General features: G+C 74.1%; 49 protein-coding genes (1 of these 49 running past the window's edge). 27 read left to right on the forward strand and 22 right to left on the reverse strand.

Going from position 1 to position 56573, the window contains the following annotated elements; translation table 11 throughout:
* The 5 genes from AQJ30_RS23215 to AQJ30_RS23230 all read left to right on the forward strand — a co-directional run.
* The coding region (locus tag AQJ30_RS23215) for a vitamin B12 dependent-methionine synthase activation domain-containing protein (RefSeq protein WP_281200956.1) at positions 1–1102 on the forward strand (1102 nt) is incomplete at its 5' end.
* Positions 1099–2022 carry a methylenetetrahydrofolate reductase [NAD(P)H] gene (metF, locus tag AQJ30_RS23220; protein WP_079084217.1) on the forward strand — a complete coding sequence of 308 codons (924 nt, stop codon included), beginning with the start codon at positions 1099–1101 and terminating at the stop codon, positions 2020–2022. The genes AQJ30_RS23215 and metF, both read left to right, overlap by 4 nt.
* Positions 2000–3436, forward strand: coding sequence for an adenosylhomocysteinase (gene ahcY, locus AQJ30_RS23225; protein ID WP_067237375.1), 1437 nt, complete (start codon positions 2000–2002; stop codon positions 3434–3436). The genes metF and ahcY overlap by 23 nt, the downstream gene beginning before the upstream one ends.
* A 14-nt stretch (positions 3437–3450) precedes the next feature.
* Positions 3451–3603 (forward strand): hypothetical protein, encoded by a 153-nt coding sequence (locus AQJ30_RS38465; RefSeq protein WP_159052355.1) that lies wholly within the window; start codon positions 3451–3453, stop codon positions 3601–3603.
* Positions 3604–3661: 58 nt separating this feature from the next.
* A complete protein-coding gene (locus AQJ30_RS23230) occupies positions 3662–4042 on the forward strand; it encodes a DUF6059 family protein (RefSeq protein WP_067237377.1) in 381 nt (126 codons plus the stop codon).
* A 119-nt stretch (positions 4043–4161) separates the two neighbouring features.
* Here AQJ30_RS23230 and AQJ30_RS23235 read toward each other — a convergent pair whose 3' ends face one another.
* The 10 genes from AQJ30_RS23235 to AQJ30_RS23280 form a co-directional block, all read right to left on the reverse strand.
* Positions 4162–4566, reverse strand: coding sequence for a GtrA domain-containing protein (locus AQJ30_RS23235; RefSeq protein ID WP_067237930.1), 405 nt, complete (start codon positions 4564–4566; stop codon positions 4162–4164).
* Positions 4567–4646: 80 nt separating this feature from the next.
* On the reverse strand, positions 4647–5660 hold the full coding sequence (locus AQJ30_RS23240; RefSeq protein ID WP_067237379.1) for a 3-oxoacyl-ACP synthase III family protein: 1014 nt from the start codon (positions 5658–5660) through the stop codon (positions 4647–4649).
* Positions 5661–5799: 139 nt separating this feature from the next.
* Entirely contained in the window at positions 5800–6969 is a 1170-nt protein-coding gene (locus tag AQJ30_RS23245) for a hydroxymethylglutaryl-CoA synthase (RefSeq protein WP_067237381.1), read from the reverse strand.
* Between the two features lie 3 nt (positions 6970–6972).
* A complete protein-coding gene (locus AQJ30_RS23250; RefSeq protein WP_159052356.1) occupies positions 6973–8034 on the reverse strand; it encodes a hydroxymethylglutaryl-CoA reductase in 1062 nt (353 codons plus the stop codon).
* Entirely contained in the window at positions 8031–9125 is a 1095-nt protein-coding gene (fni, locus tag AQJ30_RS23255; protein WP_067237384.1) for a type 2 isopentenyl-diphosphate Delta-isomerase, read from the reverse strand. Before fni ends, AQJ30_RS23250 begins: the two co-directional genes overlap by 4 nt.
* Positions 9122–10213 (reverse strand): phosphomevalonate kinase, encoded by a 1092-nt coding sequence (locus AQJ30_RS23260; RefSeq protein WP_067237387.1) that lies wholly within the window; start codon positions 10211–10213, stop codon positions 9122–9124. Before AQJ30_RS23260 ends, fni begins: the two co-directional genes overlap by 4 nt.
* Entirely contained in the window at positions 10210–11262 is a 1053-nt protein-coding gene (gene mvaD, locus AQJ30_RS23265; protein WP_067237939.1) for a diphosphomevalonate decarboxylase, read from the reverse strand. Before mvaD ends, AQJ30_RS23260 begins: the two co-directional genes overlap by 4 nt.
* A complete protein-coding gene (mvk, locus tag AQJ30_RS23270; RefSeq protein ID WP_245727024.1) occupies positions 11252–12205 on the reverse strand; it encodes a mevalonate kinase in 954 nt (317 codons plus the stop codon). The genes mvaD and mvk overlap by 11 nt, the downstream gene beginning before the upstream one ends.
* 239 nt (positions 12206–12444) lie before the next feature.
* A complete protein-coding gene (locus tag AQJ30_RS23275; protein WP_067237388.1) occupies positions 12445–12639 on the reverse strand; it encodes a MerR family transcriptional regulator in 195 nt (64 codons plus the stop codon).
* The gene (locus AQJ30_RS23280) at positions 12636–13166 is read right to left on the reverse strand and encodes a hypothetical protein (RefSeq protein WP_245727026.1); all 531 of its coding nucleotides are present in this window, start codon (positions 13164–13166) and stop codon (positions 12636–12638) included. The genes AQJ30_RS23275 and AQJ30_RS23280 overlap by 4 nt, the downstream gene beginning before the upstream one ends.
* A 483-nt stretch (positions 13167–13649) precedes the next feature.
* On the opposite strand from AQJ30_RS23280, the gene AQJ30_RS23285 reads away from it, so the two are divergent.
* The 5 genes from AQJ30_RS23285 to AQJ30_RS23305 all read left to right on the forward strand — a co-directional run bounded on the left by AQJ30_RS23285 (position 13650) and on the right by AQJ30_RS23305 (position 21745).
* Positions 13650–15743 (forward strand): FAD/NAD(P)-binding protein, encoded by a 2094-nt coding sequence (locus AQJ30_RS23285; protein WP_245727072.1) that lies wholly within the window; start codon positions 13650–13652, stop codon positions 15741–15743.
* Positions 15740–17179: a nitrosuccinate lyase gene (locus tag AQJ30_RS23290; protein WP_067237394.1), complete on the forward strand. Its 1440-nt coding sequence runs from the start codon at positions 15740–15742 to the stop codon at positions 17177–17179. The genes AQJ30_RS23285 and AQJ30_RS23290 overlap by 4 nt, the downstream gene beginning before the upstream one ends.
* Before the next feature lie 374 nt (positions 17180–17553).
* Positions 17554–19083, forward strand: coding sequence for an FAD-dependent monooxygenase (locus tag AQJ30_RS23295; RefSeq protein WP_159052357.1), 1530 nt, complete (start codon positions 17554–17556; stop codon positions 19081–19083).
* A 412-nt stretch (positions 19084–19495) separates the two neighbouring features.
* Positions 19496–21265: a cytochrome bc1 complex cytochrome b subunit gene (gene qcrB, locus AQJ30_RS23300; RefSeq protein ID WP_067237399.1), complete on the forward strand. Its 1770-nt coding sequence runs from the start codon at positions 19496–19498 to the stop codon at positions 21263–21265.
* Between the two features lie 123 nt (positions 21266–21388).
* Positions 21389–21745, forward strand: coding sequence for a DUF3099 domain-containing protein (locus AQJ30_RS23305; protein WP_067237402.1), 357 nt, complete (start codon positions 21389–21391; stop codon positions 21743–21745).
* 312 nt (positions 21746–22057) lie between these two features.
* On the opposite strand, the gene AQJ30_RS23310 is transcribed toward AQJ30_RS23305, so the two are convergent.
* Positions 22058–23380, reverse strand: coding sequence for a multidrug effflux MFS transporter (locus AQJ30_RS23310; protein WP_079084220.1), 1323 nt, complete (start codon positions 23378–23380; stop codon positions 22058–22060).
* A 462-nt stretch (positions 23381–23842) separates the two neighbouring features.
* On the opposite strand from AQJ30_RS23310, the gene AQJ30_RS23315 reads away from it, so the two are divergent.
* The 6 genes from AQJ30_RS23315 (at position 23843) to AQJ30_RS23340 (ending at position 31280) form a co-directional block, all read left to right on the forward strand.
* Positions 23843–24910 (forward strand): type III polyketide synthase, encoded by a 1068-nt coding sequence (locus AQJ30_RS23315; protein WP_067237403.1) that lies wholly within the window; start codon positions 23843–23845, stop codon positions 24908–24910.
* A gap of 70 nt (positions 24911–24980) precedes the next feature.
* Complete coding sequence (locus AQJ30_RS23320; RefSeq protein WP_067237406.1) at positions 24981–25544, forward strand: cupin domain-containing protein; 564 nt, start codon at positions 24981–24983, stop codon at positions 25542–25544.
* Positions 25541–26707: a DegT/DnrJ/EryC1/StrS family aminotransferase gene (locus AQJ30_RS23325; protein ID WP_067237409.1), complete on the forward strand. Its 1167-nt coding sequence runs from the start codon at positions 25541–25543 to the stop codon at positions 26705–26707. Before AQJ30_RS23320 ends, AQJ30_RS23325 begins: the two co-directional genes overlap by 4 nt.
* Positions 26704–27699 (forward strand): methyltransferase, encoded by a 996-nt coding sequence (locus AQJ30_RS23330; protein ID WP_067237412.1) that lies wholly within the window; start codon positions 26704–26706, stop codon positions 27697–27699. The genes AQJ30_RS23325 and AQJ30_RS23330 overlap by 4 nt, the downstream gene beginning before the upstream one ends.
* 721 nt (positions 27700–28420) lie before the next feature.
* Positions 28421–30007: a class I adenylate-forming enzyme family protein gene (locus tag AQJ30_RS23335; RefSeq protein WP_067237415.1), complete on the forward strand. Its 1587-nt coding sequence runs from the start codon at positions 28421–28423 to the stop codon at positions 30005–30007.
* A 205-nt stretch (positions 30008–30212) separates the two neighbouring features.
* Positions 30213–31280, forward strand: coding sequence for an AfsR/SARP family transcriptional regulator (locus tag AQJ30_RS23340; RefSeq protein WP_067237418.1), 1068 nt, complete (start codon positions 30213–30215; stop codon positions 31278–31280).
* A 116-nt stretch (positions 31281–31396) separates the two neighbouring features.
* On the opposite strand, the gene AQJ30_RS23345 is transcribed toward AQJ30_RS23340, so the two are convergent.
* The 3 genes from AQJ30_RS23345 to AQJ30_RS23355 form a co-directional block, all read right to left on the reverse strand.
* Complete coding sequence (locus AQJ30_RS23345; protein ID WP_079084221.1) at positions 31397–32956, reverse strand: DHA2 family efflux MFS transporter permease subunit; 1560 nt, start codon at positions 32954–32956, stop codon at positions 31397–31399.
* Positions 32957–33048: 92 nt separating this feature from the next.
* Positions 33049–33516: a TetR/AcrR family transcriptional regulator gene (locus AQJ30_RS23350; protein ID WP_067237419.1), complete on the reverse strand. Its 468-nt coding sequence runs from the start codon at positions 33514–33516 to the stop codon at positions 33049–33051.
* Positions 33517–33662: 146 nt separating this feature from the next.
* On the reverse strand, positions 33663–34574 hold the full coding sequence (locus tag AQJ30_RS23355) for an aromatic prenyltransferase (RefSeq protein ID WP_159052358.1): 912 nt from the start codon (positions 34572–34574) through the stop codon (positions 33663–33665).
* 269 nt (positions 34575–34843) lie between these two features.
* Between AQJ30_RS23355 and AQJ30_RS23360 the strand changes: the two genes are divergently transcribed.
* The 8 genes from AQJ30_RS23360 to AQJ30_RS38965 all read left to right on the forward strand — a co-directional run bounded on the left by AQJ30_RS23360 (position 34844) and on the right by AQJ30_RS38965 (position 42453).
* Positions 34844–35911 (forward strand): polyprenyl synthetase family protein, encoded by a 1068-nt coding sequence (locus AQJ30_RS23360; protein ID WP_079084223.1) that lies wholly within the window; start codon positions 34844–34846, stop codon positions 35909–35911.
* A gap of 29 nt (positions 35912–35940) precedes the next feature.
* Entirely contained in the window at positions 35941–36852 is a 912-nt protein-coding gene (locus tag AQJ30_RS23365; RefSeq protein WP_067237424.1) for an aromatic prenyltransferase, read from the forward strand.
* Positions 36833–38131 carry a cytochrome P450 gene (locus AQJ30_RS23370; protein ID WP_067237427.1) on the forward strand — a complete coding sequence of 433 codons (1299 nt, stop codon included), beginning with the start codon at positions 36833–36835 and terminating at the stop codon, positions 38129–38131. The genes AQJ30_RS23365 and AQJ30_RS23370 overlap by 20 nt, the downstream gene beginning before the upstream one ends.
* A gap of 22 nt (positions 38132–38153) precedes the next feature.
* A complete protein-coding gene (locus AQJ30_RS23375) occupies positions 38154–38624 on the forward strand; it encodes a hypothetical protein (RefSeq protein WP_067237429.1) in 471 nt (156 codons plus the stop codon).
* 157 nt (positions 38625–38781) lie between these two features.
* The gene (locus AQJ30_RS23380) at positions 38782–39486 is read left to right on the forward strand and encodes a sigma factor-like helix-turn-helix DNA-binding protein (RefSeq protein WP_067237432.1); all 705 of its coding nucleotides are present in this window, start codon (positions 38782–38784) and stop codon (positions 39484–39486) included.
* A 48-nt stretch (positions 39487–39534) separates the two neighbouring features.
* Positions 39535–40464 carry a sigma factor-like helix-turn-helix DNA-binding protein gene (locus AQJ30_RS23385; RefSeq protein WP_067237434.1) on the forward strand — a complete coding sequence of 310 codons (930 nt, stop codon included), beginning with the start codon at positions 39535–39537 and terminating at the stop codon, positions 40462–40464.
* Positions 40465–40655: 191 nt separating this feature from the next.
* On the forward strand, positions 40656–41705 hold the full coding sequence (locus AQJ30_RS38050) for a ScyD/ScyE family protein (RefSeq protein ID WP_067237437.1): 1050 nt from the start codon (positions 40656–40658) through the stop codon (positions 41703–41705).
* A gap of 127 nt (positions 41706–41832) precedes the next feature.
* Positions 41833–42453, forward strand: coding sequence for a hypothetical protein (locus tag AQJ30_RS38965; protein WP_067237439.1), 621 nt, complete (start codon positions 41833–41835; stop codon positions 42451–42453).
* Between the two features lie 38 nt (positions 42454–42491).
* On the opposite strand, the gene AQJ30_RS23400 is transcribed toward AQJ30_RS38965, so the two are convergent.
* The 3 genes from AQJ30_RS23400 to AQJ30_RS23410 form a co-directional block, all read right to left on the reverse strand.
* The gene (locus AQJ30_RS23400; protein ID WP_067237442.1) at positions 42492–45443 is read right to left on the reverse strand and encodes a hypothetical protein; all 2952 of its coding nucleotides are present in this window, start codon (positions 45441–45443) and stop codon (positions 42492–42494) included.
* A gap of 2 nt (positions 45444–45445) precedes the next feature.
* Complete coding sequence (locus tag AQJ30_RS23405) at positions 45446–47302, reverse strand: HSP90 family protein (RefSeq protein WP_067237447.1); 1857 nt, start codon at positions 47300–47302, stop codon at positions 45446–45448.
* 148 nt (positions 47303–47450) lie between these two features.
* Positions 47451–48431 carry a hypothetical protein gene (locus AQJ30_RS23410; protein ID WP_067237449.1) on the reverse strand — a complete coding sequence of 327 codons (981 nt, stop codon included), beginning with the start codon at positions 48429–48431 and terminating at the stop codon, positions 47451–47453.
* A gap of 364 nt (positions 48432–48795) precedes the next feature.
* Here AQJ30_RS23410 and AQJ30_RS38470 point away from each other — a divergent pair, with 364 nt between their 5' ends.
* Complete coding sequence (locus AQJ30_RS38470) at positions 48796–48972, forward strand: hypothetical protein (protein ID WP_159052359.1); 177 nt, start codon at positions 48796–48798, stop codon at positions 48970–48972.
* Positions 48973–49236: 264 nt separating this feature from the next.
* Here AQJ30_RS38470 and AQJ30_RS23415 read toward each other — a convergent pair whose 3' ends face one another.
* Entirely contained in the window at positions 49237–50076 is an 840-nt protein-coding gene (locus tag AQJ30_RS23415; RefSeq protein ID WP_211279073.1) for an MBL fold metallo-hydrolase, read from the reverse strand.
* 147 nt (positions 50077–50223) lie between these two features.
* Positions 50224–51693 (reverse strand): MFS transporter, encoded by a 1470-nt coding sequence (locus AQJ30_RS23420; protein WP_067237452.1) that lies wholly within the window; start codon positions 51691–51693, stop codon positions 50224–50226.
* 144 nt (positions 51694–51837) lie between these two features.
* Between AQJ30_RS23420 and AQJ30_RS23425 the strand changes: the two genes are divergently transcribed.
* Positions 51838–52788, forward strand: a complete 951-nt coding sequence (locus tag AQJ30_RS23425; protein ID WP_079084225.1) for a LysR family transcriptional regulator — start codon at positions 51838–51840, stop codon at positions 52786–52788.
* Between the two features lie 73 nt (positions 52789–52861).
* Here the strand turns inward: AQJ30_RS23425 and AQJ30_RS23430 are convergent, their stop codons facing one another.
* The 3 genes from AQJ30_RS23430 to AQJ30_RS38060 form a co-directional block, all read right to left on the reverse strand.
* On the reverse strand, positions 52862–53668 hold the full coding sequence (locus AQJ30_RS23430; RefSeq protein WP_067237455.1) for an AfsR/SARP family transcriptional regulator: 807 nt from the start codon (positions 53666–53668) through the stop codon (positions 52862–52864).
* 192 nt (positions 53669–53860) lie between these two features.
* A complete protein-coding gene (locus AQJ30_RS23435; RefSeq protein WP_067237456.1) occupies positions 53861–55027 on the reverse strand; it encodes an IS701 family transposase in 1167 nt (388 codons plus the stop codon).
* A 240-nt stretch (positions 55028–55267) separates the two neighbouring features.
* Positions 55268–55891, reverse strand: coding sequence for a TetR family transcriptional regulator (locus AQJ30_RS38060; protein ID WP_067237459.1), 624 nt, complete (start codon positions 55889–55891; stop codon positions 55268–55270).
* Positions 55892–56063: 172 nt separating this feature from the next.
* On the opposite strand from AQJ30_RS38060, the gene AQJ30_RS23445 reads away from it, so the two are divergent.
* Positions 56064–56573, forward strand: the 5' portion of a protein-coding gene (locus AQJ30_RS23445; protein ID WP_079084227.1) for an SDR family NAD(P)-dependent oxidoreductase. 261 nt of this gene lie beyond the right edge of the window; 510 of the gene's 771 nt are visible here — the first part of the coding sequence; the start codon lies at positions 56064–56066; its stop codon lies beyond the right edge, outside the window.

Genomic DNA, 56573 nt, shown 5'->3' on the forward strand with positions numbered 1-56573 from the left:
CGAGGAGCTCAACGCCCGCGGGCTCGCCGCCACCTACCCCGTCATCCTCGGCGGCGCCGCCCTCACCCGCGCCTACGTCGAGCAGGACCTGCACGAGATCTACCAGGGCGAAGTCCGCTACGCCCGCGACGCCTTCGAGGGCCTGCGCCTGATGGACGCCCTCATGGCCGTCAAACGCGGCGTGCCCGGCGCGAAGCTGCCCGACCTCAAACAGCGCCGGGTCAAGACCACCACCCCCGCCCTCACCGTCGACGAGCCCGCCCCGCAGGGGCGTTCCGACGTCGCCACGGACAACCCCGTGCCCGCGGTGCCGTTCTTCGGCACCCGCGTCAGCAAGGGCATCGCCCTCAAGGAGTACGCCTCCTGGCTGGACGAGGACGCCCTGTTCAAGGGCCAGTGGGGCTTGAAGCAGGCCCGCACCGGCGAAGGACCCACCTATGAGGAACTCGTCGAGAGCGAGGGCCGGCCCCGCCTGCGCGGCTGGCTGGAGCGCCTGCAGACCGACAACCTCCTGCAGGCCGGCGTCGTGCACGGCTACTTCCGCTGCGTGTCCAAGGACGACGACCTGATCCTCCTGGACGAGCACGGCAGCGAGACCACCCGCTTCACCTTCCCCCGCCAGAGCCGCGGACGGAGGCTGTGCCTGGCCGACTTCTTCCGCCCCGAGGAGTCGGGGGAGACCGACGTCGTCGCCCTGCAGGTGGTCACCGTCGGCTCCCGCATCGGCGAGGAGACCGCCCGGCTGTTCGCCGCCGACGCCTACCGCGACTACCTCGAACTGCACGGCCTGTCCGTGCAATTGGCCGAGGCCCTCGCCGAGTACTGGCACGCCCGGGTGCGCGCCGAACTGGGCATCGCCGGCGCCGACCCCGCCCACCTGGGCGGCATGCTGCGCACCGAGTACCAGGGCTGCCGCTACTCGCTGGGCTACCCCGCCTGCCCCGACCTGGCCGACCGCGCCAAGATCGCCGCCCTGCTGCGGCCCGAACGCATCGGCGTCCACCTCTCCGAGGAGTTCCAGCTGCACCCCGAGCAGTCCACCGACGCCCTCGTCGTCCACCACCCCGAGGCCGGCTACTTCAACGCGAAAGGCCGCCCATGACGACCTTCTCCTTCGAGTTCTTCCCGCCCAAGAGCGCCAAGGGCGAGCGCACGCTGTGGGACGCGATCCGCCGGATCGAACCCCTCGCCCCCGACTTCGTGTCCGTCACCTACGGCGCCGGCGGCTCCTCGCGGGAGCGCACCGTCGACGTCACCAAACGCCTGGTGACCGAGACGACGCTGCGGCCCGTCGCCCACCTGACCGCCGTCGGGCACTCGGTGGCCGAACTGCGCCGCATCATCGGCCAGTACGCCGACGCCGGCGTGCGCGACGTGCTGGTGCTGCGCGGCGACCCGCCCGGCGACCCCGCCGGCCCCTGGATCCCCCACCCCGAGGGCTTCACCCACGCCCACGAACTGGTCCGCCTGGTCAAGGAGTCCGGACAGTTCACCGTCGGCGTCGCCGCCTTCCCCGAACGCCACCCGCGCTCACCCGACTGGGACAGCGACATCCGCCACTTCGTCGCCAAGTGCCGGGCCGGCGCCGACTACGCCATCACCCAGATGTTCTTCCACGTCGAGGACTACCTGCGCCTGCGCGACCGGGTGGCGGCCGCCGGCTGCGACACCCCGATCATCCCCGAGATCATGCCCGCCACCGACGTACGCCAGATCGCCCGCTTCGCCCAGCTCAGCGGCGCCGCCTTCCCCGAGGCACTCGCCCACCGCCTGGAAGCCGCCCGCGACCGGCCCGGCGAAGGCCACCGCATCGGCGTGGAGTACGCCACCGCCATGGCCCACCGGCTCCTGGCCGAAGGCGCCCCGGGCCTGCACTACATCACCCTCAACCGCTCGACGGCGACCCTGGAGATCCACCGCGCCGTCCTTGACTCCCTCACCCCCGCGCCGGCCACCCCGGCGCCGAACTCCCCCCTACCGGACCCAAGGAGAGCACCGCATGCCCTCGCAGCCCACCGCTGACGTCACCGACTTCCGCGTCGCGGACCTCTCCCTGGCCGCGTTCGGCCGCAAGGAGATCACCCTCGCCGAGCACGAGATGCCCGGCCTGATGGCGATCCGCACCGAGTACGCCGAGAGCCGCCCGCTGGCCGGCGCGAGGATCACCGGCTCCCTGCACATGACGGTGCAGACCGCCGTCCTCATCGAGACCCTGGTCGCCCTCGGCGCCGAGGTCCGCTGGGCGTCCTGCAACATCTTCTCCACCCAGGACCACGCGGCCGCCGCCATCGCCGTCGGCCCGAACGGCACACCCGAGAGCCCCCGCGGCGTCCCCGTCTTCGCCTGGAAGGGCGAGACCCTCGAAGAGTACTGGTGGTGCACCGAGCAGGCCCTGACCTGGCCCGGCCACAGCGGCCCCAACATGATCCTCGACGACGGCGGCGACGCCACCCTGCTCGTCCACCAGGGCGTCGAGTACCACAAGAGCGGCCGGCTGCCCGCCGCCGACAACGAGGAACTGGCCGTCATCCGCGCCCTGCTGGAGCGCAGCACCCTCGACTGGACCCAGGTCGCCTCCGAGATCCGCGGGGTGACAGAGGAGACCACGACGGGCGTGCACCGGCTGTACGAGATGCAGCGCGACGGGGTGCTGCTGTTCCCGGCGATCAACGTCAACGACGCGGTGACGAAGTCGAAGTTCGACAACAAGTACGGCTGCCGCCACTCGCTCATCGACGGCATCAACCGGGCCACGGACACGCTGATCGGCGGCAAGACGGCCGTGGTGTGCGGCTACGGCGACGTCGGCAAGGGCTGCGCGGAGTCGCTGCGCGGCCAGGGCGCCCGGGTGATCATCACCGAGATCGACCCGATCTGCGCGCTGCAGGCGGCGATGGACGGCTACCAGGTCACCACGCTGGAGGACGTGGTGGAGACGGCCGACATCTTCATCACCACCACCGGCAACAAGGACATCATCCTCGCCTCGGACATGGCGCGGATGAAGCACCAGGCGATCGTGGGCAACATCGGCCACTTCGACAACGAGATCGACATGGCCGGCCTGGCCAGGACCCCGGGCATCGTCAAGGACGAGGTCAAGCCGCAGGTGCACACCTGGACCTTCCCCGACGGCAAGAAGATCATCGTGCTGTCCGAGGGCCGCCTGCTGAACCTGGGCAACGCCACCGGCCACCCCTCGTTCGTGATGTCGAACTCCTTCGCCGACCAGACGCTGGCGCAGATCGAGCTGTTCACCAAGCCCGACGCCTACCCGGTGGGCGTGTACACGCTGCCCAAGCACCTGGACGAGAAGGTCGCCCGCCTGCACCTGGACGCCCTCGGCGTCAAGCTCACCACGCTGCGCCCGGAGCAGGCCGCCTACATCGGCGTCGACGTCGAAGGCCCCTACAAACCGGACCACTACCGCTACTGACCCAGGAGGACACCGTGTACGACATCCCGGAAGACGGCGCCCGGCGCGAGGCACTGCTCTACCAGGACCTCCCGGCCCCCGCCGTGCCGCGCATCCCGCCGCTCAGGCTCGCCGGTGTCGACGAGGACGACACCTGGGAGCCGCATGTCGTACGCGGCATCGACTGACCCGCCCGGCCCGGGCGCCGTCCCGGGCCGGGCCGCTTCACAAGGGGAGGGCCCACCGATGGAACAGGACGAACAGCGCGAGCGGCCGCGCGAGGCCGGCGCGCAACCCCCGCCCCGCGCCGTGCCGGCGTACCGGGGGCGCACCAGGGCCGAGCGCTGGCTGCGCGAGCTGTGGCGCTCACTGGTGACCTACGGCGCCACCTGCGTGGGGCCGACGGCCTGCCTGGAGGCACTGCTGTACGCCGCGCCGGCCGCCTCGGTGCACGACCCGCTGGTGCTGCTGGCCCGCGCGGACCGGGCGCCGGGCGCGGGCGGGCCGCCGCCCGCCCATCCCGAGCGGCTGCGTCAGGACGTGCCGCTCACCCCCGCCGAGCGGCTGTGGGCGAGCGAGCTGTGGCCGGCCTACTACGGCCCCCGCCCCACCGCGGGCGACGACTGAGGCGGCGCGCGGGCAGGCAGGACAAAAGGGGGAACGGCCGGCGGGCGGGGGCGCCCGCCGGCCGTTGGCGTCACACGGTGGTGCTGAGCGCCGTCCAGGAACTCACGAGGTCCCAGGCCCTACTCGTCGGTGACGGTGGGGGCGGTGCGGGCGGCGGCGAACACCACCAGGCGCAGCACCAGGAACCGGCCCAGGCCCGCCAGCGCGGCCGCCGACAGGTACACGCCCTGGGCGAGGAGCACCCCGGGGGCGCTGACGCAGGCGTGCAGGGCGGCCATCGCGGCGCTGGTGACGGCGTAGGCGGCCACGGCGGAGCCGGCGCTCTGCAGCTGCTGGCGCCAGGTGCTGCGGGTGCCGGCGAAGGTGAACCGGGCGTGCAGTTCGGTGGCCAGGACGGTCGAGGCAACGGTGACCGCGGCGTTGGCCAGCGCCCAGGGCACGAGCGTGGCGAGCGCGGTGACGGCGGCGCTCGCCGCCAGGCCGACCGTGCCGCCCAGCACCACGAACCGGACGAAGGAGGTCAGCGCGCCGGGCCGGCCGGCGCCGGCCCGTGCGAGGCGGGCCGGGCGGCCGGCGGCCGGTAACGGGGCGGGGTGGGGGGCGTTCACCACTGCAGGAGCGCGAAGCTCGCCGCCATGCCACCGCCGAACCCGGCCAGCAGGATGAGCTCGCCCGGTGCGAAGGCGCCCCGGCGGGCGGCCTCGTCCAGGGTGATGGGGATGGAGGCGGCGCCGGTGTTGCCGTAGCGGGCGAGGGTCTGGTGCATGCGGGCGTGGTCCATGCCCAGGTGGGGGAAGACCTCCTGGAGCATCACGCCGTTGGCCTGGTGGGGCACGAAATGGTCGACGTCGGCGGCCTCCACGCCGGCTTCGTGCAGGAAGTCCTTGACCAGCTGCGGCAGTTGTTCCACGACGAAGCGGCGCACCTCGCGGCCCTGCATGGCGAAGTACTGCAGTCCGGCGTCCAGCGTGACGGGGTCGGCGGGCAGGCGGCTGCCGCCGGCGGGCACCTGGATCAGGCCGGACAGTTCACCGAAGGTGTGCAGGGCGACGTGCCGCACCAGCGGGCCGCGGCTGGTGGGGCCCAGCACCATCGCGCCGGCCCCGTCGCCGAAGAGCACCACGGTGCGCCGGTCGGTGGGGTCGAGGATGCGCGAGTAGACGTCCGCGCCGATGACCAGGGCGTGCCCGCCGCGGCGCAGCAGGGTGCTGCCCACCGCGGACAGCGCGAACACGGTGCCCGAGCAGACGGCGTTGACGTCGAAGGCGGCCGTGCCGGAGGCGCCCAGGTGGTGCTGGACGTAGGCGGCGGTGGGCGGCTGCGGCCGGTCCGGGGTGGAGGTGGCCACCGCGATCACGGACAGCTGCTCGGCGGTGATGCCCGCCGAGCGCAGCGCGGCCCGGGCCGCGGCGGTGGCCAGGTCGGAGGTGGCCTGCCCGGGCGCGGCCCAGCGCCGCTCGCGGATGGCGGTCTTGCGGGTGATCCAGGCGTCGTCGACGCCGGCCGGCGCGCCGACCTCGTCGTTGGAGACGATCCGCTCGGGCACGTAGGCGCCCGTGCCGAGGATCCTGATGTCCTGCATGGGGCTGCCGGGGGCGCGGATCGCGGTGCGGGCCATGCGGCTGCCCTCCCCTCACATTGGTCGGTGGGTGGCTGGGGGCCGGACCCGCCGCCGCCGGCACGCACCCCCCGCTCGCCAGGGAGCGGGGGCGGCGTGCCGGCGGCTGTCGCGGGGCCCGGCACGGACGGGTGGGGGCTCAGCGGGCCTGGTAGAGGCGCTTGTGGCCGCTGATGCCGGCCAGCCGGAACGGGCCGGTGGTCTGCTCGGGGGTGGCGTGGTCGCCGCCGTCGGTGGGGAAGCGCCACTCGTGCAGGTCGCGGTAGCGGGCGTAGTCGACCTCGGTGCGCCGGTCGATGGCCCGCCGGTTGGCGTCGGTGCGCAGGTGCTCGCGGTAGCCGGCCACCACCGTCCCGGCGAAGAACTCCGCCACCGACCCCGAGCCGTAGCTGAGGAACGCCAGCGGCCGGCCCGTCAGGTCCTCGGCACGGTCCAGCAGCGCGGCCAGCCCCAGGTACACCGACGCGGTGTAGCTGTTGCCGATCACCCGGTTGTAGGCGGTGGTGTGGCCCAGCGCGCGGGCGATGACCGCCTCGTCGGTGTCGTACCCGCAGTAGTTGAGCAGGTGGCGGTGGGCCTTGTAGGCCATCTTCGTGAACGGCTGGTGGTAGCAGAACGCGGCGAACTCCTCCAGGGTGCGCCCGCCCTGCTCGGTGTAGTCCTTCCAGGTGCCCTCCACCGCCTGCAGGTAGGCGCCGATCGACTCGTGTCCGTCGACCAGGGCCGCCTCACGGTAGTTGGGCCGCCAGAAGTCCATGACGTCGGCGGTGAACAGCCCCGAGGGGTCCTCGATGCGCACCAGCGCCGGGTCGACGCCCACCAGCATGGCCACCGCGGCCGCGCCCTGGGTGGCCTCGCCGGGGCTGTCCAGCTCGTACTTGGAGACGTCACTGGCCACCACCAGGACCTGCTGGGCGGGGTCGCGCTGGACCAGGCCGATGGCGAACTGCAGGGCGGCGGTCGCCCCGTAGCAGGCCTGCTTCAGCTCCACCACCCGCGTCGCGGAGGGCAGGCCCAGCAGCGAATGCACGTACACGCCCGCCGACTTGGCCTGGTCGATGGAGGACTCGGTGGCGAAGACGACCGTGCGGATCCGCTCGGCGCCGTGCCGGGCGATGATCGGCGCCGCGGCCGTCGCCCCCAGGGTGACGATGTCCTCGTCGGCGGCCGGCACACTCATCGACTCCTGGCCGATGCCCAGGTGGTACTTGCCGATCTCGGTGCCGTTGTGCGCGGCGAGCGCCGTGTGCGGCAGGACGAACTCACCGGTCGCGAACGACAGGTCGTGGATTCCTATGGACAGGGACATGGCTCATACACCAACCTTCGCGGTCTTGTTCTCGCGTTCGAGCTGCACGTGCGCGCGCATGAGTTCGCCGGGATTGGTCTGTGCGGCCAGCAGCGACAGCTCCCCGCACAGCACGGTGGCCGCCGCCAGCACCGCCAGGCGGCGGGCGTTGTCGCCGGGGGCCGCGTCCGCGCGGCAGCCCAGCCGGGTCAGGTTCGTCTCGACGAAGCCCAGCCCCTTGCCGTTGCCGACCGTGCCGACGATCAGGTTGGGCAGCGTGCAGGAGAAGTACAGGTCGCCGTCGCGGTCCTCGGCCATGACCACGCCCTGGGAGCCTTCGACGATGTTCGCCGCGTCCTGCCCGGTGGCCAGGTAGAACGCCAGCAGCATGTTGGCGTAGTGGGCGTTGGCCGAGCGGATCCCGCCGGCCAGCAGGGTGCCGAGCAGGTTCTTGCGGATGTTCAGCTGCACCACCTTGGCGGCGGTGGTGCGCAGGGTGTCGGTGACCACCTGGCGCGGCACGAGGAGTTCGGCGACCACGTTCTTGCCCCGGCCCAGGATGCCGTTGATGGCGGTGGCCTTCTTGTCGGTGCAGTAGTTGCCGGAGATCGACCCGTAGGAGATGCCCGGAATGGTCTGCAGCAGGTGCGCCAGCAGCCGGTCGGAGGCGAGGGTGGCCATGTTGTGGCCGGAGGCGTCCCCGGTGGAGAACTCGAACCGCACGAACAGCAGGTTGGCGTTGATCTCGTGGCGCACCCCGATCAGCTGCGCGAAGCGGCTGCAGCCGCGCACCACCTCGCGCAGCTCCTCGATGCGCTCCTGGATCGTGCGGGCGGCCGCCAGCGCGGTGGCCGCGTCGGTCGCCTCGATGAGCACCGAGCGGGTCATCCGCTCGTCGACCAGGGTGGCCACGATGCCCTTGTCGGTCAGGCGGGAGACCTTCGCGCCGCGGCCCACCGACGGCCACAGCGGGCTTTCGTAGGTGGCCAGCGGCACCTGCGTCTCGGTCTGGGCGACGTTGCCGGAGATGCGCAGCGGGCCCACCCACCGCATGGGGACCCCGGCGATCGCGTGTGCTTCGGTCATCGTGTGCTTCCCGTCAACTCGTTAAGGGCTTCGATGGAGGTGGAACGCTGCGCCAGGTGCCGCGTGTCGATGCCCCGGTCGGCGCAGAAGGCGCGCAGCTCGCCGCTCACGAGCACGTCGCAGCGCATCAGGTCGGCCGGGGTGCGCGCGCCGAGCATCGTCTGCAGGGCGGCCAGCTGGTCGAGCCAGGAGCCGATCTTCGCGATCAGCGCCTCGACCCCGTCGTCCAGCAGGGTGCGCAGGAAACCGCCGGAGGAGCCCACGGCGCGGGCGCCCAGGGCCAGCGCGCGGGCCACGTCCAGCGGGTGGCGCACCCCGCCCGAGGCCAGCACGGGCAGTGCGACGTCCTGCGCGTCCAGCAGGCAGGCGGCCGTGGACTGGCCCCAGTCGTGCAGGTAGGCGTAGTCGGCGTGCTCGCGCCGGCCGTTCTCGATGCGGGCGAAGTCGGTGCCGCCGCGGCCGCTGACGTCGCCCGCCGCGACCCCCAGGGCGGGCAGGGCCAGCAGCGTCTGCCGGCTCAGCCCGTTGCCGACCTCCTTGACGATGACGGGCACACCGACGCCCGCCGCGATCCGCTCGATCTGCGCCGGCCACGAGGCGAAGGAGCGGTCGCCCTCGGGCATCGGCGTCTCCTGCGCCGTGTTCAGGTGGATCTGCAGGGCATCGGCCTGGAGCAGGTCCACCGCGCGGCGGGCGTTGTCGACGGAGGCGGTGGCGTTGACGTTCGCCATCACGAACCCGTGCGGGTTCTCCTCGCGCAGCACCCGGAAGGTGTCCGCGCACGAGGGGTCCTTGAAGTAGGCGTGCATCGAGCCGGAGGCGATGGCCACCCCGCTCTCGCGGGCGGCGACGGCCAGGTCGCGGTTGATGCGGCCGGTCATCGCGCTGCCGCCGGTCATCGCGTTGATGTACAGCGGCACCGGCCAGCTGATGCCGGCGAACTCGGTGGCCAGGGACACCTGCGGGCGGTCGATGCCGGCCAGGGCGTGGTGGACGAAGGACACCTCGTCGAACTGGTTGCGTCCGCTGTGCGCGTGCTGCTGCTCCATCGCCAGGCGGACGTGGTCGTCCTTGCGCTGGGCACTGCTCATGGTCGGTTCCCTTCGGACGCGGCCGCCACGGGCAGGGGCAGCACCCCGGCCGCGGCCCACCGCTGGTGTACGTGGGCGAGGTGGTGTGCGGCGCCGGCGTCCAGCAGGGCGATGCCGCAGTCGCCGCCGCCGGCGCCCGAGGGCTTGGCCGCGCCGCCGACGCTCTCGGCGGCGTCGCACAGCGCGGTCAGCGCGGGCGTGAAGATGCCCAGGCCCACCTCGTCGTCCAGGCGGGCCAGCTCCTGGCGGGAGCGCCGGATCTGCTGCAGCAGGCCCGCGTCGTCGCCGGCCTCGAGCGCGTCGATCGCGGCGGTGACGAAGTCGGCGCTGGCGGCGAGGAACGTCTCGTGCGAGGGCGTGCCGCGCCAGGCCCTGCGGCCCAGGGCGGCCACCAGCTCGGTCGTCGAGGCGGGGCTGCCGCTCCAGCCGACGTGCAGCGACAGCGCACGCGGCGACGGCAGCCGCCGCACCTGAAGGTGGGGCCAGTCGGCGTCCAGGGCGCCCTGCACGCCGCGGCGGCGGGCCAGGTCCTTGACGAACGCCCGGTCCGGCGCCCGGTAGGCGATCCAGCCGCCGTAGGTGCTGGCGGCCAGGTCACCGCCGGAGCCGCCGGCGTCGATGCGGGCGCTCGCCAGCAGCGCCAGCCGCAGCCGCTGCGCCGCCGGGAGCTCCAGCCCGCAAGCGGCGGCGACGGCCGCGACGGCCGCCACGGTCACCGCGCCGCTGGAGCCCAGCCCGTACTTGGTGCCCGCCTCGTGCAGCGTGCTGCTGACCGACACCTCCAACCCGGGTACGGGCAGGCCGCGTTCGGCCAGCAGCGCGGCCACCGTCTCGACGGCGGCGACCACGTGCGGGACACCTCCCGCGCCCCCGCCCAGCCGGCCCCCCTCGAACGTGTAGCGCTCGGGGCGCGCCAGCAGGTCGGAGGTGATGACGACGCCCGGGCGCTCCACGGCGCCGGCCCGCACGGTGACCTGGCGGTCGACCGCCACCAGCACGGCCTGGTGGCCGGGCTCCACCACCGCGTACTCGCCCGCCACGTACAGCTTGCCCGGGGCGTGCCGCACCACCGTGCGCGCCTGGCTCATCGCCCGTCCCCGTCCCCGTCGAGGAGGCGGGCGCCGGGGCCCGGGGCGGCGATGTGCACCGCACTGTCCGGGGCGGCCTCGGCGACCGCCCGCGCCACCCGCTGCGCCTGCGCGCGCGGACACAGCACCTTCACGTTGGGGCCGGCGTCCATCGTCACGTAGGCCGCCACCCCCTCCTGGCGCAGCTGCAGCACCGCGTCCAGCACGGTCAGCGAGGCGGGCGCCATGTACCTGACGGCGGGGCGCGCCGCGAGCATCGTGGCGTGCATGCCCAGGGCGTTGCGCTCGGCGATCTCCCCGACCGCCGCGAGGTCGCCGCGCCCCAGCGCCGCGCGCATCTCGATCAGGTCGGCCCGGCTGGAGAGGGCCCACGGCTCGTACAGCGGGGAGGTGGCCACCGTGCGGCGCATCGCCTCGCGGCTGGAGACCGCCTTGGGCCCGGCGTTGACGACCGCGATGACCAGCGCCGGGTCCAGCCCGGGCGCGGCCACCGGCTCGGCGTAGGAGCTCAGGTCCGCCTGCTCCTCGCCGGCCGACGCCTGCCCGGCGTGCCAGAGCACGAAGCCGCCGAAGACCGACCGCGACGCCGAACCCGAGCCGCGCCGCGCCAGCCGCGACAGCGCCCTGGCATCGCCTTCCAGTCCGTAGGCGGCGGCCGCGGCCAGCGCGAGCGCGGCGAACCCGCTGGCCGAGGAGGCAAGGCCCGCGCCGGTGGGCACGGTGTTCTCGCTGTCCACCACGGCCCGCTCGCCGCGCCCGCTGCGCTCGCGCACCAGGTCCAGGAAGGCGGTGATGCGCCGGGCCGCCTCACCGGTGGCCGGCCGCCCGCCCAGGGTGACGGTGTCGTCCTGGGCGTGCTCGTCCAGCCGCACCCGGGTGGTGGTGGGGAAGATGTCCAGCGTCATCGACAGGCTGTCGGTGCGCGGCAGCACCAGGCGCTCGTCGCTCTTGCCCCAGTACTTGATGAGCGCGATGTTCGGGTGCGCGACGGCGGTGGCGTCGCCCGCCGCCGCCTGCGCCCGCGACCGCGCGAGAGGTTCAGTGCGCATGCCCGGCATGCCTCCTCAACGGTACGACCCACGTCTGGACGGCGCCGGCGTCGTGCAGGTGCCGGGCGACCTGCCCGGCCTGCTCCGGCTGGGTGAGGGCCAGGACGCAGCCGCCCAGCCCACCCCCGGTGATCTTGGCGCCGAGGCTGCCCGCGCCGCGCGCGGCCTCGACCATCGCGTCGATGCGGCCGGTGCTCAGCCCGGCCGCGCGCATCAGTTCGTGGTACTGGTCCAGGGCCCTTCCCAGCTCCTCCAGCGCGCCCCGGGCGAGGGCGTCCTGGCCCTCGTCGACCAGGCGGGCGGCGCGTGCCAGGAACGCCTGCTTCGCGCCTGCCTCGCGGGTGAAGGACTCCCGCAGCAGCTCGACCGCCTCCTTGGTGCTGCCGGCGGTGCCGCTGTCGGCGATGATGAACAGCCCCTCGCCGCCCACGGCGAGCTCCTCGGCCCGGCCGGCCTGGAACCGCAGCGGCCCCGACGCGCCGACCGCGACGGCGTCCACGCCGCTGGCCCGGCCGTGCGTCATGTTCTCCGCCGTCTGCACCAGGTCGAACGCCGCCGTCTGCGACAGCTCCACGCCGAACAGGTCGGCCAGCGCGAACACGATCGCCCGGGAGCTCGCGGCGGACGAACCCAGCCCCCGCCCGGGCGGGATGGCCCCGTCCAGGATCACGTCCAGGTGCGCCCCGCCCGTGACCCCCGTCGCCTCGGTGAACGCCGCGGCCAGCCTGCGCAGCCCGTCGGAGGCCAGCGTCACCACCGCCCGCGAGGCGGAACCGGTCATGGTGAACGACAGCCCGCCGTCCGCGCCGCGGCCGGGGGAGGACCAGCCGGCACTCGCCGTGGCCGTCAGCTGCGGAACCGGCAGCGCCAGCGCCGCGGCGCCGTACACGACCGCGTGCTCGCCCAGCAGGATGGCCTTGGCGTGGGCGCGACCGATGCCCACCGAGCGGGCCCGACGGTTGTCCGAAACCCCCTCCACTGAGGTCGGTGGCGTCAACGCACTCACTCCTCTTGTCATTGTCGTGAAAAGGTCGTCCCCGGAACGGCGGTTGCCCGGCGCCGGACACGAGCCGGCTCCCCGGGAAGGGAATCCGGGCGGGAAGAACTCGACCGCAAAGAGTCGGGCGCAAGAACTCGGGGCGGAAGAACTCGGGGCGGAAAAAGCCGGGCGGGAAGGGGTCGTCAGGGGGTTCCGCCGCGGCGGCGCAGCGCGATCTCCTGGAGTTCCTCGATGTCGAACTCCGAGCGGCAGTTCGGCGCGCCGTACCGGGTGATCTTCCCGCGGCTCACCCACTTGCGGATCGTCGCCTCGGACACCCCGACGGCGAGAGCGGCCACCCGGGTGGTCACGAGCCGGTGGCGCGGCGGTTTCGTCATGCGGTGACATCCTTTCGCTGCCGTGTCATCAGCGCCCTGAGCGCCAGCCATTCGTGCGCCGGCCAGGAATGCCCCGCCGTGCACTCCAGCCGGGAGGTGCCCGGCCCCGCGGCGGCCTTCGGCGCGGCGCTGATCGTGCCCGCGCAGCCCTCCACCACGCACGCCAGGTGCAGCGTGTGCAGCGCGGCGGGCTCGGGGTCGAGCAGCGCGCTCAACTCCGAGACCAGTTCCTGCACTTCCTCGGCGAAGTCGCCGGCCGGGGGCTGCGCGGCCAGCCACGCCAGGTGCCCCGCCAGGAACTGCGCGAGCTGCGGCACCGAACGGTCCGGCGCCCTCACCCCGAGCCCTTCGGCGACGACGTCCGCCCAGGCCTGCAGCACCGCACGCGAGCGCAGCCGCACGTCCAGCGCCGACAGGTTCACCTGCTCGCGGTTGCGGCTGCCGGACACCCGGGTGGGGTTGGTCCGCCGCCGCCCCGCCGACACCTGGTGCAGGCACTCCTGGTACAGGGCCGGCAGCGAGCGCAAAGAGCGCTCCGCCTCACCCACGCACACGGCACACAGGACGGGTCCGGCACCGGGGCCGCTCTCGGGCAGGGGATGTCTGGGGCAGGGGTGGACCATCACACACATCTCCTTCATGAGGCGGCCTGCGCGCTGGTCGCGCCGCGTGCCGCGCCCCGTCGCCGAGCCGGTCCGGTGACGCCTTTTTCCCGAACGTAAGGACCACGGCTGGAGTCTCGATACAGCCGCGTTCGGGGCCCGCCGGAAATGCGCCCGGGCCCCTCGCACCGGCGCCCGCACCACCCGCCACCTGCGCGCCTGCCGTTCCTCGAGCCGATCTCCGTCGGGGGCCGAGCCGTGGTTGAGCGCCTGCCCCGACGGTGGCCCGAGGAAGGAGGCACTGTGGACGGTACGCATGGAGGCGAACGCACAGCGGACGCCGGACCGACCCCCTACGGGACAACGGCCCCCCGGCCCCCGTACACCGGCAACGAAGCGCTCACGCACCTGGAGGTGTGCCTGGTCGGCGCAGGACCGCGCGGCCTTTCCGTCCTGGAACGGCTCTGCGCACAGGAGGGCAAGTCGCCCCGCTGGGACGCCGTCACGGTGCACGTCGTCGACCCGGACCCCCCGGGTGCCGGACGCGTGTGGCGCCCCACGCAGTCGCGGCACCTGCTGATGAACACCGTGGCCTCGCAGGTCACGGTCTACACCGACGCAAGCGTCCGCATCGACGGCCCGCTGCAGGAGGGGCCCAGCCTGCACCAGTGGGCCAAGGCCCTCAGCTCCCGCACCCTCGACAACAGCCCGCACGGCGGCTACGACCCGGACGTCCTGGCCGAGGCCGACCGCCTGGGCCCCGACAGCTACCCCACCCGCGCCCTGTACGGCTGCTACCTGACGTGGGCGTTCCGCCGCGTCGTCGACAACGCCGCAGCCCACATCACGGTGCGCCACCACCCGCTGCGCGCCGTCGCCCTGGAGGACGAGGGCAGCGGGCCGCAGGCCACGCAGGCGGTCGTCCTGGAGGACGGCACCCGGCTGGGCCGCCTGGCCGCGGTCGTCCTGGCCCAGGGCCACGTGCCCACCCGGCCCAGCGACAGCGAGCGCCGGCTGACGGACTTCGCCCGGCGCCACGGGCTGACCTACCTGCCCCCGGCCAACCCGGCGGACGTGGACCTGTCCGCCGTCAAGCCCGGCGAGCGGGTCCTGCTGCGCGGGCTGGGGCTGAACTACTTCGACTACCAGGCCCTGTTCACCCACGGCCGCGGCGGCGTCTTCACCCGCGTCGACGGCCGCCTGGTCTACCGGCCCTCCGGCCGCGAACCGCGCCTGTACGCCGGCTCCCGGCGCGGCGTGCCCTACCAGGCGCGCGGCGAGAACGAGAAGGGCGCCCACGGCCGCTACCACCCCCGGCTGCTGACGGCCGGCTACATCGCCCGGCTCCGCTCGCGCGCCCCGGGCCGCCCGGCCATCGACTTCGCCGCCGACCTGTGGCCGCTGGTCTCCAAGGAGGTGTGCAGCGTCTACTACGCGGCCCTGCTCGCCCAGCGCGGCCAGAGCTCCCGGAGCGTCGACGACTTCGTCGAGCGCTACCTGTCGGCCGAACCCGGCGCCGACGAGGACCGGCTGCTGCACGAGGCCTCGATCGCCGAGGACGAGCGCTGGGACTGGCAGCGCGTGGCCCGCCCCTGGGGCGAGCGCGCCTTCGCCGACCTGGCCGCGTTCCGCACCTGGCTGCGCGGCCACCTCGACGACGACGTCCGCCTGGCCCGCCAGGGCAACGTCAGCGGACCGGTCAAGGCCGCCCTGGACGTCCTGCGCGACCTGCGCAACGAACTGCGCCTGGCCATCGACCACGCCGGCCTGACCGCCGCGTCCCACCGCGACGACCTCGACGCCTGGTACACCCCCCTGAACGCCTACCTGTCCATCGGCCCGCCGGCCAGCCGCATCGAGGAGATGGCCGCCCTCATCGACGCGGGCGTCCTGGAGGTGACCGGCCCCGGCCTGCGCGTGATCGCCGACGAGGACGACCCGCAGGGGGCCTGCTTCACCGCCGTCTCCAGCGAGATACCCGACGTGCGGGTGCGCGCCACGGTCCTCATCGAGGCCCGCCTGCCCGAGATCGACCTGCGCCGCACCGCCGACCCGCTGATGAGCGGGCTGCTGCGCAGCGGGCAGTGCAGCCCCTACCGCATCCCGGCCGGCGACGGCACCGACGGCCCCGACCACGAGACCGGGGGACTGGCGGTCTCCGAGCGGCCCTACCACCTCATCGACGCCCGCGGCACGGCCCACCCGCGCCGCTTCGCCTACGGCGTGCCCACCGAGTCCGTGCACTGGGTCACCGCCGCCGGCATCCGGCCCGGCGTCGGCTCGGTCACCCTGGAGGACTCCGACGCCATCGCCGCCGCGGTCCTCGCCCTGCCCGCCCCGCCGGCCCCGCAGCGCCGGCCGGACCACGCACCGGCCGACCCGGCGGAGCGTACGGCGGTGGAGCGTACGGCGGTGCAGGCGGCCGTGGGCGTGCAAGCCGGTGCGGGCGCGCAGGCGGGCGTGGGCGTGGAGGCGGGCGTGGGCGCGGAGGTGGCTCCATGACCTCCGCGCACCCGGCCCCGCACTCCGCGGACCCGGCCGCCCACCTGGACGCCGGGCTGCTCTCCCCGGTGCGGGCGGGCACCCCCGTCGAGGCGGCGGTCGGCGACAGCGCCTGGCTGCAGGCGATGCTGGACGCGGAGGCGGCCCTGGTCCGCGCCCAGGCCCGCTGCGGCACGGTGCCCGCCCGGGCGGCCGAGGTCATCACCGACGCCGCCCGCGCCGACCTGCTCGACCTGCGCGAACTGGCCCTGGCCGCGCGGGAGACGGCCAACCCGGTCGTGGGCGTGGTCAAGGCCCTCACGGCCGTGGTCGCCGCACGCTCCCCGCAGGCCGCCGAGTACGTCCACCGCGGCTCCACCAGCCAGGACATCCTCGACACCGGCGCCATGCTGGTGGCCGCCCGCGCCCTGCGCCTGATCGCCGCGGACCTGCGCACCACGGCCCGCGCGCTGGCCGGCCTCGCCGCCGAGCACCGCGACACCGTGATGGCCGGCCGCACCCTGGCCCTGCACGCCGTGCCCACCACCTTCGGGCTCAAGGCGGCCGGCTGGCACCACCTGGTCACGGACGCCGCCGAACGCCTGGACCACCTCGCCGGGCGGCTGCCCGTCTCCCTGGGCGGCGCGGCCGGGACCCTGGCCGGCTACCTGCAGTACGCCGGGGACGGCGCCGACCCCGCCGCCGTCCTGGACGGCCTGGGCGCCGCCTTCGCCGAGGAGAGCGGCCTGGCCGCCCCGCACCTGCCCTGGCACGCACTGCGCACCCCCGTCGCCGACCTGGGCGCCGCCCTCGCCCACACCAGCGCGGCACTGGGCAAGATCGCCGCGGACGTGCTGGTCCTGACCCGCACCGAGATCGGCGAGGTCAGCGAGCCCACGGCCGCCGGACGGGGCGCCTCCTCGGCGATGCCCCACAAACGCAACCCCGTCCTCGCCACCCTGATCCGCTCCGCCGCCCTCCAGGTGCCCGCCCTGGCCGGCGTGCTGACGCAGTGCCTGACCACGGAGGACGAACGCTCGGCCGGGGTGTGGCACGCCGAGTGGCAGCCGCTGCGCGAGGCCCTGCGCCTGACCGGCGGCGCCGCGCACACGGCCGCCGAACTCGCCCGGGGCCTGGACGTCCACCCCGAGCGGATGCGGGCCAACCTCGCCGCGACCGGGGGACAGCTCGTCTCCGAACGCGTCTCGGCCGTCCTGGCACCGCGCCTGGGCAAGGCCGCCGCCAAGGAACTGCTCACCCGGGCCTCCCTGCTGGCCTCCGCCACCGGCCGGCCCCTGGCCGACGTCCTGGCCGAACTGCCCGAACTCGCCGGGATACTGGACCGCGCCGAGGCGACCGCCCTGCTCGACCCGTCCGGCTACACCGGCGCAGCCGGCCCCCTGGTCGACCGGGCCCTGCACACCCCCGACCCGGCGACCCGCACACCGGCACCCTGACCCCGGGCGCGGCCGGGGGAGCGGACCTCCGGGAAGACACCCGACCGGTCCGCTCCGCAGGGGAGTTGGCGTATCAGGCAACGCCGCTTCTGCGTACGGGAGTTGATGGGTCATGCATCGCCCCCGCCGGCCCCTGCCCCCGGGCAGTCCGGCGGGGGAGCGGTGCCGGTGCGCGGGCGGGCGCACGGGGTCAACCGGCCGCCCGTGCAGGCCTGTTGGCCGGTTCCGCGTCCCGCCCCCGCGCGGGGTGCGCTCGAGTCTTCCTCGCGTCGGCCTCGAAGGCCGCTCGAGGCGGCACGGAAGGCGGCCCCCCGCCGGGCCGCGCCGCGCATGATGCACACGACGACACACAGGGGAGGGCGGCCGAAGTGAAGGTGCACGCACGTGTTGTCCCCGAGGGCGCCGGCCACGGCCACGCCGTGGTGATCGGCTCCAGCCTCGCCGGGCTCGCCGCGGCGCGCGCCCTGGCCGGCTTCATGGACCGGGTCACCGTCATCGAACGCGACTGGCTGCCCCGCGGCCCCGGCCGGCGCCGGGGCGTGCCCCAGGCCCGGCACACCCACAGCCTGCCCACCGCCGCCCACCAGGGCCTGGAGCAGCTCTTCCCCGGCATCGGCGAGGACCTCGTGCGCGCCGGGGCCGTCCACCTGCGCGTCCCCGAGGACCTGCTGCTGCTCGGCCCGGCCGGCTGGCTGCCCCGCTTCGACGCGGGCCTGTCGGTGCTCAGCGCCGGCCGCGACCTGCTGGACGCGGTGGTCCGCGACCGGCTGCGCGCCGACCCCAGGGTGCGCTTCCTGCACGACCACGACGTCGTCGGCCTGCGACCGGGCCCCCAGGACACCGTCACCGGCGTCTACGCCCGCGGCCGCGACCGGCGCTCCCCCGGCGGCTGGAGCCCTGCGCGCCTGATCCCCGCCGACTTCGTCGTCGACGCCAGCGGACGCGGCTCACGCGCCCCGCAGTGGCTCGCCGAACTCGGCTACGAACCCCCCGCCGAGACCGTCGTGCCCACCGGCACCACCCGGGCGACCTCCCTGTACGCGCCGCCGGTCGGCCACGTCGCCGACTGGCAGGGCGTCTGGCTCATGGCCGCGGGCGACGACCTGCGCCAGGGCCTGCTCCACCCCGTCGAGGGCGGCCGCTGGTCGGTGTCGCTGACCACCCCCGACACCACCCCCGCCCCCGCCGACCACGAGCAGGTGCTGCACGCCGCCGCCGCGCTGCGCGACCCGCTGCTGCGCGACCTGCTGGCCACCGCCACCCCGCTGGGCCCCGTCTACCGGTGCGCCGGCACCGACAGCCGCTGGCGCCACTACGAACGGCTGCGCCGCTGGCCCGACCAGTTCCTCGTCGTCGGCGACGCCTTCGCCGCCCTGGACCCCGCCCACGGCGACGGCATGACCCTCGCCGTGCAGGGCGCCCTGCTCCTCCAGCGCATGCTCACCGCCCACGGCACCGCCGTCGGCGTCACCTACCGCCTGCGCCGCGCCCTGGCCCACCAGCTGGCCCCGCTGTGGCGCTCGGGCACCCGCCTGCGCACCCCGGCCGGCCCCGCAAGCGAGGACCGCCGGCCCCTGCGGGAGCGGCTGCACGCACGCCGGCTGTCCCGGCTCGCCGCCGCCGCCACCGCCGACCCCGACGCCGCGGCCCTGCTGCTGCGCCTGCACCACGGCCTCGTCCCGCCCGGCGCCCTCCTCGGCCCGCGGGCGCTCAGAGCGGCCCTGCGCCGCCCCGCACCCCAGGACGCGCCGCCCAGCCTCACCCACGGCCCCCAGGCCCGGCGCCGGCGCCCCGTGGTCCCCGTGGCCCCGGTCATCGGCGTGGCCACCGGCTCGGTACGGCCCCGCCCCACCGGCTCCTCGGCCCACTGGCCCACCACCGCACCCGCGGGCGACCGGCGATGACCCCACCCCCCGCTTTCCGGCCACCTGGCGCATTGCACCCCATCGCGGACCCCGGGACACCGACCTACGCTCCGCATATGACGGCAGTGCACCAACGGGCGCGTACGGAGGCCCACTTGAGACCACACAGACCCACCCGCACCGCCAACACCCGCCCCCCGCACGCCCGATGGGCGGCCAGGCGGGAACGCCCGCACCCGGGCAACTCACAACTGGCTCGAGAAACACCGCACTTGTCACTTGAGTCTCGCTTGAGCGCGGTTGTTCGGGCCGGGCGCACGTGGCTAGCGTTTCACCTGCTCCAGGGCACGGACCTGCTGGCGCCGCGGCAGGCCGCCCCCACCGCCGACCGCTCACCGGTCGCAGCGGGTGTGCCCGTGACAGCAGAGCGGCGAGGGGAGGGTGCGCGGGTATGACCGCGACCGATGAAAGGGCGCCGCACAGCGCGCGCACCACAGAACCGAAGGGCGCGCGCGTCGCCGACTGGGCGGACTCGCGGCTCGGGATCTACAACTTCCGGTTCCTGATCCGCAAGGTCTTTCCCGACCACTGGTCGTTCATGTTCGGCGAGATAGCGCTCTACAGCTTCATCGTGCTGCTGCTGACCGGTGTCTGGCTCACCATGTTCTTCGACCCGAGCATGCGCGAGACCGTCTACAACGGCTCGCACAACGAGCTGCACGGCATCCCGATGTCCCAGGCCTACGCCTCCACCCTGCGCATCAGCTTCGACGTGCGCGGCGGCCTGCTCATCCGCCAGCTGCACCACTGGTCGGCCCTGGTCATGATCGCCGCGCTGTGCGTCCACACGCTGCGGCACTTCCTGACCGGCTCCTTCCGCAAGCCGCGCGAGGTGAACTGGCTGATCGGCTTCACCCTGCTGGTCCTGGTCACCCTGGAGGGCTTCGTCGGCTACTCGCTGCCCGACGACCTGCTCTCCGGCACCGGCCTGCGCATCGCCGAGGGCGTCACCCTGGCCATCCCGCTGGTCGGCACGTACCTGACGATGTTCCTGTTCGGCGGCGAGTACCCCGGCCACGACGTCATCCCGCGCTTCTACAGCTTCCACATCCTGCTGATGCCGGGCATCATCCTGGCCCTGGTCACCGTCCACCTGATCTACGTCTTCTACCACAAGCACACCCAGTTCCGCGGGCCCGGCCGCACCGAGAACAACGTGGTCGGCCAGCCGCTGATGCCGGTCTACACGGCCAAGGCCGGCGGGTTCTTCTTCCTCGTCTTCGGCGTGCTGGCGATGCTGGCCGGCATCGCCCAGATCAACCCGGTGTGGACCTACGGCCCCTACCGCGGCGACCAGATCTCCCAGGGCTCCCAGCCCGACTGGTACATGGGCTTCCTCGAAGGCGCCCTGCGGGCCATGCCCTCCTGGGAGTTCGTCATCCCCGGCGGCTACACCGTCAACATGGGCGTGCTGCTGCCGGCCGTCATCCTGCCCACCGTGCTGATGGCGGTGGTCGCGCTGTGGCCGTTCCTGGAGGCCTGGGCCACCGGCGACCGCGAGGAGCACCACCTGCTGGACCGGCCGCGCGAACACCCCACCCGCACCGCGTTCGTCTCCTCGATCGTCGCCTTCTACCTGGTGCTGTTCTTCGGCGGCGCCAACGACGTCATCGCCGAACGCTTCCACCTCTCGCTCAACCAGATCACCTGGGCGGTCCGCATCGGGGTGTTCGTGGTGCCGGCCCTGGCCTACGTCGTCACCCGCCGCATCTGCCTGGGCCTGCAGCACCGCGACATCGAGAAGGTCCTGCACGGCCGCGAGACCGGACGCATCCGCCGCCTGCCGCACGGCGAGTTCATCGAGGTGCACGCCCCGCTCGACCAGGGCACCGCCTACAGCATCCTGGCCCGCGAGGACCGCCCCATCGCCCCCGCCCCCGTGGCACAGGCGGACGGCGTGAAGAACCCCCACGCCCGCAAGCAGATGCTGCGCCACCGCGTCAGCCGCTGGCTGTACGGCAACCAGGTCCCCAAGCCCACCCGCGAGGAACTGCTGCGCTCCCTGGAGCACTTCGACCCCGCCTCGGCCGACGGCCACGGCAGCTCCAACGGCCACGGCTCCGCCAACGGCCACAGCAACGGCCACGGCCCCTCCCACGGGCACGTCTCCTCCAACGGGCACGCGGCGGCGCTGGAACAGCAGGAGCAGCAGACGCACTGACCCCCGGGGCGCACGGCGAGCACCGGGCACGCACGCGACGGCGGCGCGGGTGATCAGGGGACGATCACCCGCGCCGCCGCCGTCTCCCCCCGCCCGCCACCCCGACCACCCACGGGAGCTTGGATGAACCGCACGCCCCTGCGCCGCGACACCCGCCGCGCCGCGTCCATCACCCGGGCCCGCACCGGCCTGACCCAGGACCTGCGCGGCCGCCAGCGCCGCTACATCACCGCCATGCTGATCCGCACCGCGTGCGTGGTGGTGATGGCCCTGACCTGGAGCCGCTGGCCCGTCGTCGCCGTCCTCGCCCTGGCCGGCGGCGTCCTGATCCCCTACGTCGCCGTGGTCGCCGCCCAGGCCGGCTGGCGCCAGCAACGGGGCACCCGCGCCCCGCTGGTCACGCCCACCCCCGTCCCGGCCCCCCGCGTGGTCCTCGAACCCACCCTCATCCTGCCCCCCGAGCACGACAAGGCAGCCTGAACAGCCCCACCCCGGAGCCCGCCCCACCACGACGCCTCCAGCACGCCCAGCTCACACAACAGCGCCGAGGGCACGCCGAGTTCACCCACCACGTGCTCACCGACGGCCCTCACCCGAGCCCCGCCCCGCCCCGTCCGCAGCGGCCCCCCCGCCAGGCCCCGCGCGCCGGCGAACGGACAGCACCCGCCCCCCTCCTGCGCCCACCGGGCGAGCCGCACGACGGGCCGCCCACGACACGAACGACCGTGCCCCCGGCCCCTGTTGCAGGGGCCGGGGGCACGGTCGTGGGAGGCCGGCGCGAAGGGCGGTGGGTCAGCGGTGCAGCTGCTCCTGCGGGGGCTGGTTGCGCCAGGGACGGCACACCGTGAGGAAGCAGACGATCGCGGCGAGCGCGCTGCCCAGCTGGACCACGGCCATCGGCACCGCCGACTGCTTGCCGGCGATGCTCACCAGCGAGGAGGCGACCGCCCCCATGACGAAGCAGGACATGCCCACCAGCGCGGAGGCGGAGCCCGCGGCGTGCGGGGTGCGCATCAGGGCGAGCGCGTTGGTGTTGGGCAGCACCAGGCCCAGCGAGGAGATCATCACGAACAGGCTGGCCGCCAGCGGCACCGTGCCCACCTCGCCGAACACCCCCGAGGTCACCAGCAGCAGCACCACCCCGGCCGAGGCGAGCACCGCGAGCCCGCACCCCAGGGTCTTGTCCAGGCGCACCCGCCCCACCAGGACCTTGCCGTTGACCTGCCCGACGATCATCAGGCCCAGTGAGTTCAGGCCGAACAGCAGCGAGAAGGTCTGCGGGGAGGCGCCGTAGATGTCCTGGATGATGAACGGCGAAGCGGCGATGTAGGAGAACAGCGCGCCGTAGGTGAAGCCGTTGGTCATCAGGTACCCGGTGAACACCCGGTCGGCGACCAGGCCGCGCATGACCCACAGGGCCGCGCGCACCCCGCCGCTCTGGCGCCGCTCGGGCGGCAGCGTCTCCGGCAGGCGCCGCCACACCAGCACGCCCAGCGCCACGCCGATGGCCGCGAGGATGAGGAAGATGCCCCGCCAGTCGGTCAGGTGCAGCACCTGCCCGCCGATGACGGGCGCCACGATGGGCGCGATGCTGGAGATCAGCAGCAGGCTGGAGAAGAACCGGGCCATGGCCAGCCCGTCGTACAGGTCGCGCACCACCGCACGGGCGATGACGATGCCCGCCGACCCCGCCAGGCCCTGCAGCAGCCGGAACCCCACCAGCACCTCGGCGCTCTGCGCGAACGCGCACATCAGCGCGGCCAGCACATAGGCGGCCAGCCCCGCCAGCAGCGGCCTGCGCCGCCCCCACCGGTCGCTCATCGGGCCCACCACCAGCTGGCCGAGCGCCATGCCGGTCAGGCACGCGGTGAGGGTGAGCTGGACGACCGAGGCGTTCGAGCCCAGGGTGCGGGTGACGTCCGGCAGCGCCGGGAGGTACATGTCCATCGACATCGGCGGCACCGCGGCCAGGGCGCCCAACAGCACGGTGACCAGCAGCCCCGTCCGGCGCGCCGGCGCACCCGCGCCGCCCGGAGCGGCCGCGCCCCTGGCCGGGGACCCCCGCCCGGGCGATCGCCCGCCACCGGCGGTGGCTTCCTCCGCTTGCTGAGACATGCGCCCTCCGCGTGAACGTCGTTGTGTGGTCAGGGCGATGCTGGCAGCCGGCCGCTACAGAACCGGCAGCGCGCGGGTTGCGCCGAGGATTCCGGACGGTTCGACGAAGGCCGCGCGGCCACCGGAGTCGAGAGCCGTCAGTGCGCCACTCGAATTTCCCTCGCAATGGCCCCGAACGCCCACCGGCGGCCCTTGGCGTGAGCTGTTCGAACGTGTCACTATTCCTGCACGCCTTCCCTGCCCAAAACCCGAACGACTCGGAGCAGGACAGGGAATTGAGCCCGCGGACACCGGTTCTGCGCCGGTGGGACCCGCACCCCGTGCCGCATTTCCCGGCCCGGGATTCCTCTCGTATCCGATCCCCGCGCGCCGCGGTGTATTTCCGTGTGCTGCGCTCTCTCCGGAAGCTGTGCGCAGATTCGGCGCACAGAAGGCAGACTCTAGAGAAAGTAGAGCAACCCTATGCCCAGGCTATGCAAGCCCGCGGTGAGCGCGCCGGAACACGTCATCACCCTCGACGAGACCCTCGCGTTCGCCGAGGAGGCCCACGCCGGAAAGCCGCAGCTGCCGCTGGCGCTGCGCCTGATCCGCAACACCGGAGTGCTCAAGCGGCACATCGTGCAGCCCATCGAGAAGACACTCCAGCACCCGGGCCTGACCGAACGCAACCGCATCTACGAGGCCGAGTCCAAGAACCTGACCCCGCCGGTCATCGAACAGGCCCTGAAGAACGCCGACCTGGCCGCCCGTGACATCGACGCCATCATCTACGTCTCCTGCACCGGCTTCAGCATGCCGTCGCTGACGGCCTGGCTGATCAACAACCTCGGCTTCCGCTCCGACACCCGCCAGATACCCATCGCCCAGCTCGGCTGCGCGGCGGGCGGCGCCGCCATCAACCGCGCCCACGACTTCTGCCTGGCCCACCCCGGCAGCAACGTCCTGATCGTCTCCTGCGAGCTGTGCTCGCTGTGCTACCAGCCCACCGCCGACGACATCGGCTCGCTGCTGTCCGACGGCCTGTTCGGCGACGCGGTCGCGGCCGCCGTGGTCCGCGGCAACGGCGGCGTCGGCATAGACCTGGAGCGCAACGCCTCCTACCTCATCCCGCACACCGAGGACTGGATCTCCTACGCGGTCAAGGACACCGGCTTCCACTTCCAGCTGGACCGCCGCGTGCCCGGCACCATGGAGCCGCTCGCCCCGGTGCTGCGCGAGTTCGCCAAGGACCACAGCTGGGACGCCGGCAACCTCGACTTCTACATCGTCCACGCCGGCGGCCCGCGCATCCTGGACGACCTGGCGAAGTTCCTCGAGGTCGACCGGCAGGTCTTCCGCCACAGCTGGGCGACGCTGACCGAGTACGGCAACATCGCCAGCGCCGTCGTCCTGGAGGCGGCCCGCCGCCTGTTCGAGGAGGAGACCCCCGCCCAGGACGCCACCGGCCTGATCGCCGGCTTCGGCCCCGGCATCACCGCCGAGATGTCCCTGGGCCGCTGGAGCTCCTCCGACGACCGGGAGCTGGACTGACCCACCGCCCCGTGCCCGCACCGCACCCTCGCTCGAGTGAAATTCTGCGCGGACAAAGGAACCTGAGCACATGACTGGCCTCATCCTCCCGCCCGGTCAGGGGCGCAAGCTGATCACCAAGGCGCAGGAAGTGACCTTCAAGGCCACTAAGGACCACGGCTCCGTCATATCGATCTTCGAGGTGGTCGTCCCACCCGGGTTCGATGTGGGGGCCCACGTCCACAGTGATGCGCAGGAGTTCTTCTACGTCCTGGACGGCGAACTGGAAGTACTGGCCTTCGAGCCGGTCCAGCGCACCGAACAGGACTGGCACACCTGGCAGTCCCCCGACGGGGACACCGCCGTGCGTGCCACCGAGGGTGCCTTCATGTTCGTGCCGCCCGGAACTCCGCACGCCTTCAGGAACGCCTCCGACAGACCGGCGCGGATGCTCTTCCAGTGCTATCCGTCACCCGTCCACGAGCTGTACTTCGAAGAGATAGCGGAGATCTGGGCGGCCGGCGGCGCCGATCCCGACGCCATCGTCGAGATGCGCAAGCGCTACGACGTCACCCAGCTCACCCCGCAGCGCTACGAACCGCCCGCCCTTTTTGATCCCCACTCCTCCGATTCCCGCGGAGCGTCCAAGAAATGAGCGACACCGAAAAGATCCCTCTCGTTTTCGCGAGCCTCGGGGAACAGGAACTGGCCGCCGTCGCCGAGGTGTTCGCCTCGGGCTGGCCGGCCGGCCAAGGACCGAAGGGCAAGGCCCTGGAGGCCGAGCTCACCCAGCGCTACGGCGCCGGTGACGCCGTCGCCGTCAGCAACTGCGGCGCCGCCCTGCACCTGGCGATGCTCGCGTTCGGCGTCAAGCCCGGCGACGAGGTCATCGTCGCCGACTACACCTTCCCCGCCCCCGCCCACGCCGTGCGCTACGTCGGCGCCACCCCCGTCTTCGCCGACGTACGCCCCGACACCGGCACCGTCGACCCGCGCGCGGTGGCCGACCTGGTCACCCCCCGCACCGTCGGCATCATCGCCGTCGACACCGTCGGCCTGCCCGCCGACTACGCCGACCTGCAGGCCATCGCCGACCGGCACGGGCTGTTCCTCGTCGAGGACGCCGCCTGCGCCGTCGGCGCGACCTACCAGGGCCGCGAGGCGGGCGCCCTGGCCGAGGTGGCCTGCCTGTCCTTCCACGGACGCAAGGGCGCCACCAGCGGCGAGGGCGGCGCCCTGATCGCCACCGACCCCGCCATCGGCGCCAAGGCCCGCCAGCTGTCGTCGTTCGGCATCGGCAGCATCTACGACATGGGCCAGGTCATCGGCCTGCCCATCCCCGAATTCACCGAGATCGGCTACAACTTCAAGCTGTCCGACATCGCCGCGGCCATCCTGCGCGTCCAGCTCGGCCGCATCGAGGAACTCCTCAAGCGCCGCACCGCCGTCGCCGCCCGCTACGCCGAACTCCTCGCCGACGAGGAACTGCTGACGGTGCCGCACGTGCCGGCCGACCGCACCCACGCCTGGCAGTCCTACCTGGTCACCCTCGACGCCAGCGTCGACCGCGGGGCGGTCGCCACCGAGCTGCGCGCCAAGGGCATCGGCACCCTGCACGGCACCTGGGCCAGCCACCTGCAGCCGGCCTTCGACGCGGCCCAGACCTGCCCGGTCTCGGCCGACCTCTTCCAGCGCAACCTCGGCATCCCCATGCACGCCGAGCTGACCGAGAGCCAGATCGAGCGGGTCGCCGAGGTCCTGCGCGGCGCGCTGCGCACCCACGCCAAGCCCACCCGAGCCCTGAAGGGAGCGGCATGACCACCAACCAGCCTGCACCGGACGGTGTGATGAGGCTGATCAACGGCTACTGGAACACCGGCATCATCGCCGCAGCGGCCACCCACCGCCTCTTCACCCACCTCGAGGAGGGCGCCGGCACCGCGGCCGAGATCGCCTCGCGCGCGCAGGTCTCCGAACGCGGCGCCCAGGCCCTGCTGGACGGCCTGGTCAGCATCGACCTGGTCACCCTCGACGGCGGCCGCTACCGCAACACGCCCGCCGCCTCCGCGTTCCTCGTCGAGGGCAAGCCCGCCTCCCTGGCCGGCTTCGCCAAGCTCAAGCTGAGCCACGTCGCCAGCGTCACCGACCTGCCCGAGGTCGTGCGCGTCGGCGGCCCGCTGACCGGCGGCGAGACCGAGGTCGCCGACAACCCGCACTGGGAGGGCATCGTCCCGGCCATCGCCGCGGTCTCCGTGCCCGCCGCCGACCTGGGCGTCACCGCGCTCAACATCGCCGAGGCGGGCGAGATCACCATCCTCGACGTCGGCGGCGGCTCCGGCATCTACTCCTCGACCTGGCTCAAGGCCAACCCGGCCGCCCGCGCGGTCCAGCTCGACTGGGAACCGATCAACCAGATCGCCCGCCGGCTCGTCGCCGAGCAGGGCGTGGGCGACCGCTTCACCACCGTCAACGGCGACTTCCACACCACCGCCTTCGGCACCGGCGAGTACGACATCGCCGTCTACTCCCACATCGCCCACCAGGAGAGCCCCGAGAGCAACATCGAGGTCTTCACCCGGCTGCGCGAGTCCCTCAAGCCCGGCGGCGCCCTGGTCATCGCCGACTACGTCGTCGACGACGACCGCGGCGCCCCCGCCTTCCCGCTGCTGTTCGCCGGGGAGATGCTCCTCAAGAGCAAGGAGGGCGGCACCTGGCGGCGCACCGACTACCACGAGTGGCTGACCAAGGCGGGCTTCGAGGACATCACCTTCCACGCGGCCCCCCCGGCCACGGTCGTCATCGCCCGCTAGCCCCCGCCCGCCACCGGCCCCGCGCCGGACGGGAGGCCCTGCCGGACGGGAGCGCCGCCGCGGGCACCCGGCGCACCCCGCGCCGGGTCCCCGGGCCGGCGCTCCCCGGGCTCGCGAGCCGGCGACCGGGAGCCGTACCGGCCCGGGACGGGCGGCCCCGCCGGGGGAGGGTGCGGGTGCCCCGCGCACCGCACGGGCCCGCACCCGGCGGCGCGCGCTCGCAACGGTCCGGGCCGTGTCCCGGAGACGCCCGCCGGGCGTCTCCCGGCGGCGACCCGGGACAGCCCCCGGGCGCCACGGGGACCGGCCGTCACCGTGGGGCGGACCCGCCCGTGCGGGCGTGGCCCGGCCTGCACGGCCGCAGCGACACCCGCCGGTGACAAGGCCGGGCCGCAGGCAGCGGGCCGGTGCGGCGGCCGGATGACGTCATCCGGCCGCCGCACCGGCCGTGGCCGCAGCCCTGGCCCACCGGCGCCGGTCGTACGGGCCCCGGCCGTCACGACCGGTACCGGCGGCCCGGCCCCGGGCCGCCGTCTGCCGTCCGCGGCGGCCGGCCCGGACGGGTGACGGCCCGCGGGCGTCGTCACCGGTGACCGTACGGCGCCCGCCCACCGCCCGGCGGTGCTGACACCACGTCAGCAACCGCCGGACGGCACCCCGCACCGAGCCGTCGACCGCCCCCTGTCCACCGCCCACCGTCCACGCAAAGGAGACAGCCCACATGAAGGGCTCCGTGGCCTACCGATCCATACAGAAGCGCGGTCTTCACATCGGCCTGCTGCCGGAGATGGCCGCCGCCGTCAACCCCACCACCCCGATCACCCTCGACCACGACCTCGACGTCCTGCCCGAGGCCGGGCGCCGCCTGACGGTCGCCCAGTACGCCGACCACGTCGACGACCTGGCGGCCCGCCTGTGGGCGGCCGGGGTGCGCACCGACGAGCACGTCGTCATCTACAAGACCGCCAACGCCGACCACTGGATGCTCGCCGCCGCGGTCTCCCGCATCGGCGCGATCGTGGTCAACCTCTCCCCGGCCCTGGACGCCAAGACCGTCGGCGTACTGCTGGAGCGGGTCGGCCGGCCCACCCTGCTCTCCGACGGCGCCAAGCTCGACGTCCTTACCGACGTGCCGCTGGCGGACCTGACCCGCAGGGTCATCACCTCCGCCGGGGAGCGCGAGGGCGCCATCGCGCTCGCGGGCCTGGCCGGCGCGCCGCGCGTGAAGCCGGTCGTGCGTCCCATCGACGAGGCCGCCGTCATCACCCACACCTCCGGCACCACCGGCATCCCCAAGCTGGTCGTGCACACCCCGCGCACCCAGGGCATCCGCCTGCTGCCGCAGTGGCGGCTGCTGTCGCTGATGCGCAAGAAGGAGACCGTCGCGATCAACGTGCCGTTCGTGCACTCGCGGATGGTCGCGGCGATGTCGCTGGCCCTGCTCAAGGAGTACCCGGTCCTGCTCATGCGCGAGACGGGCCCCGCGGAGGTCGCCGAGCAGTTCGTCAAGCACCGGCCGGCGTTCATCGAGGCCCTGCCCAACTCGCTGATGGAGTGGGAGGAACTCGCCGAGGACCCGCGCGCCCCGTTCGGGTCGGTGAAGGTGTTCAGCAGCACCTTCGACGCCATCCACCCGGGCACGATGAGCCGCCTGCTGAACGCCTCCGACCGGCGCGGCGCGCTGTTCTTCCAGATCTACGGGCAGAGCGAGGTCGGCCCGGCCGTGGGCCGTGCCTACTTCCGCCACTCCGCCCACAAGGCCAACGGCCGCTGCGTGGGCTGGGCGATGCCGGGCGGCGCCGCGAAGGTCCGCGTGGTCAGCCGGGACGGCAACCCGCCCTCGGAGACCAACCCCGGCTACATCGAGGTCGCCTGGGACGGCATCGCCAAGACCTATTACGGCGAGCAGGACCGCTACGACACCAACCGCAACGGCCAGTGGTGGCGCACCGGCGACGTCGGCTACCGCACCCGCTTCGGCTGCCTGCACATGCTCGACCGGGAGGTCGACATGATCCCCGGCGTCAAGAGCTCCCTGGAGATCGAGGACGTCCTGCTGAGCCGGCTGCCGGAGCTGACCGAGCTGGTCGTGGTGCAGGGCCCCAGGTCCGAGCCGGTGCCGGTGATCTGCACCGCCGACGACAAGCCCCTGGACCTCAACCGCTGGCGGGCGGCCGCCGCCGCGTTCCCGCAGCTCGCCGACCCGGTGCAGATCCCGCAGGCCGAACTGCCCCGCACCGCCACCTTGAAGGTCCAGCGCCTGGCGCTGGCCCGCCGCTTCGAGGAGCAGCTGCAGGCCCAGGCCTGACCGCGACCGAGAACCGCGACCGCGGCCCCGCCCGACCGGGCGGGGCCGCCGCCGCGTGCGCGCCCCTCGAGAGCCGCTGGAGCTTTGCTCGGCACCGGCTCGGCACGCCCGGCCCCGCCGCCCGCCCCCGCGCACAATGGCCGGGGAATTGCCTGCCCGCAATCCACGACCCCACCGACCCCACCCGTGGAAAGGGAGTGCGCGGATGGCGAACGACAGGGCGACCGCCGGCCTCGCCGGCCCCCGCAGCGCGCAGGCCTGGCGCATCGCGGAACTGGAACGCGAGGTACGCGAACTGCGCCGCACCAACACCCTGCTGCGCACCTACGTGGCCCAGCGCCTCGATGCCGGCCCGCACCACGACACCGGCCGCCCCCGCACACCGGCGCCGCCCGCACACCCACAGGACACCCGGCGCCCGGCGGGGGAGCGCCCGCCGCACCGGCCCGCACCCCACCCCCATCCCGCTCCCGCGCCGGCGGTGGTGCTGCGGTGCCTGGGCCCGATCGAGGCCGTCGTCGGCGGCCGGCCGGTCGACCTCGGCTCGCCCAAACAGCGCGCCCTGCTGGCCCTGCTGGCCAGCGCCGTGGGCCGGCCGGTGGCGTGCGACGTGCTCGTCGAGGAACTGTGGGCCGGCAGCCCGCCGCCCGCGGCGCTGTCCTCGCTGCACGCCTACGTCGCCAACCTGCGGCGGGTACTGGAACCGCACCGCGCCCCGCGCACCCGGCCCACGGTGCTGCGCACCGCGGGCCGCGGCTACCTCCTCGAGCGCCGCAGCGTCGACGTCGACGTGGACCGCTTCACCGAACGCGCCGCCCTGGCCTGGCAGTTGCAGGACAGCGGCGATCCCCACGGCGCGCTGCGCGCCTTCGACCAGGCACTGGCCCTGTGGCGCGGCCCGGCCTACGCCGAGGCGGCCGACAGCGCCTGCGTGCGCCCGGACGGCGCGCGGCTGCAGGAGCTGCGGCTGTCGGCGACCGAGGGACGCTGCGCGGCCCTGCTCGCGGCCGGCGCCCACGAGATCGCGGTCGCCGACCTGGAGGCGTTCGTGCAGGACCACCCGTTGCGCGAGTACGGCTGCGAGCTGCTGGGCCTGGCCCTGTACCGGGCGGGCCGGCAGGCCGAGGCGCTGGCGGTGCTGCGCACCCACCAGCGGCGCCTGGCCCGGGAGCTGGGCATCGACCCGCGCCCTGCGCTGCAGCGGCTGCAGCAGCAGATCCTGCACCACGCGCCGTCGCTGGACCTGCGCCCGCCGCTCGCGGCACAGCTGTAACCACCCACCCCCCTCCCTTTTTGTTGGCGCGTCGGCACCCCTGCCCGCACAAGACGGCGCACCACCCCCGGAGTTGCTCCGGGAGTGGTGCGCCGTGGTGGTTCCTGCCGTGCCGGTCAGGCGTTGGCGGTCTCGGGAGCGTGTCCCGTGGCGGGCGCCGGACCCGTGCCCGGCGCGGCGGCGGGCTCCTCCTCCGCCAGGACCCCGGCGGCCTCGGCGTGGGCGTCGCGCGGCGTGGCGCTGACCTTGCCGAGCAGGAGCAGGGCGATCACACCGGCGGCGGCCAGGACACCGGCCGCGACCCGCAGCGACAGCGCGTAGGCGTCGGAGGCGACCGCGGGCAGGCTGCCCTCGCCGGCGTGGTCGTTGACGTAGCGCAGCGCGATGGGCACCAGGGTCGCAAGCCCCAGCGCGGCACCGATCTGCTGCATCGAGGTCTGCACACCGGAGGCCAGGCCGGAGTCCTGCCCGGTGACCTCGTGCAGGCCGCCGTTGATCAGCACGGGGAAGCCCATGCCGTTGAAGAAGGCGAACACCACCAGGCCGGGCATGACCCCGCCGACGTAGCTGGCGTCGGGGTCGAAGCCGCCGGCGGCGATGAGCTGTCCCACCGCGCTGCCGAAGAAGGCGATCACCACGATCGGCTTGACGCCGATGCGGGGCATCAGCCCGGTCGACAGGCCCATGCCGATGCCCGTGGCCAGGGTCAGCGGGATGTAGGCCAGACCGGTCTCCATCGGCGAGTAGTCCAGCACGTGCTGCAGGAACAGCGTCGCGACGAAGGCGTAGGTGTAGAACGAGGCGAACGACATCATGCTGATGACGTTGCTGGTCACCCGGGTGCGGTTGCGGAAGAACCGCAGCGGGATCATCGGCTCCGCCACCCGCGTCTCCCACAGGGCCGTGAAGACGAGCGCGGCGACACCGCCCAGCAGCGGCACCAGCACCGTCGAGGAGCCCCACGGCTCGTCGGCGGCCTTGAGCAGGCCGTAGACGACCGCGACCAGTCCGGCGGTGACGCCGATGGCGCCGACCGCGTCCAGGCGCTGGCCCTCACGGCGGGCCATCCGGCTCTCCGGCATCAGCCGCGGGATCGCGACGAGCGCCAGCAGCACGACGGGGACGTTGATGTAGAAGGTCCAGCGCCAGTCGATGAAGTCGGTCACCAGACCGCCCACGACCGAGCCGACCGCACCGCCCAGGGCGGCCATGCCGCCCCAGATGCCCAGCGCCTTGCCGCGCTCCTTGCCGTCGGTGAACAGCACCGCGATCAGGCCCAGCGCGGACGGGCCGGCCAGCGCCTCACCGAAGCCCTGCAGGAACCGGCCGGCGACCAGCAGACCGGAGGTGTTCGCGGCACCGCACATGACCGAGGAGACGCCGAACAGCAACACGCCCGCGATGAAGATGCGGCGCCGGCCCAGCAGGTCGGCGACGCGGCCGCCCAGCAGCAGGAAGCCGGCCGCCATCAGCAGGTAGCCGTTGACCACCCAGGCCAGGTTCTCGGTGGAGAAGTGCAGGTCGTCCTGGATGTTGGGGAGCGCGATGTTCACGACGGTGACGTCCAGCATGAGCATGAACTGCACCGCGGTGAGTACGGCCAGCGCCTTCCAGCGCCGGGGGTCGCCGGCGGTCGCGCCGCCGGCCTGCTCGGGTGAATCTTTGAGGGTACTCATGACGTTAGTGGTCCTCCCAGGGATCCGGGGGCTGGACGATTCCTTCCGCTGGTTGTGCCGCTGGCCGTTGGTGGTGCTAGCCGTTGGTGGTGCTAGCCGACGATGTAGCGCTCGACGGTGGGCGTGAGCAGGGTGACGATCTCCTCGATCGACGCCGACGCGATCGGCTCCACACCCAGGACGTAACGCATCAGGAAGACGCCCCACAGCTGCGCGGCCGAGGCGTTGATGTGGATCGGCTTGATGCTGAGCTTGCCCGCGAGCTCGTCGATGCTCAGCGGGTCCTCCTCCAGCGCCACGCCCGCCTGGGCGAAGACCTGCGCGGAGAAGAGGTTGCGCATCGGCTCCGCGCCCTCCTTGCTGGCGGTCGCGGTGCGCACGGCCTGCAGCAGCTTGGGCTGCCACTCGGGGTCCTCGAAGAAGTCCAGGGTGATCCGGACGATGTTCTCGGCGAGCTTCTCGCGCGGCCCGTGGTAGGCGGCCGCACCGGCCTTCGCGAACGCCTCCCCGTACGCGGTGATGATCGCCTGCGCCTCTTCGACCTCAACTGCCGTAGTCATGCGTGCTCCTTGGGAAAATAAGGACCTTGGCTTTTCGCGGGTATGCTCACCGACCCCGCTCGCACCGGACTCGACCCGAACTTGATGCGGGCTCGGCACCACTGCTGTCGTTCCACCGGGCGCCGCACGGACGCCCCGGCCGGCCGTCAGGCGGCCGCGTCCTCGCGCTTGGCCGCGAACGCGGCGTTCGAGGCCCCGCGCGCCTTCTGGTAGTAGGCGGCGAGCTTGTAGTACGACGCGCCCGAGGGGGCCAGCGCGACGGCGGAGACGAACTCCCGTCCCCCCTCGTACACGTGGGGGACCTGCCGCGCGAACGCCTCGGTCGGCTCGTCGTGCGGGGCGGGAAGCTCACCCGGCTGCTGGGTCTTGACGGAGAAGCAGATCCGCTCCGCCGCCGAGGAGTCCCAGTTGAAGGTCGGGTACAGGGAGAACGACCGCTCGATGAACTGCCGCACCCGCGCGTCCGGCTCCGGGTACCCGAACGCGCGCAGCAGCGCGAGCTTGTCCCCGGTGTCCACGGCGGACGCGGCCAGGTACACGTTCAGCGTGTTCTTGCGGTAGTTGACGCCGATCGCGGACACCTTGTCGTCAAACCCCAGCCGGGTCAGCGTCTCCACGTGCCCGGCCAGGCACGGCGGCACCGACGGGACCTCGGCGAACTGCGCCAGCGGCGGGAAGTCGTCCAGCGGGAAGAACGCGTACGACTTCTTGAACCCGCCGACGACGCCGTACTCCACCCCGTAACTGGCTATCGCGAAACGCTTGCCCACCTCCGCCAGCACCGAGCCGACGGGGTGGTCGGTGGGCTCGATGAAACCGTGCTCCAGCGCCGTGGTGTAGGGGTCGGCGCCCTCGGGGCGCAGCGAGAAGTCGAAGTCGAGCTCCCCGCGGTGGGCTTCGCCGGCCGCCATGCTGAACACGAGGTGGGAGTCGGGCAGCTGGTCCCCGAACGCCTTCCACACCGGCTCGAACCGGTCGGGCGAACACGGCACGTCCAGCAGCCGGGACGTCTGCTCGACCGCCGCGTACACCTCGTCCAATCCAGCGGGTCCTGCCATGAGCTCCTCCAAGAATTCAGCCTGTCCGTGCGGCATGCGCCCACCAGCCTCGCGCACCCCGCTTGGCGACCACTTGGCGCACGCTGGAGCCAACTCCCGCCGCCCATGCCGCACTTCACCCACCACCACCCCGCACCGCCCCGGGCGCCCGGCTCGGCCGGTACTCCAACCGCACTCCACCTGCGCTGCATTCGCACCGCGCACGCTGACGCAGCCAGCCCTTGAGCGCTTCCGCCCCAGCGCCCGAGCCCCGTCCAAGGAGATGTGTCGTGACCACTGCAGTGACCCGCCGGGCCGCCACCGACCAGGCCACCTCCGCGCGGCGCACCGTCGAGGACCTGCTCCAGCGCGTCCAGCACCGGCTGACCTCCTTCCTCGCGGCCGAACGCGCCCACTACGCCGAGGTCCACGAACACGCCGTCGTCGCCATCGACGCACTCGCCGACCTCGCCGCCGCCGGCGGCAAGCTGCTGCGCCCGGCGTTCTGCCTGACCGGCTACCTCGCCGCCGGCGGCGACCCCGCCGAGCCCGGCATCGTCGACGCGGCCGCGGCACTGGAACTGCTGCACATCTCCGCCCTGGTCCACGACGACGTCCTGGACGACTCGCGCACCCGGCGCGGCAAGCCCGCCGTGCACGTCCTGCACACCACGCTGCACCGCACCCGCGGCTGGCAGGGCGAGTCCCGCCGCTTCGGCGAGGGCGTCGCCCTCCTGGTCGGCGACCTCGCGCTGGTCTACTCCGACGAACTGATGGCAGGCGCTCCCCGCGGCGCCTTCGCCGAATGGCACCGGCTGCGCTCGGAAGTGATGATCGGCCAGTACATGGACGTCGCCGCGGCCGCCGAGTTCAGCGTCGACCCCGACCTCTCCCGCCTCATCGCCCTGATCAAGTCCGGCCGCTACACCATCCACCGTCCCCTGGTCCTGGGCGCGAGCGCGGCCGGCCGCACCGACCTCGCCGGCGCCCTGGCCCACTACGGCGAAGCGGTCGGCGAGGCCTTCCAGCTGCGCGACGACCTCCTGGACGCCTTCGGCGACGCCGCCCGGACCGGCAAGACCGCAGGCCTGGACTTCTCCCAGCACAAGATGACCCTGCTGCTGGGCTGGGCGATGCAGCGCGACAGCCGCATCCACGACCTGATCACCGAACCCGGCCACACCCCCGACGAGATCCGCGCCCGCCTGCTGGACACCGGCGTCCCCGCCGACGTCGAACAGCACATCGCCCACCTCGTCGACCAGGGCTGCGCCGCCCTCGCCGACGCGCCCCTGGAGCCGCAGTGGCGCGCCCAGCTGACCGACATGGCCCTGCGCGTGGCCTACCGCGACAAGTGACCCGCGCCCGTCCGACAGGGGAAGCAGCCATGCCGGCCACCACACACCAGGACCTGATCGCCGGGATCGACCGAGCGGCGGCACTCATCGACGTCACCAGCTCGCCCGAGCAGGTCCAGCCCGTCCTCACCGCCTTCGAGGACGTCCTGGACCAGGCCATCATCGCCTTCCGCGTGGCGACCAACGCCCGCCACGAAGGCGAGTTCGACTGCCGCTTCACCATCCCGCACCACATCGACCCCTACGACCGCGCCCGCACCCACGGCCTGATCACCCCCTCGGGCCACCCCGCCGAGAACCTCCTGCACGACATCAGCCGGCACTGCCCCGTCGACAGCTACGGCATCGACTTCGGCGTCGTCGGAGGCTTCCGCAAGGTCTGGACGTACTTCCCCGGCGGCACCGGCCAGAACCTCGCCACCCTGCGCGACCTGCCCTCCATGCCGCCCGCCCTGGCACACAACTTCGCCTTCTTCGCCGACCGCGGCCTGGCCGACAAGGTCGACATCGTCGCCGTCGACTACCGCAACCACACCGTCAACCTGTACTTCACCGGCTTCCCCGACCACCTGCGCAGCCCCGCCGAGGTCCTGGCCATGCACCGCGCCACCGGCATGCCCGACCCCAGCGAGCAGATGCTGCGCTTCTGCGAGAAGTCCTTCGGCCTCTACACCACCCTGAGCTGGCACGACCCGGCCATCCAGCGCATCGCCTTCTCCATCAAGACCCACGACCCGCTGGCCCTGCCCGCCCGGCTCGGCACGAAGATCGAACACTTCCTGCGCACCGTCCCCTACGGCCGCGACGACCCCAAGATGGTCTACGCCGCCATGACCGCCTCCGGCGAGGAGTACTACAAGCTCCAGTCGTACTACCGGTTCCAGCCGCGCAGCCGGCTGGACCTGATGCCGTCGATCGACCATGCCGCCGACGCCGCGTGACGCCGACCGCCCCCAGGACCTGCGCTTCAGCCGGATGGAGCGCCTCCTGGGCGGCCACCCGATCCGCACCGTGACCGTGGACGGCACCAGCGCCCGCTTCGTCACCGACCCGGCGCTGGTGCGCCGCATCCTGGTCACCGACGCCCGGCACTACGGCAAGAGCGAACTGCTGCAGAAGGCCAGGATCCTCAGCAAGAGCGGACTCCTCGCCCCCGACGACGCCCGCCACCGCCACTACCGGCGCCTGGCCCACCCCCACCTGCGCACCACCGCGGTCACCGCCCACACCCCGCTCATGGCGGACGTCGCCCGCGCCACCGCGGCCTCCTGGCGGCCCGGGCAGCCGGTCGACATCCAGGCCGCCATGTGCCGGGCGGCCGGCCGCATCGCCCTCACCGCCCTCCTGGGCCCCACCACCGGCGCGACGTCCGACCAGCTCACCGACCGCCTCGCCGCCCTGTCCTGGGAAATGATCACCAAGCCGCTGTACGGCAGGGCCGCCCGCGCCCGCCGGCCCGCGGCCCGCCTGCGGCAGGCCTTCACCGACTTCCGCACCCCGCTGGCCCGTTGCGTCACCGACCGGCTGAACTCACCCCACCCCACGACGCACTACCTCGCCGCGCTGCTCGCCGACACCGGACCCGCCGCCGGCGGCGCCCTGAGCGGCGAACAGGTCTGCGACGAGGCCGTCATGATGCTCACCGCGGCCACCGTCACCACCGCCTCGGTGATGTCCTGGGCCCTGTACACCCTCGCCCGCCACCCCCTGGCCGAGGAGAAGGTCCTCAAGGACCTGGCCCAGCCCGCCGACACCGACACCGACACCGCGGCCCGCCCCGGCCACGGCCACGGCCCGCCCGGCTACACCCTGCGCTTCCTGATGGAGGTCCTGCGGCTGCACCCGCCCGTGTGGATCACCAGCCGCCGCACCCTCACCCACGTCACCCTCGGCGAGCACACCCTGCCCGCCGGCACCGACGTCGTCTTCAGCTCCTACCTCCTGCACCGCCACCCCGCCCACTACCGCGACCCGCACCGCTTCGACCCCGACCGCTGGCTCACCACCCGCCCCCGCCCCCAGGACGCCACCTACCTCCCCTTCGGCACCGGATCCCGCGGCTGCGTGGGGGAGACGTTCGCCTGGCAGGAACTGCACGTCCTGCTCGCCGCGCTGGCCCAGGAATGGCGCCTGACCCTCCAGCCCGGCACCCGCCCTCGCGCGGCCGCCCACACCACCCTGCACCCGCACCGCCTGCTCATGATCCCCCAGCCGAGATGACCCACCCGCCTGGAGCGCGCTCATGACGAAAGCGCCGACCCCCGCCCACACCGCCGACCTCACCACCCGCGCCCTCACCGAGGCCCGCGCCCTAACCGGCCCCGGCCGTCCGCCCCACGACGGCCTGGCGGCCGCCGCCCTGCGCGCCCACAGCGTCCTGCAGGCCGGCTACGGCCACCCCGTCCCGCTCACCGCCCTCACCCCCACCGGCGACGCCCCCCACGCCCTGGCCGCGTTCCTGGCCGTCTACGCCGCCCACGCCCCCCACCGGCCCGCCCCGAACGCGGAGCCCGCCCCGGCCACGGCGCCCCCCGCCCCGCTCGTGGCGCCCGCCCCGCCGGGCCCCGCACCCTCGCCCGCCCGCCGGCCGCGGCAGCCGGCCGGCCGCCTCCGCGTCCCGGTTCCCGGTGCCGGGTGCGCAGGCTCGCCCTCCGCGTCAGCGCCACTCGAACTCCGCTCGAGCGAGCGGGACTTGACTGTCTCCCGACCCTAAAGTGGGGCTGCGAGTCACCCCCGCCCGCCGTTCCCCCCCTCCGGCGGGCGGGACGGCATCCGGCACACCCCCAGCCCCCCACACCCCGTACCGGCCCGGGAGACCGCCCGGCGCCGCCGACGGCCTGACGCCCGCCCGGACACAAGGAGGGGCCCGGATGAGCCGGATCGAGGAGTTCGAGAAGGCGCGCCCCCTGCTGCTGTCGATCGCCCACCGCATGCTCAGCAGCGCCCGCCAGGCCGAGGCCGCGGTGCACCAGGCGTGGCTGCACTACGAGGCCAGCCCCGAACAGCCCGTCTCCGGGCGGGCGTTCCTGACCACCGCGCTCACCGACATCTGCCTGGACGCCCTGCGCCGCGCCCACGCCCGCCAGGAACGGGCCGCCCGCACCGCGCAGCTCCCACCGCGGCGGGAGGGCGAGGTGCCCCACGCCGGCGCGGCGGCGCTCGCGCTGCTGCAGCAACTCGGGCCCACGGAACGGGCGGTGTTCATCCTGCGGGAGGTCCTGCACTGCACCCCCGCCCAGACGGCGGCCATCGTGGGCTGCCCGGAAGCCGCCTGCCACCGCACGGCCGCCACCGCCGCCCGGACGGCCGACGGCACGACGGTCCCGTCCTGGCCGCGGCGCATCATCGGCGCCGACCACATCGCCCGGGTCTTCGCCGCCATCGTCCCCGCGCTGGACCACGTCGGCGTCACCCTCGCCCCCCAGCAGGTCGGCGGCCACCCCGGCGCGGTCTTCCGCGACCGCCACGGCACCGTCCTGAGCACCCTCGCCTTCGACGTCCGCGACGGGCGCATCCAGACCATCCACTGGGCGACCGGCCCCCACCTGAGCACCGACACCCCCGCCCAGACCTGACCGCCCGCACGCAACCGCCCAGGACCGCAGACAAGGAGCCGTCCCCCCATGACCCGGACCCGGACACAGGAGTTCGACCACCTGCGGCCCCTGCTGTTCGCGATCGCCTACCACCTCCTGGGCAGCGTCGGCGAGGCCGAGGACGCCGTGCGCACCACCGGCCGGCACTGGCAGAGCCTCCCCGCCGCCCCGCCGGACGCCCGGGCCCACCTGACCGCCCACCTCACCAGGACGGCCATGGACCTGCTGCGCGCGGCCCGCGCCCGCCGCGCCGCCTACACCGGCACCTGGCTGCCCGAGCCCCTGCTCACCGACGCCCACGGCACCCCGGCCCCCGCCACGTACCCGGCCGGCTCGCTGCCCACCGCCGTCCTGCTGGAGCTGGAAGTCCTGGACCCCCTGCAGCGCGCGGTGTTCGTCCTGGACGAGGTGTTCGCCTTCGACTACGCGCAGATCGCCGCCGCGGTGGGCCGCCCGGAGGCGGACTGCCGCGACCTCGCCGCACAGGCACGCCGGCGCACCGCCGCGGCCCGCACCCGCCCGCAGGCCGACCGCGCCCAGTGCGCGGCGCTCGCGGCCCGCTTCTTCGACGCCCTGAGGGACGGCGACGCCGACGCCCTGCGCGAACTGCTCGCCGCCGACGCCCAGCTCGTCGGCGACGGCGGCGGCAAGGCCCCCCAACTGGCCCGCACCGTCACCGGGGACGACCGCGTGGCCCGCCTGCTGGCCTCCCTGGTCACCCTGCTCACCCGCATCGACGTCACGGTGGAGGCCCGCACCGTCAACAGCCGCCCCGGCGCGCTCCTGCGCGACCGGGACGACAAGGTCCTGGCGACCTGGACGCTGGACGTGCGCGACGGCCGCATCCACACGATCCACTCGGTGACCAACCCCGACAAACTCGCCCACCTGGGGCCGGTCGCGGACGCCTGGGCCCTCAACCGCGAAGCGGGCCGCACCCGCCGGGCCATGACCTGAAAAAAAGGCCCTGCAGATCCGCTGGAGAAGCACGGCAAAGCAACTCGAGCGGCCCGCCCGCACGCACCCCGTTCCCCTAATCTGACACCGCGTTTCGCCATCCACGTTCTAGAAATTGCGGGCCCTTACGCCCGCAAATAAAAAGGAGCGCTGAAGGAATGCAGAATTCCCGCAGAAGCCTTACCCGACGCATGCTCGCGGTATCGGCGTGCGCCGTCGCGCTGCCCCTGGCCACCGCCGGGCTCGCCGGCGCCGCGCCGGCCGGCACCGACGGCATATCCGACACCACGGTCAAGGTCGTCGCCACGGGCCTGAAGAACCCCCGCGACGTCACCGCCCTCGCGGACGGCACCCTGCTGGTGGCCGAGTCGGGCGAGGGCCTGCCGGGCTGCCCCGTCGGCCAGGTGTGCCTGGGCAAGACCGGCGCCGTCTACAAGATCAAGGGCCCGTGGCAGGGCCGCGTCGTCACCGGCCTGCCCTCCCTCGGCCCGGGCGTGGCGCCCGGCGCCGCGGTCCAGGCGGTCGGCCCGGCCAGTGTGCTGCCCGACCCCTACGGCGGTTACCTCGTGCTGAGCATGGGCGGCTTCGACAGCAACGGCCGTGCCGCGCTCGGCCCGGACGCCGCCACCCTGGGCACGCTCTCGCGCACCCGCGACGGTTCCGTCGTCGCCGACTACGTCGACCACGAGACGCGGCTGAACCCCGACGGCCGCCAGCCCTACTCCAACCCGTGGAAGGTCCTGCGCACCGGCGGCGGTTACCTGGTCACCGACGCGGGCGCCAACACCGTGCTGCGCACCGCGGGCGGCACCACGACCACCCAGTTCGTGCTGCCCACCATCGAGAACGACCGCGACGGCGTGCCCACCGGCATCGCCCGCACCGCCGACGGCACCACCTACGTCTCCGGCCTCGGTGTCTACGCGGGCCAGTCCCGCATCTACAAGGCCGGCCCCAACGGCCCCGAGGAGTGGCTGTCGGGCCTGACCAACGTCGTGGACCTGGCCGCCGCCCCCAACGGCGACCTGATCGCGCTGACCTACACGCCCGGCTACCTCGAGGACCCGCCCCAGCCGAGCAAGGTGCTGCGCATCAACACCACCACCAAGGAGGTCACCGAGATCCCGACCGGTGACCGGCTGATCATGGGCACCGGCCTGGACGTCGACCGCGAGGGCCAGATCTTCATCGTCAACAACGCCCGCGGCACCAGCGGCGAACTGCTGCGCCTGACCTACTGATCCACCCGCCCCACGCGAGCACACCCCACCCGACGGCCCCGCCGGCCACCCCACCCCGGCGGGGCCGTCCCCGCACCGCAACCCCCGCGGTGACCAGCCCACTTGCCCCACCACTACAGTGCGGTGCATGCCGAACGCCCACCCGTCAGAGCCCGTCCCCCAGGACCCGCACGGACCGCCCCCGCACACCCCCGCCGGCCCCTACGGCGCCCCCGCCCCCTACGGCGCCCCCACGCCTTACGGCGCCCCCACGCCTTACGGCGCCCCGGGCCCGTACGCCGCCGCTCCCGGCCCCCACGGCGCCCCGGGCCCCTACGGACCGGGACCGGCGGGCGCCCCCCACCCGTACCCCTTCACCGCGCCCTTCCCGCTGACCATGCCCGCCGGCGTGCGGGCCGCGCAGTCGGTGAACTTCTCCGTGGCGGGCCTGGGCCTGCTGCTCACCGTCGTGGTCTCCGCCACGTCCGGCGCCTACGCGTCCGGGCGCCTGCTCAGCGGCTACCTGCTGGCGTTCGTCCTGTGCGCCCTGGCCTTCGCCTACCCCAAGGCGGGCAACGGCGTGCGGGTGGCGTCGATCGCGGTGGCCGCCCTGCAGATCCTCATGGGCCTGGGCTCCCTGGCGAACGGCACGTTCCTCGGCATCGTCCCGCTGGGCGCCGCCGTCACCGTCGTCGTCCTGCTCACCCAGCGCCCGGCGATCCAGTGGTTCACCCGCCCCCGCACCCCGCAACAGCAGCCGTACGCCTGACCCGGACACCCCGTCCCGGCACCGGGACGGTCAGCGCGTCAGTTCTCCTCCCGCAACTCCGCGGCCAGTGCGGCCAGCGGCTCGGCCTCCTCGTCGTGGCCGGCGCCCCTCAGCCGGGTGACGGCCGCGTCCAGGCGGGCCAGGGCGGGGGCGGGGCGTTCCAGGTAGATACCCTCCACCGCGCCCGCGAGGCGCACGCACTCCGCCCACTCACCGGCGTGCTCACCCTCGGCCCCCGCCTCGCCCAGCAGCGCCAGGCCCCTCTCCAGCGCCGCCAGCGCCTCCTCGTAGGTGCCCGCGTAGGCGTGGACGCGGCCGTGCTCGTAGGCCAGCGCGACATCCAGGGGACGCCCGCCGGCCTCGTACCCGGCGGCGCGGGCCTCGTCGGCGATCCGCCCGGCGTCGCTGAGGAAGCCGAGCGCGTCCCCCAGCCCGTCGGCGCCCTGCTGCTTGGCCTGCAGCCGGGCCACCTCGCGCAGGCAGTTGCTGAGCTGCTCGTAGCGCGGCGCCCGGGCGTGCGCGGCGAGCGCCTGGCCGGCGGCCTCCCGCGCCCGGCCGAACTCGCCCGACTCGGCGAGCAGTACGGCCGTCTCCGCGGCGATCATGGCGTGGCTGCCCGGATCGTCCTCCCAGCCGGCCGACTCGGCGGCGAGGGCGACGAACTCCGCCGTGGCCGCCTTGAGGTCCTCACCCGCGTGCAGCGCGCGGGCCCGGGTCAGCCGCAGCTGCGCGGCGAGTCTCTCGTCCAACTCCCCGGCGGCGAGGTCGGGTTCGGCCAGCAGGGAGTCGAGCAGGGCGATGCTGTCCTCCACGCGCCCCAGGTCCAGGCTGAGCTGCGCGGCGTTGCTGTAGGTGCACAGCGCCTCGATGCGGCTGCCGTGCCGCAGCTGCACCTCCGCCGCACGGCTCAGGTGCCGCAGGGCCTCCTCGGGCCGGCCCAGGTGCAGACACGCCTCGGCCAGATCGCCGTGCAGACGGCCGGTGTCGACGGCGCGGGCAGGCCAGTCGGCGGCCAGCCGCAGGGCCTCGGTGAGGTCCGCGTACGCGGCCTGCGCGTCGCGCATCCCCAGCCGCAGGCGGCCCCGCAGGCCCAGCGTGCGGGGCAGGTGCCAGGCCGGCCCGTGCGCCCGCAACCGCTCCTGGAGCGCATCGAGTTCACTGACGGCGCCCGGCAGGTCACCGGTGAGCGCGTGGGCGCCTGCGCGCAGCAGTGCGGCGCCGGAGATCTGCGTGGGAATGTCGTGGCGCACGGCGAACGTGTGCAGCAGGTCCACCTCGGCCAGGGCCGGCGCGAGGTGCTCCTCCTGGCGCGTCGTCTGCAACCGGAGCCCCAGCACGGTCGCGCGCAGCCGCAGCAGCCGGGCCTCCAGGTACGGGGCGAGCGCGGGCGCCTGCTCGTGCAGGCGGACGATGCCGGCGTGGGCGGCGCCCAGCGCGGCGGCCTTCGCCTCCCCGCCGTCCCCGTCCGCGCCTCCGTCCGTGTCCGGTGCCGGGAGCTCGGCCCGGGCCAGCAGGACGCAGGCGCGCGAGAGCGCCGCCTGCCCCGCCGCTCCGGCGTCGTCGTACAGGGCGGCTGCTTCCTCGTGCAGGGCGGCGGCCTCGGCGAACTCGTCCTTCTGGCCGGCCTGGTCCGCCTCGTCGGCGAGCAGGTCCGCGCGCAGCAGCACGAGCGGGCCCACGGCGTCGTCGTCGGGGTGGACGTAGTCGCCGGCGGTCACGAGCGTGCGCAGCCGCGCCCATGCCGGCCGCGCCTGCGGGTGCCCCTGCTCCTCCCACTGCCGTGCCCGCGCGATGAGTTCGGGCAGCGACTCGGGCAGGGCACCGGCCGTGCGGGAGGCGGGAACCGGGGCCGGGGCGGCGGGGGCGGCGTCGTCGAGGCTGCGGGTGCGCAGGGTCAGCTCCAGCGCGTCCAGCAGCGGAGCACGCTCCAGGCGGGCCCGGCGGCGCTCGGCATGCGCGGTGGTGCCGTTGCGGGCGTCGAAGCGGGCGGCGAGGTCGTCGGCGCGGCGGCCCGCCTCGGCGCGCAGGCCGGCCACCGTCCAGGTGCGGCCCGCCCACCCGGCGGCCGGCAGCTCACCGTGGCCGAGCCGCTCGACGCGCTGGAGGAGCACCTGCGCGCCGGTGAGGAAGTCGTACTGGTCCAGCGGCGAGTCGACCTCGTCGAACAGGGTGCGGTTCTCGGCGAGCAGCTCCAGACCGCGTGCCTCGTTGCCGGTCAGCGCGCAGAACTCCAGGTGCCGCCCGACCTCCCCGGCCATGGCGGGGTTGCGGCGGCAGGCGCGGTAGCCGGCCAGGTGCAGTTCCCGGGCCCGCTCGGGATCACCGGTGCGCAACAGCGGCAGCAGCGCGTACGACACGGACCGGGCCGGCTCCTCCTGGCAGGACTCCTGGCCTGCCAGGACGGGCTCCCACACGCGCAGCGCCCGCTCGTCGTCGCCCGCGGCCAGGTGGTAGCGGGCGCGCTCGCAGATCTCGCAGGCCTCGCAGTCGCTGAGCCGGGTGCGGGCGCGGCCCGCCCACAGCTCGTAGGCCAGGGCGGTGTCCTCACCGACGTGGGCGGCCAGCTGGTAGGCCTGGCCGTAGTAGGGCTGCAGGGCGAGGCCGGCCTTCTCGTAGCGGTCGCGCATCTCCGCCGACCACTGGCGCAGGCTGGCCAGCGGGATCTCGGGCAGCTGGCGCAGCGCGTGGGCGACCCACTTGAACCGCCAGAACAGCAGGTGGCGCAGCCGCTCGTCGAAGACGTCGGGCTGCTCGTCGAACATGGTGAGCAGCCGGGCGAAGACCACGGGCGACTTGCGCGGCTCGGAGCCGTAGGTGTACGCCTCCTGCAGCTCCAGCAGTGCGCGCACCAGCGCGACCGGCTCGGCGAACTGCTCGGCGGCGTCGGCGAGTTCCTCGGCGGCGACGGTACGGGTGCGGCCGTAGGGGCGCCGGCTGTTCTCCTGCAGCGCCCGGTACAGCTCGTCGGTGGTCTGGGGTGCGGTGGGCATCGTCAGCTGTCCTTGCGGAGGGCGTGGGCGAGGAGGTCGAGGAAGGAGCGGTTGATCAGGCTCGACTCGGCAGGCCGCAGCGGACGCCGGGACAGCATCGCGGCCTGCCCGTAGAGCGCTTCGGCGCTGGTGCGGGCCAGCTCGGGCTCGTCGATGGTGACGGCGGTGCGCACCAGCGGGTTGAGCTGGTTGAGGATCAGCTGGGCGCGCGGGGCCTCCTGGCGCAGGGCGCCCAGGATGTCCCCCCACACCCCGCCCTGCTGCTCGCGGGCCAGCTGGGAGCGGGTGCGCTCGTGGCGGGCCTCGCGGCTGTCGACGAGCAGGGCGGGCGCGGAGGCCGGCTGGAAGGTGCGCAGCGCCACGTCGCAGTCGAACACGGCGAGCGCGTCGCGGGCCCGGGCGAGGTAGGCCGCGGCGGCCAGTTCCGTCTCCCGGTCGACGGGGTCCAGGTGGGCGGTGAGCGTCTCGGGGTCCAGGTCCGCGACGGTGGCCTCGGGCCGGATCTCGGGCAGGCGGTGCACGAGGTCACGGTCGTAGGTGTAGCCGCCGTTGACGACGCCGAGCCCGGCGGCCGAGGCGATCGCGGCGACCTGCCGGAACTCCTCCACGCTGGAGGTCACGAGCACGGTGCGGTGGGTGCGCGCGAACTCGTCCAGGGTGGTGTGCCCGTCGGTGGTCTCGAACGGCAGCCACGGCAGCAGCATGCGCAGGATCTCGTCGTCGTGCACCGCGAGCGACTTCACCGCCAGGTGGTGGGCCTGCAGGAACCGGCCCAGCAGGTCGGGGTCGCTGGCGGCGGCCCGGGCGATCCACGCCCGCAGCCGCTCGGCGAGCGCCTCGCGCACGGCGGCGAGGGTGTCGTCCTCGTACAGGGACTCGCGCGAGGCGGTCGGGCGCAGCGCCTCGGCGTCCACGACGCAGCGCACGAAGAACGCCCACTCGGGCAGGATCTCCTCGGCCTGCTCCGACAGCAGCATGCCCTTGACGTGCACCCGGTGGCCGTGGCGGCGCCCGGCCGGGACCGTCTCGGGCAGCACGCACGCGATGCCCTTCAGGCCCACGGCCGGCAGGTCCAGCTCGATGGTGTCCAGCGGCGTGAACCCGAACACCTCCTCGCCGTACGCGGCCAGCGCGCGCGAGCGGGCACCCGGCGTGGGGTAGGCCTGTGCCCAGGGCGCGGGCTCGGGGTTGACCGGCACCGCGGGGGCGCCGGAGCCGTCGTCGAAGGACACCGGGTGGCGCAGCAAGGACCCGAAGTGCCGGGCCAGCGCGTGCACCTGGGACGGCCGCGTCCACTCGGCGGCGTCGGCGCGCGGCGTCAGCGTCACGGTGGTGCCGGGCCGGGGGCGGGCGGAGGCGGGCAGGGTGCGCACGGTGTACCTGCCGTCGCCCCGGCCGCGCCACTCCACGACCGGGGCGTCGGGGGTGCGCGCGGAGCGGCTCAGCACGTGGATCTCGTCCGCGACCAGGAAACAGGACAGCAGGCCGATGCCGAACTGGCCGATGAAGTCCGCCCGTTGCTGGGCGATCGAGTCGGCGCGCTTGCTGCTGCGGCCGATGGTGGCCAGGAAGCTGTGCACGTCGGCCTCCGTGAGACCGACGCCGTCGTCCTCGACGCGGACCACGCCGCCGTCGGCGTACAGACGGATCCCCGGAGCCGCGGGTACGGCGGCCGCCGCGGCCGGGGTGAGCTGCCGGCGGGCGGTCAGCGCGTCCACCGCGTTCTGCAGCAGTTCGCGCAGGTAGACCCGGGGGCTGGAGTACAGGTGGTGGGACAGGAGGTCGACCAGGCCGCGCAGATCGACCTGGAAGGTGCGGTCGGCGCCGAGCGGGCCGGAAGGGGCGTCGGGCAAAGTCATCGGGCAGTCCGGGGTGCGGTGAGCGGCAAGGGGCGGAAGCACACGGCGCGGTCGGGCGCCGGGACGGGAACGGACACAAGGGGTGGAGCCAGGTGCCGGGACGGGGCCGGGCGCCGGGACCGGGCGCCGGGCAGCCACGGCCGCGGGATCAGACGCGGCGCCGGAAACGGGCGTACGCCGCCTCCGGCTGCGCCATGTACTTCCACGGCCACGGCGTGAAGGCACCGCCCAGTTCGCGGTAGACGCGCCGGGCGACGTCCCGCTCGCCGGCGAGCGACAGGGCCATGGCGAAGGTGTTGAAGTCCTCCTGCCAGCCCGGGCGCCGCTCGTGGGCCGGGTGCAGGATGCTGCGCTCGGCGGCGTGCCTGAGCTCCTGGCGGACCTGGGCGTTGTCGAGGTGGTTCGAGCGGTCGGACTCCACCCACTCCTCGATGTGGGCCATGGGGATCACACAGCCCAGCCGGTGGCCCTCCGGCGCGCCGTCGAACGCCTGGCGGGCGAACGCCAGGGCCCGGCCGGGCTGTCCGCCCCAGCGCGGCTGCAGCTGCGACAGCCACTCCAGATGGGCCCCCGGGTCGAGCGGGTCGCGGCGCAGCGCGGCGTCGAACCGGGTCCTGGTGACGGCCCGGCCGAGCGACATGCCGCGCCCCGAGGTCAGCAGGCGCCGCCAGGGCGAGATCCACTCCGGGCGCAACTCCGCGGCCTGCAGGAGGTGTTCCTCCGCGATCTCCAGCCGCTCGTGGAAGACGCGCCACTGCTCACGCGAGACGTCCACGGCACGCGCCGAGGTGCGGGCCTCCCACCCCCAGACGACGTGCCGGGCACCGGAGACGAGCAGGGCCAGCGCCCGGTGTTCCTTGTCCTCCTCGACGGCCCGGCCGATCCAGTCCTGCACCCCGGCGACGTCGCAGACCTCCGACAGCACCTGGTGCTCACGGCCGAGGTCGAACGGAGCCGCCGCCGCCTTCACCGCCTCCCAGTCACCGGCCCGGGCGGCCCGCACCAGCGCCAGCACCCGCGTGTCCCCGAGCGCCTCCAGCCGGTACACGCCCCTGCCCCGCGGAGCGGGAAGCGCGTGCGGATCCGCCGCCGGTCCGTGACCGCCCCCGCCGAACAGCCTGCCGAACATGCCGCGCCCTCCCCGTGGTCCCGCGTGATCGTGCGAGGCAGCATAAACGCTCCCCCTGACACCACCTCCACGGGGATTTCCACCGCCCGCACCCGGCCCCGGGACCACCCTCGCCCCGGCCGACCGGCCCCTTCGCCGCGGACGGCCGGGGGCCGCCCGCACCCCGTCGCCTCGCCGGCAACGCGCCAGGCACCGGGAGCCGCCCCATGGCACGTCCGCGCGCAATGGGCCTGGTCGGTAGGGTTCTGACGACCAGTCGGGCGACTGGGAGCCGGCGGCCGACCTCATGGCCCGGACGCGTACCTCCCGGGACGGGCAACGCCGCGGGCAGTACTGTCGAACACGGGGCGCCCAGTCTCATGGCGTGGGCGATGAGGACCCGCCAGGGGACGGCGTCGCCGGGGTTGCGGTCGGCGGCCGTCCGCAGGACCGGTTCGGCGTCGCGCAGCACCGTGAACGGCGCTCCGTCCTGCGCGCGATCAGGGAGTCACTCTCCGGGGACGACGGCGTCTCCGGCGGGGAGCTGGGCCCGCTGTCCTGACCGCGGGCCCGCCCCGTCCCCGGAAGCGGTCCCGCCGGGGGGAATGACGGCGGGGTCCGTGCTGTTGTGAGGGGTGTGGTCGTGGAGGGGACAGTGTCCCCGGGCCTCACCCCTTGCCTGTCGGGACGATCGTTCGGCTGAAGCCCGGCAGTGCCTTTCGCCGCGCAGGCGACCGCCCTCCACGACCACACCCCCCTCTTCTTCCGCTGCGGCCCCGGACGGCATCTGCCCCCGGGGCCGCAGCGTCTGTGCCCGCGGTGCGGGTCACAGCGGATGCCAGTCGGCCGTCGCCGTGCCGTCCGTGCGGGCGCGGCCGAAGACGACGTCGGCGAAGTGGATGCCGAAGCCGACGGTGTCGGGGCGCAGGAGTTCGGTGACCAGGGCGCGGCGGTGGTGTTCGGCGGCGGCCGGGTCGGCCTCGCGGATCGCGGACCACTCGGGGTGGCGTATCTGCAGCGGGGACAGCAGCGCGTCGCCGAAGGCCAGCAGGCGGCTCCCGCCGGAGGCGATCACGAAGCCCGTGTGGCCCGGGGTGTGGCCGGGCAGGGCCATCGCGTGGACGCCGGGGAAGACCTCCTCGCCCGCCAGCAGGGGCCGGGTGCGCGCCTCGAGCGCGTCCAGCGCCTCGTCGCGGTCGTCCCACTCTCCCTTGGGCACGGCGAAGCCGGCCCGCGCGAACAGCGGCGGGTCGGTGAGGGCCCAGCCGGTGTGGTCGGGGTGCAGGTGGGTGAAGGCCACCGTCTCGATGTCGTCCGGGGAGCGGCCCAGCAGGGCGAGGTTGCCGGGCAGCAGCCCTCCGTGGACCGCGCCCCGGTAAGGGTGCGCGGGGTCCTCCGGCACGGCGCGCGGCCCGAACCCGGCGTCGATCAGCAGGGCCCGGTCGCCCGACTCCACGAGCAGGCCCCCGGTGTTCGCGACGAGCCGGCGGGTGTCGTTGAGGTAGGCGCCGTAGGTGACCCAGTGGCGGTCGGCGGCCACCGGGGGAGCGGTGTGCGGCTTGAGCAGCATCGCCCCGTCGGGCACGTAACTGACCTTCAGCGCCCCCACGCGCAGGGTGCGCACCGCGGAGGGCCTGCGCAGCCGGCTGTCGCTGTCGTCGTTCATGGGTGGTCTCCTCGTCCTGCGGTGCGGGCCGTGCGGTGCGGGTACGGGCGCGGCGCGGCCGTCCGCCGACGAGGTGCGGCGGACGGCCGCGCCGGATGCGCGGGTCGGGCCGGCGGCGCGGGCGAAGGGCCCGCGCCGGACGGGCGGTTACGCCGGGGTGCGCCCGCGCAGCACGACGCCGACGAGCAGCGCGCCCACCAGGGCGACCACACCCGCCGTGACCATGCCGGCGTGCAGCCCGCCCAGGACGTCCGCGGGGGTGGGCGTGCCACCGGAGGACAGCGCGTTGGTGCGGGCCGCGGCGATCGCGCTCAGACCGGACACACCGATCGCGGCGACGTACTGCGGCAGCTGCGACAGACCGCCGACGACGCCCTGGTCCTCCTCCGTGACGCCCGTGGTCATCACGGTGATGAAGGAGACCACGCTGAAGACGTGGCCCAGACCCATCACGGACGACGTCACGAGCAGGGCGGCCAGGTTCACGTCCTGCGGCAGGGCGAACATGGCGACGGTGCCGACGCCCTGGATGAGCAGGCCCGCGGCGAGGACCTTCACCCCGCCGAACCGGCCGAGCAGCCGCGCCACGTACATGCCGCCCAGGGTCGCGGCGGCGCCCTCGCCCAGGTAGCTCAGGCCGGCCTGCAGGGCGGAGAAGCCCAGCACGTCCTGCATGTACAGGCTCAGCAGCACCGTCGTACCGGCGCACATGCCGAAGGTGATGACACCGAACAGGCCCGACCACTTCACCGACGGCCGGTTCAGCACCGACAGCGGCACCAGCGGCTCCGGGTGACGCCGCTCGACCAGCAGGAACACCACCAGCAGCAGCACCCCGCCGACGATCGGGCCGAACGCGCCGGGACGGCTCCAGCCCTGGTCACCGCCGGTGGAGATGCCGTACACCAGGCCGAACAGGCCGAGCGTGGCGAGGATCGCGCCGGGGATGTCCATGCGCCGCGCGGCACCGGACTCGTGGATCACGGGCAGGGCCAGCGCACCGGCCAGCGCCAGCGCACCCATCACGCACAGCGCGACCATGGTCCAGCGCCAGCTGAAGCCGTTGGTGATGACACCGCCGCCGAGCGCGCCGAACACGAAGCCCAGCGACATCACGGCGCCGTTCAGGCCCAGGGCACGCGCCCGCTTGGGGCCCTCCTGGAAGTAGCCGGTCATCAACGCGATGGCGGCCGGGGCGATCATCGCGGCGGCGGTGCCCTGCCCGATGCGGGTGGCGATCAGCACACCGGGGCTGTTGGCCAGCGCCGCGCCCAGCGAGAACAGGGTGAACACCCCGACGCCGAGCGTGAACAGCCGCTTGCGGCCGATCAGGTCGGCGACCCGCGCGAACAGCGGCAGCAGGCTCGCCGACGGCAGCAGGCTCGCCGTGGCGACCCACTGCAGCGTGCCGGCCGAGGAGAAGCCCAGCGCGGAGCCGATGTCGGGCAGGGCGACGGTGACGATGGAGAAGTCCAGGCCGCACATGAACGTCGCGCAGCACAGGGTGATCAGCACCAGCCACTCGCGCGTGCCGAAGACGGCACCGGCGGCGGGCCCGGGTGGTGCGCCCGCCTCGGTCGTGGTCGGGGCGGGGGGTGAGGATTCGGTGACGGCCATGAGCGGTCCTTCCTGGCGATCCGGGGTTGCCTGATCAGCTTCGAATCGGCGGGCCTGCGCAACAAGGACGATCTGTGCAACGATCGATTCGCTGGGCTAATCGTTCGAGGTCGCGAAGACCGAAGGGGCGCGGGAGAGTCGTTCATGGAACGCCAGGAGATCGAGATTTTCCTGACCCTCGCGGAGGAACTGCACTTCGGGCGGACCGCCGAGCGGGTGGGCGTCTCGCAGAGCAGGGTCAGCCAGACCATCGCCCGCCTGGAACGCCGCGTCGGGGCGAAGCTGTTCGACCGCACCAGCCGGCAGGTCACCCCCACCCCCATCGGGGAACAGCTCAGGGACGACCTGGGGCCCGCGTGGCGGGGCGTGGAGGAGGCCGTCGCCCGCGCCATGGCGGCCGGGCGCGGCATCACCGGCTCGCTGCGCATCGGCTTCTCCGGCGCGTTCACCGGCCACCTGCTGCACAGCATCACCGAGGTGTTCGCCCGCAGCTACCCGGACGTGGACGTGCAGATACGCCAGGTGCAGATCTCCGACCCCTACGGGCCGCTGCGCGCCGGTGACGTCGCACTGCAGGTGACCGAACCGCCCGTGGCCGAGCCGGACCTGACGCTGGGTCCGGTGCTGGTGTCCCAGCCCAGGGTGCTGCTGATGGCGTCCTCGCACCCCTTCGCGCGGCGCGAGAGGGTGGGCGTGGAGGACCTGGCGGAGGCGACGCTGCTGACGGTCGCCGGGAACGTGCCCGCGCACTGGCTGGACCACCACTTCCCGCGGCAGACGCCGTCGGGCCGGCCCATCCCGCACGGACAGGCCATGACGCACTGGGAGGACGCGCTGTCGCTGGTCCTGGCGGGCAAGGGCGTCACCCCGGTGGCGGCCGCGGGCGCGCACTACTACAGCCGGCCCGGGCTGGTCTTCAAGCCCCTCGACGGCGCCCCGCGCATCGACTACGCGTTCGTGTGGCCCACCGGCCACGAGACCGCCCGCCTGCGGGCCTTCGTCCGGGCGGCGATGGACCGCATCGGCGAACTGGGCGGCCCCACCCGGGCGGTGGAGAGCCTGTGGGGCGATACGGCCCCGGCCCCGAGCCCGTGACCGTCCCGGGGCGTGGCGGCCGCCCCGGCGCCCCCGCGCACCCCCCTGCCCCCGGCGCCCCCGCGCCGGGCCGTCACTCCAGGGCCCCCGCCCCCGCCGCCGCCAGGTAGCGCTGGTCGGGGTGGTCCTGGAGCATCACGTGGTGCAGGGTCGTGGTCGACGGGGACGGGGGCAGGCCCAGGTCGTCGGTCATCCGGCGGTGCAGCGACTGGTAGACGTCCAGCGCCGCCGCCCGCCGCCCCGACGCGTACAGCGCCCGCATCAGCTGGCTGTGCAGGTTCTCGTGGTACGGGTGCTCGCCCACCAGGGCCACCGCCTCCCCGACCGCCTCCTGGAAGCGCCGGCACAGCAGCAGCGCGTCGATGCGCACCTCGCAGGCCGCCAGGTGCGCCTCGTTCAGCACCCGGGCCTGCACGGTGAGCCGGCTGCCGTGGCGCACGTTGCCGAAGGGCGCCCCGCGCCACAGGGCCAGCGCCCGGCTGAGCACCTCGGTGGCGGCGTGCGCCTGCCGTTCCTCCAGCAGGCCGCGGGCGCTCAGGACCAGCTCCTCGAAGCGGGGGCGGTCCCATTCCTCGGGCCGCAGCCGCAGCACGTAGCCGTTGCCGTCGGTGACCAGCCGCTGCTCGGCGATCTCGCGGGCGCTGCTGCCGCTGCCGGCCGCCAGCGCCTTGCGTATCGCCCCGATGTACGTCTGCAGCGCGGTCGTGGCGGTGCGCGGCGGTTCGCCGTCCCACACCTCGCTCAGCAGCGCCGGCACGGACACGCGGTGGTTGGCCTTCGCCATGAGCAGGGCGAGCACCTGCCGCTGCTTGGGCGCGCTGGGGGTGATGTCACGCCCCTGCGCGCGCACGTCGATCGGTCCAAGGACACGGAACTCCACAGCCCCTCCTGGAGGTCGGGTCTCACCGCCCGGCGCGGGCGCGCGGTGTGCGGGCGAACAGTCGGCGGGAGCTCCGCGTCGCTGCGGTGCCCCCGTGGTGCGGTGTGGGGGGAGGGGACCGGCCGGGCGCTCCCGTGGTGCGGTGGGGGTGGGAGGAGGGCCGAGGCCTGGGCCGGCTGGAGTGAGGGCCGGTCAGCCGTCGCCGGGTGCCAGGCACATCTCGTGGCCGAGGCGGCGGTGCGCCGCGGCGACCGAGACGAGCGTGGCGTGGCGGTGCCAGCCGGGGTAGGACCGGCCGGCGAAGTCGTGCAGGCCCAGTTCGGCCTCCGTCTGCCCGATCCGGGCGGCGGGTGCGCTGCCGAGCAGCCCCAGGACGCGCAGCTGGTGGGCGGGGGGCAGGTTGGTCAGCCAGATCCGCTCCGGCCGTGGCCGGGCGCCGCTCCACACGCCGGCCAGCACGGCCGGCTCACCGCCCGGCAGCAGCACCGCCGCGGCGGCGAGCCGCGGCCCGCCCGCGGCGGGCGGGCCGGCGGGGCCCGGGCGGGCGTGCCGGCGCAACCGGTCACCGACGGTCTCCAGGGCGCTGTGGCGCGCCACGAGACGGCGCCCGGCGCCCCGGCGCACCCCGCCGTCCGCCCTGCGGGCGCCGCTCGCCGGGTGGGGGTCGGCCAGCGGGGCCAGCGACAGGGGCAGGGTGTCGGGGACGACGACGACCCAGTCCAGACCGCGGGCCTGCAGCCCCTCGATCACGGGCTCGGCGTCGATGTGCCCGTCGGTGTGGACCACGACCGGCGCCGTCACCGGGCCGGTGCGCACCAGCCGGTCGGCGAGCGCCAGGCACAGCTCGGCCGTGCTGGCGTGGCCGGCGGTGTCGGGGATGCGGGCCTGGTGGCGCAGCGCGGCGTCCTCGCTCCAGCGCCGGGGCAGGTACAGCCGCCAGTCCACGGAGAGGTCGCCGAGCTCGCCGGAGTGGAACGCGCCGACCGCCAGCTGGCAGTTGACGGTGCGTCCGGAGGCCGGGACGAAACGGCGGTGGACGCCGACGGCGAGCGCGCCCCGCTTGGGGATGACCACCGGGCACAGCGTCCAGGCGTGCGCGGGGGCGTGCTCGGCGACCCAGCGGGTGAGTTCGGCGCGCACCGGGCGCCAGGGCCAGGCGCTGTCGTTGACGAACTGCTGGAGCGACTGCGGCGCGGTCGGCGACGGCGTCACCGAGGCCGCGATGCGCCGCAGGGTCTTCTTGCCGGGCGTGCACAGCAGCCCCTTCACGTACACGCCCGCCCAGCGCCGCTGGTCGGCCCGCGACAGGTGGGCGAACAGCCGCTGGGCCGACGGGACGTGCTCGGTGGCCGGATGCATGAGGACTCCTCTCTCCCGGTCGCCGTAAATATACAGAACATTCTCTATGTTTCTAGGGCCCGGTGAGGCGGCGGTGGGGGAGCGGAGCGGGTACAGGGGCTCTGAGCTGCGCGGGAAGGGGTGCGCCGGGGGTGAGAAATCCCTGCGGATAGCGGGTGATGGGGTCTCGAAAGACCTAAAGACCGTTCAGGCACCGGTCGGACACCGACCAGGCACCGGCCGCAGGCCGGTCCTCCCGGCTCAGGCGCCGCAGGCCTCCGTGTCGGCCGGCCGGGACAGCAGCGGGCCCAGGGCCCTCAGGGCCTGGGCCAGGTTCTCCCCGGGCGCGTCGCCGGTGACCGGGCGCAGCGCCTCCGGTGTCGAGGCGGCGGCCTCGGCGCCGAGCACGACGTGGGCGAGCAGGGTCGTGACCGCCAGCGGGGTCAGCCCGCTGTCCGCAGGGGTCAGCCCGCTGTCCGCGCGCTGCTCGCACCAGGACCGCTCCAGCGCGTCGCGCAGGCCCGGGGCCCAGCAGTCGTACCAGCCGCCGTGGCCCTCGCGGGTGAGGCGGGCGGCGGCGCGCACGCTCGGCGTGGTGCGCAGCGCGCCGGCGAGGGCGAGCACCGTCTCCAGCGCGCCCTGGAAGCCGGTGGCGGGGGCGGTGGCGTCCAGGGCGGCGCGGGTGGCGGCGGCGCCGGACTCCTGCACGGCGTCCGCGAGGGCCGACTTGCTGCGGAAGTGGAAGGTCAGCGCGCCCATGGTGACCCCGGCGGTTCTGACGATCCCGTGCAGCGAGGTGCCGTCGTAGCCGTGTCCGGCGAACTCGGAGGCGGCGGCCTCGACGATCCGCTGCCGGGTCTGCTCAGCCCGCTCCTGCCTCGCCACCTGTCTCGCCTCTCCTCCCGCCCCCCGCGGCCGGTCCGTGAGGCCACGATAGGTCAAGAAATCCCCAAGAACTCCGGAGAACGAGCAGCTCGGAACGTTCTTGGCAGGTTGGCTGGTAACGGCCCGTCCCAATCGCCTGACCGTCCGTGAGCCGAATGTTTGACTGACGACCATGATCGAACGCACGTACGCAATGAGTGGCCGGGTCGTCATGGTCACCGGCGCCTCGTCGGGCATCGGCGCGGCGGCGGCCCGGCTCTTCGCCGAGCACGGGGCGGCCGTCGTGCTCACGGCCCGGCGCGAGGCGCACCTCGCCTCGGTGGTCCGGGACATCGAGGCCAAGGGCGGCCGAGCCACGCACGTGGCCGCCGACATACGCCGCGGCGAGGAGGTCGAGCGGGTGGTGGCCACGGCCGTCGAGCGCTACGGCCGTCTGGACGCCGCCTTCAACAACGCCGGCCACGCCACGCTCGGCACCGACCTGCACGAGATGAGCGACGACGACTACGACACCGTGATGGACGTCAACGTCCGCGGGGTGTGGAACTGCATGCGCCACCAGATCCGGGCGATGCTGCCCACCGGGGGCGGCGCCATCGTCAACACCGCCAGCGTCGCCGGGCTGGTCGCCACGGGCGTGGGCGCGCCCTACGTCGCCGCCAAGCACGCGGTGATCGGGCTG

The sequence above is a fragment of the Streptomyces longwoodensis genome (assembly GCF_001514125.1).
In the GTDB taxonomy this organism is placed as follows: Bacteria; Actinomycetota; Actinomycetes; order Streptomycetales; family Streptomycetaceae; genus Streptomyces; species Streptomyces longwoodensis.

What these genes read in the sequence shown, in the direction of transcription:
- metF (WP_079084217.1), top strand. Translation starts at nt 1,099, where the DNA reads ATGACGACCTTCTCCTTCGAGTTCTTCCCGCCCAAGAGCGCCAAGGGC.
- ahcY (WP_067237375.1), top strand. Translation starts at nt 2,000, where the DNA reads ATGCCCTCGCAGCCCACCGCTGACGTCACCGACTTCCGCGTCGCGGAC.
- AQJ30_RS23230 (WP_067237377.1), top strand. Translation starts at nt 3,662, where the DNA reads ATGGAACAGGACGAACAGCGCGAGCGGCCGCGCGAGGCCGGCGCGCAA.
- AQJ30_RS23240 (WP_067237379.1), bottom strand. Translation starts at nt 5,660, where the DNA reads ATGGCCCGCACCGCGATCCGCGCCCCCGGCAGCCCCATGCAGGACATC.
- AQJ30_RS23245 (WP_067237381.1), bottom strand. Translation starts at nt 6,969, where the DNA reads ATGTCCCTGTCCATAGGAATCCACGACCTGTCGTTCGCGACCGGTGAG.
- AQJ30_RS23250 (WP_159052356.1), bottom strand. Translation starts at nt 8,034, where the DNA reads ATGACCGAAGCACACGCGATCGCCGGGGTCCCCATGCGGTGGGTGGGC.
- fni (WP_067237384.1), bottom strand. Translation starts at nt 9,125, where the DNA reads ATGAGCAGTGCCCAGCGCAAGGACGACCACGTCCGCCTGGCGATGGAG.
- AQJ30_RS23260 (WP_067237387.1), bottom strand. Translation starts at nt 10,213, where the DNA reads ATGAGCCAGGCGCGCACGGTGGTGCGGCACGCCCCGGGCAAGCTGTAC.
- mvaD (WP_067237939.1), bottom strand. Translation starts at nt 11,262, where the DNA reads ATGCGCACTGAACCTCTCGCGCGGTCGCGGGCGCAGGCGGCGGCGGGC.
- AQJ30_RS23275 (WP_067237388.1), bottom strand. Translation starts at nt 12,639, where the DNA reads ATGACGAAACCGCCGCGCCACCGGCTCGTGACCACCCGGGTGGCCGCT.
- AQJ30_RS23290 (WP_067237394.1), top strand. Translation starts at nt 15,740, where the DNA reads ATGACCTCCGCGCACCCGGCCCCGCACTCCGCGGACCCGGCCGCCCAC.
- qcrB (WP_067237399.1), top strand. Translation starts at nt 19,496, where the DNA reads ATGACCGCGACCGATGAAAGGGCGCCGCACAGCGCGCGCACCACAGAA.
- AQJ30_RS23305 (WP_067237402.1), top strand. Translation starts at nt 21,389, where the DNA reads ATGAACCGCACGCCCCTGCGCCGCGACACCCGCCGCGCCGCGTCCATC.
- AQJ30_RS23310 (WP_079084220.1), bottom strand. Translation starts at nt 23,380, where the DNA reads ATGTCTCAGCAAGCGGAGGAAGCCACCGCCGGTGGCGGGCGATCGCCC.
- AQJ30_RS23315 (WP_067237403.1), top strand. Translation starts at nt 23,843, where the DNA reads ATGCCCAGGCTATGCAAGCCCGCGGTGAGCGCGCCGGAACACGTCATC.
- AQJ30_RS23320 (WP_067237406.1), top strand. Translation starts at nt 24,981, where the DNA reads ATGACTGGCCTCATCCTCCCGCCCGGTCAGGGGCGCAAGCTGATCACC.
- AQJ30_RS23325 (WP_067237409.1), top strand. Translation starts at nt 25,541, where the DNA reads ATGAGCGACACCGAAAAGATCCCTCTCGTTTTCGCGAGCCTCGGGGAA.
- AQJ30_RS23330 (WP_067237412.1), top strand. Translation starts at nt 26,704, where the DNA reads ATGACCACCAACCAGCCTGCACCGGACGGTGTGATGAGGCTGATCAAC.
- AQJ30_RS23335 (WP_067237415.1), top strand. Translation starts at nt 28,421, where the DNA reads ATGAAGGGCTCCGTGGCCTACCGATCCATACAGAAGCGCGGTCTTCAC.
- AQJ30_RS23340 (WP_067237418.1), top strand. Translation starts at nt 30,213, where the DNA reads ATGGCGAACGACAGGGCGACCGCCGGCCTCGCCGGCCCCCGCAGCGCG.
- AQJ30_RS23345 (WP_079084221.1), bottom strand. Translation starts at nt 32,956, where the DNA reads ATGAGTACCCTCAAAGATTCACCCGAGCAGGCCGGCGGCGCGACCGCC.
- AQJ30_RS23350 (WP_067237419.1), bottom strand. Translation starts at nt 33,516, where the DNA reads ATGACTACGGCAGTTGAGGTCGAAGAGGCGCAGGCGATCATCACCGCG.
- AQJ30_RS23355 (WP_159052358.1), bottom strand. Translation starts at nt 34,574, where the DNA reads ATGGCAGGACCCGCTGGATTGGACGAGGTGTACGCGGCGGTCGAGCAG.
- AQJ30_RS23365 (WP_067237424.1), top strand. Translation starts at nt 35,941, where the DNA reads ATGCCGGCCACCACACACCAGGACCTGATCGCCGGGATCGACCGAGCG.
- AQJ30_RS23370 (WP_067237427.1), top strand. Translation starts at nt 36,833, where the DNA reads ATGCCGCCGACGCCGCGTGACGCCGACCGCCCCCAGGACCTGCGCTTC.
- AQJ30_RS23375 (WP_067237429.1), top strand. Translation starts at nt 38,154, where the DNA reads ATGACGAAAGCGCCGACCCCCGCCCACACCGCCGACCTCACCACCCGC.
- AQJ30_RS23380 (WP_067237432.1), top strand. Translation starts at nt 38,782, where the DNA reads ATGAGCCGGATCGAGGAGTTCGAGAAGGCGCGCCCCCTGCTGCTGTCG.
- AQJ30_RS23385 (WP_067237434.1), top strand. Translation starts at nt 39,535, where the DNA reads ATGACCCGGACCCGGACACAGGAGTTCGACCACCTGCGGCCCCTGCTG.
- AQJ30_RS38050 (WP_067237437.1), top strand. Translation starts at nt 40,656, where the DNA reads ATGCTCGCGGTATCGGCGTGCGCCGTCGCGCTGCCCCTGGCCACCGCC.
- AQJ30_RS38965 (WP_067237439.1), top strand. Translation starts at nt 41,833, where the DNA reads ATGCCGAACGCCCACCCGTCAGAGCCCGTCCCCCAGGACCCGCACGGA.
- AQJ30_RS23400 (WP_067237442.1), bottom strand. Translation starts at nt 45,443, where the DNA reads ATGCCCACCGCACCCCAGACCACCGACGAGCTGTACCGGGCGCTGCAG.
- AQJ30_RS23405 (WP_067237447.1), bottom strand. Translation starts at nt 47,302, where the DNA reads ATGACTTTGCCCGACGCCCCTTCCGGCCCGCTCGGCGCCGACCGCACC.
- AQJ30_RS23410 (WP_067237449.1), bottom strand. Translation starts at nt 48,431, where the DNA reads ATGTTCGGCAGGCTGTTCGGCGGGGGCGGTCACGGACCGGCGGCGGAT.
- AQJ30_RS23415 (WP_211279073.1), bottom strand. Translation starts at nt 50,076, where the DNA reads ATGAACGACGACAGCGACAGCCGGCTGCGCAGGCCCTCCGCGGTGCGC.
- AQJ30_RS23420 (WP_067237452.1), bottom strand. Translation starts at nt 51,693, where the DNA reads ATGGCCGTCACCGAATCCTCACCCCCCGCCCCGACCACGACCGAGGCG.
- AQJ30_RS23425 (WP_079084225.1), top strand. Translation starts at nt 51,838, where the DNA reads ATGGAACGCCAGGAGATCGAGATTTTCCTGACCCTCGCGGAGGAACTG.
- AQJ30_RS23435 (WP_067237456.1), bottom strand. Translation starts at nt 55,027, where the DNA reads ATGCATCCGGCCACCGAGCACGTCCCGTCGGCCCAGCGGCTGTTCGCC.